This window comes from Streptomyces sp. NPDC048185 (assembly GCF_043202495.1).
GTDB lineage: Bacteria > Actinomycetota > Actinomycetes > Streptomycetales > Streptomycetaceae > Streptomyces.
The window spans coordinates 110432-166560 of the sequence record NZ_JBIDAN010000008.1; the positions used below are offsets into that span (position 1 = coordinate 110432).

At 73.0% G+C, this 56129-nt stretch carries 54 protein-coding genes (1 of these 54 cut by a window edge); 31 read left to right on the forward strand and 23 right to left on the reverse strand.

Features of this window, described 5'->3' with window-relative positions; genetic code table 11:
• Nucleotides 1–353: 353 nt before the first annotated feature.
• From ACGF3H_RS23685 to ACGF3H_RS23715, 7 genes are all read left to right on the forward strand, one after another.
• Complete coding sequence (locus ACGF3H_RS23685) at nt 354–656, forward strand: urease subunit gamma (RefSeq protein ID WP_189231199.1); 303 nt, start codon at nt 354–356, stop codon at nt 654–656.
• 18 nt (nt 657–674) lie between these two features.
• A complete protein-coding gene (locus tag ACGF3H_RS23690; protein WP_362487610.1) occupies nt 675–986 on the forward strand; it encodes an urease subunit beta in 312 nt (103 codons plus the stop codon).
• Complete coding sequence (locus ACGF3H_RS23695; RefSeq protein ID WP_362487608.1) at nt 979–2700, forward strand: urease subunit alpha; 1722 nt, start codon at nt 979–981, stop codon at nt 2698–2700. The genes ACGF3H_RS23690 and ACGF3H_RS23695 overlap by 8 nt, the downstream gene beginning before the upstream one ends.
• Before the next feature lie 8 nt (nt 2701–2708).
• On the forward strand, nt 2709–3386 hold the full coding sequence (locus ACGF3H_RS23700) for an urease accessory UreF family protein (RefSeq protein WP_362487606.1): 678 nt from the start codon (nt 2709–2711) through the stop codon (nt 3384–3386).
• Nucleotides 3387–3514: 128 nt separating this feature from the next.
• Nucleotides 3515–4192, forward strand: coding sequence for an urease accessory protein UreG (ureG, locus tag ACGF3H_RS23705; RefSeq protein ID WP_362487604.1), 678 nt, complete (start codon nt 3515–3517; stop codon nt 4190–4192).
• Nucleotides 4189–4956, forward strand: a complete 768-nt coding sequence (locus ACGF3H_RS23710) for an urease accessory protein UreD (RefSeq protein WP_362487884.1) — start codon at nt 4189–4191, stop codon at nt 4954–4956. Before ureG ends, ACGF3H_RS23710 begins: the two co-directional genes overlap by 4 nt.
• 106 nt (nt 4957–5062) lie before the next feature.
• Nucleotides 5063–6694, forward strand: a complete 1632-nt coding sequence (locus ACGF3H_RS23715; RefSeq protein ID WP_393816530.1) for an alpha/beta hydrolase — start codon at nt 5063–5065, stop codon at nt 6692–6694.
• A 75-nt stretch (nt 6695–6769) separates the two neighbouring features.
• Here ACGF3H_RS23715 and ACGF3H_RS23720 read toward each other — a convergent pair whose 3' ends face one another.
• Together ACGF3H_RS23720 and ACGF3H_RS23725 are read right to left on the reverse strand one after the other, a co-directional pair.
• A complete protein-coding gene (locus tag ACGF3H_RS23720) occupies nt 6770–7804 on the reverse strand; it encodes an NAD(P)-dependent oxidoreductase (RefSeq protein WP_362487599.1) in 1035 nt (344 codons plus the stop codon).
• A gap of 67 nt (nt 7805–7871) precedes the next feature.
• Nucleotides 7872–8594 (reverse strand): lysophospholipid acyltransferase family protein, encoded by a 723-nt coding sequence (locus ACGF3H_RS23725; RefSeq protein ID WP_362487882.1) that lies wholly within the window; start codon nt 8592–8594, stop codon nt 7872–7874.
• A 235-nt stretch (nt 8595–8829) separates the two neighbouring features.
• Here ACGF3H_RS23725 and ACGF3H_RS23730 point away from each other — a divergent pair, with 235 nt between their 5' ends.
• From ACGF3H_RS23730 to ACGF3H_RS23755, 6 genes are all read left to right on the forward strand, one after another.
• Nucleotides 8830–10011, forward strand: coding sequence for an ROK family protein (locus ACGF3H_RS23730; RefSeq protein ID WP_362487597.1), 1182 nt, complete (start codon nt 8830–8832; stop codon nt 10009–10011).
• Nucleotides 10012–10174: 163 nt separating this feature from the next.
• Nucleotides 10175–11698: a sugar ABC transporter ATP-binding protein gene (locus tag ACGF3H_RS23735; protein ID WP_362487595.1), complete on the forward strand. Its 1524-nt coding sequence runs from the start codon at nt 10175–10177 to the stop codon at nt 11696–11698.
• Nucleotides 11695–12729, forward strand: coding sequence for an ABC transporter permease (locus ACGF3H_RS23740; protein WP_362487593.1), 1035 nt, complete (start codon nt 11695–11697; stop codon nt 12727–12729). Before ACGF3H_RS23735 ends, ACGF3H_RS23740 begins: the two co-directional genes overlap by 4 nt.
• Nucleotides 12730–12830: 101 nt before the next feature.
• Nucleotides 12831–13877, forward strand: a complete 1047-nt coding sequence (locus ACGF3H_RS23745) for a substrate-binding domain-containing protein (protein WP_362487591.1) — start codon at nt 12831–12833, stop codon at nt 13875–13877.
• A 69-nt stretch (nt 13878–13946) separates the two neighbouring features.
• On the forward strand, nt 13947–15131 hold the full coding sequence (locus ACGF3H_RS23750; RefSeq protein ID WP_362487589.1) for a Gfo/Idh/MocA family oxidoreductase: 1185 nt from the start codon (nt 13947–13949) through the stop codon (nt 15129–15131).
• 301 nt (nt 15132–15432) lie between these two features.
• Nucleotides 15433–17553 carry a PQQ-dependent sugar dehydrogenase gene (locus ACGF3H_RS23755; protein WP_362487587.1) on the forward strand — a complete coding sequence of 707 codons (2121 nt, stop codon included), beginning with the start codon at nt 15433–15435 and terminating at the stop codon, nt 17551–17553.
• A gap of 72 nt (nt 17554–17625) precedes the next feature.
• Here ACGF3H_RS23755 and proP read toward each other — a convergent pair whose 3' ends face one another.
• Entirely contained in the window at nt 17626–19140 is a 1515-nt protein-coding gene (gene proP / locus ACGF3H_RS23760) for a glycine betaine/L-proline transporter ProP (protein ID WP_362487585.1), read from the reverse strand.
• A gap of 141 nt (nt 19141–19281) precedes the next feature.
• On the opposite strand from proP, the gene ACGF3H_RS23765 reads away from it, so the two are divergent.
• Nucleotides 19282–19737 (forward strand): RpiB/LacA/LacB family sugar-phosphate isomerase, encoded by a 456-nt coding sequence (locus tag ACGF3H_RS23765; RefSeq protein WP_362487583.1) that lies wholly within the window; start codon nt 19282–19284, stop codon nt 19735–19737.
• 9 nt (nt 19738–19746) lie between these two features.
• Here ACGF3H_RS23765 and rocD read toward each other — a convergent pair whose 3' ends face one another.
• From rocD to ACGF3H_RS23780, 3 genes are all read right to left on the reverse strand, one after another.
• Entirely contained in the window at nt 19747–20967 is a 1221-nt protein-coding gene (gene rocD, locus ACGF3H_RS23770) for an ornithine--oxo-acid transaminase (RefSeq protein WP_362487581.1), read from the reverse strand.
• Entirely contained in the window at nt 20964–21803 is an 840-nt protein-coding gene (gene ddaH / locus ACGF3H_RS23775; protein ID WP_362487580.1) for a dimethylargininase, read from the reverse strand. Before ddaH ends, rocD begins: the two co-directional genes overlap by 4 nt.
• A 126-nt stretch (nt 21804–21929) precedes the next feature.
• Nucleotides 21930–22433 (reverse strand): Lrp/AsnC family transcriptional regulator, encoded by a 504-nt coding sequence (locus ACGF3H_RS23780; protein WP_362487579.1) that lies wholly within the window; start codon nt 22431–22433, stop codon nt 21930–21932.
• A gap of 57 nt (nt 22434–22490) precedes the next feature.
• On the opposite strand from ACGF3H_RS23780, the gene ACGF3H_RS23785 reads away from it, so the two are divergent.
• The 4 genes from ACGF3H_RS23785 to ACGF3H_RS23800 are packed head-to-tail and all read left to right on the forward strand — an operon-like array spanning nt 22491 to nt 26593.
• Nucleotides 22491–23249 (forward strand): LytTR family DNA-binding domain-containing protein, encoded by a 759-nt coding sequence (locus ACGF3H_RS23785; protein WP_362487577.1) that lies wholly within the window; start codon nt 22491–22493, stop codon nt 23247–23249.
• A 2-nt stretch (nt 23250–23251) separates the two neighbouring features.
• Nucleotides 23252–23611, forward strand: a complete 360-nt coding sequence (locus ACGF3H_RS23790) for a hypothetical protein (protein WP_362487881.1) — start codon at nt 23252–23254, stop codon at nt 23609–23611.
• Between the two features lie 22 nt (nt 23612–23633).
• Entirely contained in the window at nt 23634–25391 is a 1758-nt protein-coding gene (locus ACGF3H_RS23795) for a cation acetate symporter (protein ID WP_362487575.1), read from the forward strand.
• A complete protein-coding gene (locus ACGF3H_RS23800; protein WP_362487573.1) occupies nt 25388–26593 on the forward strand; it encodes a histidine kinase in 1206 nt (401 codons plus the stop codon). The genes ACGF3H_RS23795 and ACGF3H_RS23800 overlap by 4 nt, the downstream gene beginning before the upstream one ends.
• A 15-nt stretch (nt 26594–26608) precedes the next feature.
• Here ACGF3H_RS23800 and ACGF3H_RS23805 read toward each other — a convergent pair whose 3' ends face one another.
• The 5 genes from ACGF3H_RS23805 to ACGF3H_RS23825 all read right to left on the reverse strand — a co-directional run bounded on the left by ACGF3H_RS23805 (nt 26609) and on the right by ACGF3H_RS23825 (nt 31211).
• Nucleotides 26609–26779: a hypothetical protein gene (locus ACGF3H_RS23805; RefSeq protein ID WP_362487571.1), complete on the reverse strand. Its 171-nt coding sequence runs from the start codon at nt 26777–26779 to the stop codon at nt 26609–26611.
• A 114-nt stretch (nt 26780–26893) separates the two neighbouring features.
• Nucleotides 26894–27841, reverse strand: a complete 948-nt coding sequence (locus tag ACGF3H_RS23810) for a cytochrome c oxidase assembly protein (RefSeq protein ID WP_362487569.1) — start codon at nt 27839–27841, stop codon at nt 26894–26896.
• Nucleotides 27842–28028: 187 nt separating this feature from the next.
• Nucleotides 28029–29054 (reverse strand): 6-phosphofructokinase, encoded by a 1026-nt coding sequence (locus tag ACGF3H_RS23815; RefSeq protein WP_189231221.1) that lies wholly within the window; start codon nt 29052–29054, stop codon nt 28029–28031.
• Nucleotides 29055–29220: 166 nt separating this feature from the next.
• Nucleotides 29221–29949, reverse strand: coding sequence for a type 1 glutamine amidotransferase (locus tag ACGF3H_RS23820; protein ID WP_189231222.1), 729 nt, complete (start codon nt 29947–29949; stop codon nt 29221–29223).
• A gap of 23 nt (nt 29950–29972) precedes the next feature.
• Entirely contained in the window at nt 29973–31211 is a 1239-nt protein-coding gene (locus ACGF3H_RS23825; RefSeq protein ID WP_362487566.1) for a MurT ligase domain-containing protein, read from the reverse strand.
• A gap of 179 nt (nt 31212–31390) precedes the next feature.
• Between ACGF3H_RS23825 and def the strand changes: the two genes are divergently transcribed.
• Nucleotides 31391–31930 carry a peptide deformylase gene (def, locus tag ACGF3H_RS23830; protein ID WP_351013365.1) on the forward strand — a complete coding sequence of 180 codons (540 nt, stop codon included), beginning with the start codon at nt 31391–31393 and terminating at the stop codon, nt 31928–31930.
• A gap of 410 nt (nt 31931–32340) precedes the next feature.
• Here the strand turns inward: def and ACGF3H_RS23835 are convergent, their stop codons facing one another.
• Nucleotides 32341–32997, reverse strand: coding sequence for a TetR family transcriptional regulator (locus tag ACGF3H_RS23835; RefSeq protein ID WP_362487564.1), 657 nt, complete (start codon nt 32995–32997; stop codon nt 32341–32343).
• 169 nt (nt 32998–33166) lie between these two features.
• On the opposite strand from ACGF3H_RS23835, the gene ACGF3H_RS23840 reads away from it, so the two are divergent.
• Nucleotides 33167–34393 carry an acyl-CoA dehydrogenase family protein gene (locus ACGF3H_RS23840; protein WP_362487562.1) on the forward strand — a complete coding sequence of 409 codons (1227 nt, stop codon included), beginning with the start codon at nt 33167–33169 and terminating at the stop codon, nt 34391–34393.
• A gap of 13 nt (nt 34394–34406) precedes the next feature.
• On the opposite strand, the gene ACGF3H_RS23845 is transcribed toward ACGF3H_RS23840, so the two are convergent.
• From ACGF3H_RS23845 to ACGF3H_RS23865, 5 genes are all read right to left on the reverse strand, one after another.
• Entirely contained in the window at nt 34407–34643 is a 237-nt protein-coding gene (locus ACGF3H_RS23845) for a DUF6213 family protein (RefSeq protein WP_362487560.1), read from the reverse strand.
• 26 nt (nt 34644–34669) lie between these two features.
• On the reverse strand, nt 34670–36055 hold the full coding sequence (locus ACGF3H_RS23850; RefSeq protein ID WP_362487558.1) for an NADP-dependent succinic semialdehyde dehydrogenase: 1386 nt from the start codon (nt 36053–36055) through the stop codon (nt 34670–34672).
• Nucleotides 36056–36131: 76 nt separating this feature from the next.
• On the reverse strand, nt 36132–36590 hold the full coding sequence (locus ACGF3H_RS23855) for an NUDIX domain-containing protein (RefSeq protein ID WP_362487556.1): 459 nt from the start codon (nt 36588–36590) through the stop codon (nt 36132–36134).
• Nucleotides 36587–38125 (reverse strand): ATP-dependent DNA ligase, encoded by a 1539-nt coding sequence (locus ACGF3H_RS23860; protein ID WP_362487554.1) that lies wholly within the window; start codon nt 38123–38125, stop codon nt 36587–36589. Before ACGF3H_RS23860 ends, ACGF3H_RS23855 begins: the two co-directional genes overlap by 4 nt.
• Before the next feature lie 386 nt (nt 38126–38511).
• Nucleotides 38512–39462: an NAD(P)/FAD-dependent oxidoreductase gene (locus ACGF3H_RS23865; RefSeq protein ID WP_362487552.1), complete on the reverse strand. Its 951-nt coding sequence runs from the start codon at nt 39460–39462 to the stop codon at nt 38512–38514.
• An 82-nt stretch (nt 39463–39544) separates the two neighbouring features.
• Between ACGF3H_RS23865 and ACGF3H_RS23870 the strand changes: the two genes are divergently transcribed.
• The 9 genes from ACGF3H_RS23870 to ACGF3H_RS23910 all read left to right on the forward strand — a co-directional run bounded on the left by ACGF3H_RS23870 (nt 39545) and on the right by ACGF3H_RS23910 (nt 47155).
• The gene (locus ACGF3H_RS23870; RefSeq protein WP_362487550.1) at nt 39545–40117 is read left to right on the forward strand and encodes an XRE family transcriptional regulator; all 573 of its coding nucleotides are present in this window, start codon (nt 39545–39547) and stop codon (nt 40115–40117) included.
• A 90-nt stretch (nt 40118–40207) separates the two neighbouring features.
• On the forward strand, nt 40208–41179 hold the full coding sequence (locus ACGF3H_RS23875; RefSeq protein WP_362487548.1) for an NADPH:quinone oxidoreductase family protein: 972 nt from the start codon (nt 40208–40210) through the stop codon (nt 41177–41179).
• Nucleotides 41176–42357, forward strand: a complete 1182-nt coding sequence (locus tag ACGF3H_RS23880; protein ID WP_362487546.1) for an acyl-CoA dehydrogenase family protein — start codon at nt 41176–41178, stop codon at nt 42355–42357. Before ACGF3H_RS23875 ends, ACGF3H_RS23880 begins: the two co-directional genes overlap by 4 nt.
• Nucleotides 42354–43436, forward strand: coding sequence for an acyl-CoA dehydrogenase family protein (locus ACGF3H_RS23885; RefSeq protein WP_362487544.1), 1083 nt, complete (start codon nt 42354–42356; stop codon nt 43434–43436). Before ACGF3H_RS23880 ends, ACGF3H_RS23885 begins: the two co-directional genes overlap by 4 nt.
• Before the next feature lie 182 nt (nt 43437–43618).
• Nucleotides 43619–44482, forward strand: a complete 864-nt coding sequence (locus ACGF3H_RS23890; protein WP_362487541.1) for a phosphatidylinositol-specific phospholipase C/glycerophosphodiester phosphodiesterase family protein — start codon at nt 43619–43621, stop codon at nt 44480–44482.
• A 115-nt stretch (nt 44483–44597) separates the two neighbouring features.
• The gene (locus ACGF3H_RS23895) at nt 44598–44792 is read left to right on the forward strand and encodes a hypothetical protein (protein WP_362487539.1); all 195 of its coding nucleotides are present in this window, start codon (nt 44598–44600) and stop codon (nt 44790–44792) included.
• A 242-nt stretch (nt 44793–45034) separates the two neighbouring features.
• Entirely contained in the window at nt 45035–45397 is a 363-nt protein-coding gene (locus ACGF3H_RS23900) for a MarR family transcriptional regulator (protein ID WP_362487878.1), read from the forward strand.
• Entirely contained in the window at nt 45394–46827 is a 1434-nt protein-coding gene (locus tag ACGF3H_RS23905) for an MFS transporter (protein ID WP_362487537.1), read from the forward strand. The genes ACGF3H_RS23900 and ACGF3H_RS23905 overlap by 4 nt, the downstream gene beginning before the upstream one ends.
• A 34-nt stretch (nt 46828–46861) precedes the next feature.
• Nucleotides 46862–47155, forward strand: a complete 294-nt coding sequence (locus ACGF3H_RS23910; protein ID WP_362487536.1) for a DUF1330 domain-containing protein — start codon at nt 46862–46864, stop codon at nt 47153–47155.
• Between the two features lie 95 nt (nt 47156–47250).
• Here the strand turns inward: ACGF3H_RS23910 and ACGF3H_RS23915 are convergent, their stop codons facing one another.
• On the reverse strand, nt 47251–47619 hold the full coding sequence (locus ACGF3H_RS23915; RefSeq protein WP_362487534.1) for a DUF779 domain-containing protein: 369 nt from the start codon (nt 47617–47619) through the stop codon (nt 47251–47253).
• A 104-nt stretch (nt 47620–47723) separates the two neighbouring features.
• Here ACGF3H_RS23915 and ACGF3H_RS23920 point away from each other — a divergent pair, with 104 nt between their 5' ends.
• Entirely contained in the window at nt 47724–48197 is a 474-nt protein-coding gene (locus ACGF3H_RS23920; protein WP_362487532.1) for a MarR family transcriptional regulator, read from the forward strand.
• A gap of 124 nt (nt 48198–48321) precedes the next feature.
• Nucleotides 48322–49917, forward strand: coding sequence for an MFS transporter (locus ACGF3H_RS23925; RefSeq protein WP_362487530.1), 1596 nt, complete (start codon nt 48322–48324; stop codon nt 49915–49917).
• 49 nt (nt 49918–49966) lie between these two features.
• Here the strand turns inward: ACGF3H_RS23925 and ACGF3H_RS23930 are convergent, their stop codons facing one another.
• The 5 genes from ACGF3H_RS23930 to ACGF3H_RS23950 form a co-directional block, all read right to left on the reverse strand.
• Nucleotides 49967–50356, reverse strand: coding sequence for a luciferase family protein (locus ACGF3H_RS23930; protein ID WP_362487527.1), 390 nt, complete (start codon nt 50354–50356; stop codon nt 49967–49969).
• A gap of 134 nt (nt 50357–50490) precedes the next feature.
• A complete protein-coding gene (locus tag ACGF3H_RS23935; protein ID WP_362487525.1) occupies nt 50491–51585 on the reverse strand; it encodes a lytic polysaccharide monooxygenase in 1095 nt (364 codons plus the stop codon).
• A 183-nt stretch (nt 51586–51768) separates the two neighbouring features.
• Complete coding sequence (locus tag ACGF3H_RS23940; protein ID WP_362487522.1) at nt 51769–52911, reverse strand: cellulose binding domain-containing protein; 1143 nt, start codon at nt 52909–52911, stop codon at nt 51769–51771.
• A gap of 177 nt (nt 52912–53088) precedes the next feature.
• A complete protein-coding gene (locus tag ACGF3H_RS23945) occupies nt 53089–55302 on the reverse strand; it encodes a hypothetical protein (protein ID WP_362487520.1) in 2214 nt (737 codons plus the stop codon).
• Nucleotides 55299–56129: the 3' portion of a DUF5682 family protein gene (locus tag ACGF3H_RS23950; protein WP_362487518.1), read on the reverse strand. 2748 nt of this gene lie beyond the right edge of the window; 831 of the gene's 3579 nt are visible here — the last part of the coding sequence; its start codon lies off the right edge, out of view — the gene reads right to left on this strand; the stop codon is at nt 55299–55301. The genes ACGF3H_RS23945 and ACGF3H_RS23950 overlap by 4 nt, the downstream gene beginning before the upstream one ends.

Genomic DNA, 56129 nt, shown 5'->3' on the forward strand with positions numbered 1-56129 from the left:
ACGCCGAAGGGGGGTAAGCCGTTCGGCCGGTTTCGGCCCCGCGGTGACGGAGGGTGTGCCGGACGCGGCTGCCGGGCGCCCTGCGGGACGCCGATCGCGCCCAGGGATGCGCGGGCATGCGAAGGACCGCCGACAGCACCGGTAATCGGCCGGTCAAACCGGTAATCAGTCGGTCAAAACCGCGTGACGTGGCGGAAACACTCTAGCCGTACTCTGCACCCCGATCCACCTGCGGTTTTTCGCACATCAGCGGGCGACTTGGGGCTCATTGCTGTGTGTTACATCTAGAGCCGTCGCGGTGGACGCGGCAGCCGGACCGTTCGGTCCCGGCGTGACGTTCTGTGAGGTGGTACGTGCAACTGACCCCGCACGAGCAGGAACGACTGCTCATCCATGTGGCCGCGGACGTGGCGGAGAAGCGCCGCGCGCGAGGGGTGAAGCTCAACCACCCCGAGGTCGTCGCGCTGATCACCTCGCACATCCTCGAGGGCGCCCGTGACGGCCGTACGGTCAGTGAGCTCATGGCGTCGGGCCGCAAGCTGATCCAGCGCCACGAGGTCATGGAAGGCATCCCCGAGATGATCCACGACGTGCAGGTCGAGGCGACCTTCCCCGACGGCACCAAGCTCGTCACCGTCCACGAACCGATCATCTGACGGGAACCCGCAGCAGCCATGATTCCCGGAGAGATCCTCTTCGCCGACGAGCCGGTCGCCTTCAACGAGGGCCGCACGAGCGTCCGTCTGACCGTGCTCAACACCGCCGACCGGCCCGTGCAGGTCGGCTCCCACTACCACTTCGCCGAGGCCAACCCCGGTCTCGACTTCGACCGTGCCGCGGCGCACGGCAGGCGGCTGAACATCGCCGCCGGCACCGCCGTCCGGTTCGAGCCCGGCATCCCGGTCGACGTGGAGCTGATCCCCCTCGCGGGTGCCCGCGTCGTCGTGGGTCTGCGCGGCGCGACCGGAGGTGCCCTCGATGCCTGAACTGTCCCGAGCCGCCTACGCCGACCTGTTCGGCCCGACCACCGGCGACCGCGTCCGGCTGGCCGACACCGACCTCTTCGTCGAGATCGAGGAGGACCGCTCCGGCGGCCCCGGCCGCTCCGGTGACGAAGCGGTCTTCGGCGGCGGCAAGGTGCTGCGCGAGTCCATGGGCCAGTCGCGCGCCACCCGTGCCGAGGGCGCCCCCGACACCGTGATCACCGGTGCCGTGATCATCGACCACTGGGGCATCGTCAAGGCCGACATCGGCATCCGCGACGGCCGCATCACCGGCATCGGCAAGTCCGGCAACCCGGACACCATGGACGGCGTCCACCCCGAGCTCGTCATCGGGCCCGAGACCGAGGTCATCGCGGGCAACGGCAAGATCGTCACCGCCGGCGGCATCGACACGCACGTCCACTTCATCGCGCCGGGCGTCGTCGACGAGGCCCTCGCCTCCGGCATCACCACGCTCGTCGGCGGCGGTACGGGACCGGCCGAGGGCAGCAAGGCGACCACGGTCACCCCCGGTTCGTGGCACCTCGCGCGGATGTACGCGGCCCTGGAGTCGAGCCCGGTCAACATCGGCTTCCTCGGCAAGGGCAGCACCATGTCCAAGGAGTCGATGCGCGACCAGCTGCGCGCCGGCATCCTCGGCTTCAAGATCCACGAGGACTGGGGCGCGACCCCCGCCGTCATCTCCGCCTGTCTGGACGTGTGCGAGGAGTCCGGCGTCCAGCTCGCCGTCCACACGGACACCCTGAACGAGGCCGGATTCGTCGGCGACACCTTCGACGCGGTCGCGGGGCGCACCCTGCACGCCTTCCACGTCGAGGGCGCCGGCGGCGGCCACGCACCCGACATGATCACGGCGGTGTCGCTGCCGAACATGCTGCCGGCGTCCACCAACCCCACCCGGCCGCACACCGTCAACACCGTCGAGGAACACCTCGACATGCTGATGGTCTGCCACCACCTCAACCCGGCGGTCCCCGAGGACCTGGCCTTCGCCGAGTCCCGCATCCGGCCCAGCACCATCGCGGCCGAGGACATCCTGCACGACATGGGCGCCATCTCCATCATGTCGTCGGACGCCCAGGCCATGGGCCGCGTCGGCGAGGTGATCCTGCGGACCTGGCAGACCGCGCACGTGATGAAGCGACGCCGCGGCTTCCTGTCCGGCGACACCCGCGCCGACAACCGGCGTGCGCGTCGCTATGTCGCCAAATACACCATCAACCCCGCCGTCGCCCAGGGCATCGAGCACGAGGTCGGCTCCGTCGAGTCCGGCAAGCTCGCCGACCTGGTCCTCTGGGAGCCCCGCTTCTTCGGTGTGAAGCCGCAGGTCGTGCTCAAGGGCGGACAGATCGCCTACGCGCAGATGGGCGACGCCAACGCCTCCATCCCCACCCCGCAGCCCGTCCTGCCGCGCCCGATGTACGGCGCCCTCGGCCGGGCGCCCGCCACGAACTCGCTGAACTTCGTGGCCGAGGCGGCGATCGAGGACGGGCTGCCGGAACGCCTCGGTCTCAGGAAGGAGTTCGTGCCCATCCGCTCGACCCGGGGCCGCACCAAGGCGGACATGCGCGAGAACGACGCCCTGCCCCGGGTCGAGGTCGCCGCGGACTCCTTCGCGGTGACCATCGACGGCGAGCTCGTCGAACCCGCACCGGTCGCCGAACTGCCGCTCGCGCAGCGGTACTTCCTCTTCTGAGCGCCGTCATGAGCCGCGCAGCACTGCTCGTCCTGGCGGACGGCCGGTTCCCCGCCGGAGGGCACGCCCACTCCGGCGGGGCGGAGGCCGCCGTCAAGGCCGGACACATCACCGACGCCGCGAGCCTGGAGGCGTTCTGCCGGGGACGGCTGCACACGAGCGGAGCCGTGACGGCGTCCCTCGCGGCAGCCGCGGCCCTCGGCGTCGATCCCGAGGAACTCGACCGGGCCGCGGACGCCCGCACACCGTCACCCGCCCTGCGGGCGGTGGCCCGCAGACTCGGCCGGCAGCTCATGCGGGCCGCCCGCGCCACCTGGCCGGACCCCGGACTCGAGGTGCTGGCCGGGCGCTTCCCCAAGGGCGCCCACCAGCCCGTCGTCCTCGGGCTGGCCGCCCGCGCGGCCGGGCTCGGGGCCCTGGACGCGGCCTACTGCTCCGCCTACGAGGGGGTGAGCGGGCCGGCGACCGCGGTCGTGCGGCTGCTCGGTCTCGACCCGTTCGACGCCACGGCCGTGCTCGCGCGGCTGGCGGCGGAGGTGGACCGGGTGGCCGCGGACGCGGTGGAGGCGGCGCAACTGGCCCTGAGCGACGAGGGGGCGGACGCGCTGCCGGCGCGGTCCGCGCCGTTGCTGGAGATCGGGGCGGAGGCGCATGCCGCTTGGGCCGTGCGGCTCTTCGCCTCGTAGTGGTCCTCGCCCCCGCCGCCCCTTCCCTGTCCGACTCCAGGGGGCTCCGGCCCCCTGGAACCCCCGTTCGGCCTCGTCCTCGAGCGCCGGACGGGCCGAGAGCCGACCCCCAGTTTCAGGAGTCACCCATGCACCTCGACCACGACCACGACGGGCCCGCCGCCGTGTCCGCCGATGCCCGCCGGCCCGACGGGAGCCGCCGCGCGCTGCGCATCGGGCTCGGCGGGCCCGTCGGGTCCGGCAAGACCGCGACCGTCGCGGCGCTCTGCCGCGCGCTGCGCGAGGAACTGTCCCTCGCCGTCGTCACCAACGACATCTACACGCGCGAGGACGCCGAGTTCCTGCTCCGCGAGGCGGTCCTGCCGCCGGAGCGCATCACCGCCGTCGAGACGGGCGCCTGCCCGCACACCGCGATCCGGGACGACATCTCCGCCAACCTGGAGGCCGTCGAGGACCTGGAGGACGAGGTCGGACCGCTCGACCTGGTCCTGGTGGAGTCCGGCGGGGACAACCTCACCGCCACCTTCTCCCGGGGACTCGTCGACGCCCAGATCTTCGTGATCGACGTGGCGGGCGGCGACGACATCCCGCGCAAGGGCGGCCCCGGTGTCTCCACCGCGGACCTGCTCATCGTCAACAAGACCGACCTCGCCCCGTACGTCGGCTCCGACCTCGCGCGGATGGCCGCCGACGCCAAGGCGCAGCGCGGCGAACTGCCGGTCGTGCTCCAGTCGCTCAGGAGCGAGGCAGGCGTGGGGGAGGTCGCCGACTGGGTGCGCGCCCGGCTCGCCGCGTGGACGGCATGACGGCGCCGGGCGGCGTCCGGGCGATGGCGCGGATCCTCGCCCGCGGTGACGGACGCGGCGGCACCAGCCTGCCCGTGCTGGAGGGCGAGGGCCCGCTCGCGGTGCGGCGGACCAGGGGGAGCGGGGCCGAGGCCCGCGTTCTGCTGGTCGGCGCGATGAGCGGTCCGCTCGGCGGCGACCACTTCACGGTGACCGCCGAGGCGGTGCAGGGCGCCCGGCTGCGGGTCGGCTCCGCCGCCGCCACCCTCGCCCTGCCGGGTCAGGACAAGGCGGGGGCCCGCTACGACGTCCGGCTCGCCGTGGCCGACGACGCCGAACTGCACTGGCTGCCCGAGCAGCTGATCTCCGCGAACGGCAGCGACCTGCAGGTGACCACACGCGCCGACCTCGCGCCCACGGCCCGGCTCGTGCTGCGCGAGGAACAGGTGCTCGGGCGGTCCGGCGAGGAGCCGGGGCGGCTCACCAGCCGTCTTGCCGTACGGATCGGGGGCCGCGCCGTCCTCGACCAGGAACTGGCCTGCGGCCCCGGCGCCCCCGGAGGCTGGGACGGCCCGGCCGGGCTGGCCGGTCACCGGGCCGTCGGCCAGGTCGTCGTCGTCCGGCCGTCGTTCGCGACCCGGCCGCCCACCGCCCGCACGGCCGGGGAGGGCGCGGCCGTCATGCCGCTCGCCGGACCGGCCGTGCTGGTGACCGCGGTGGCACCGGACGCGCTCCGGCTGCGGCGGCTGCTCGACGAGGCGCTGGCCTCCCTGGACCGGGACTGACCGGCCCCCGGACGCACTTCTCCGTTTATCGGATTGGCAAAGAAGTAGTGCCACCCCTGTTCTCAGGGAACGCACAGCCGCGAGGATCCCCGTACTTGTCGACATCATGTACGGGGAGGGCCACTTGAGGAAGACCAGGCTGCACCGGAGAGCCGCGGCGTTCGGCTCGGCCGGAGCGCTCGTCACCGCCACGCTGATAGCCGGCGCCGTCGCGGCACCGGCGGCCGGCGCCACTCCGGCCGCCGGCCGGGACCACGGGCAGGGCCAGGACCGCGAGGCCCGCGGCGCCGCCATCGCCGCGGCCCGCGCGGCGCAGGCCGGCATCGACTGGCAGGACTGCCCCGCCGACTGGAACCTGCCGAAGCCGATCCAGTGCGGCTACGTCACCGTCCCGGTCGACTACGCCAAGCCGTACGGCAAGCAGATCAAGCTCGCCGTCGACCGCATCGGCAACACCGGCACGGCGTCCGAGCGCCAGGGCGCGCTCATCTACAACCCGGGCGGCCCCGGCGGCTCCGGCCTGCGCTTCCCGGCCCGCGTCACCAGCAAGAGCGCGGTGTGGGCCAACACCGCCAAGGCCTACGACTTCGTGGGCTTCGACCCGCGCGGTGTCGGCAGGTCCGCGCCCATCTCCTGTGTCGACCCGCAGGAGTTCGTCAAGGCGCCGAAGATGGACCCGGTGCCGCGCTCCGAGGCCGACAAGCGCGCCCAGCGCAAGCTCGCCGCCGAGTACGCCGAGGGCTGCTTCGAGCGCAGCGGCGCCATGCTGCCGCACATGACCACGCCGAACACCGCGCGCGACCTGGACGTCATCCGCGCCGCCCTCGGCGAGAAGAAGCTCAATTACCTCGGCGTCTCCTACGGCACCTACCTGGGCGCGGTCTACGGCACCCTCTTCCCCGGCCACGTGCGCCGGATGGTCGTCGACAGCGTCGTCAACCCGTCCCGCGACAAGATCTGGTACGAGGCCAACCTGGACCAGGACGTCGCCTTCGAGGGCCGCTGGAAGGACTGGCAGGACTGGGTCGCCAAGAACGACGCGACCTACCACCTCGGGGACACCCGTGCCGAGGTGCAGGAGCAGTGGCTCAAGCTGCGCGCCACCGCCGAGAAGGCTCCCCTCGGTGGCGTCGTCGGCCCGGCCGAGCTGATCTCCTTCTTCCAGGGCGCCCCGTACTACGACTCCTCCTGGGCTCCCACGGCGGCTGTCTTCAGCAAGTACGTCGCCGGTGACACCCAGGCCCTCGTCGACGCCGCCGCCCCGGACCTGTCCGACACCGTGGGCAACGCCTCTTCGGAGAACGGCAACGCCGTGTACACGGCGGTCGAGTGCGCGGACGCCAAGTGGCCCACCAACTGGCGCACCTGGGACCGGGACAACACCCGGCTGCACCGCGACCACCCGTTCATGACCTGGGCCAACGCGTGGATGAACCTGCCGTGCGCCACCTGGCCGGCCAAGCAGCAGACCCCGCTGAACGTGAAGACCGGCAAGGGACTGCCGCCCGTGCTGATCGTCCAGTCCGAGCGTGACGCGGCCACCCCGTACGAGGGCGCCGTCGAACTGCACCAGCGGTTCAAGGGCTCCCGCCTGATCACCGAGCGGGACGCCGGCTCCCACGGCGTCACCGGGCTGGTCAACCCGTGCGTCAACGACCGGGTGGACGCCTACCTGCTCACCGGCAAGCTGGACGCCCGGGACGTGACCTGCGCCCCGCACGCCACGCCCAAGCCGTAGGCACCGCAGGGTGAACGGAGGGGGCGGCCGGTCCGAACCGGCCGCCCCCTCTTCCTGTCCCCTGGCCGGCGGCCCTCAGACCGGCCGCGTGGCCAGCCAGGTGTCCTCCGCCGCGTAGTCGAAGAGTTCGCCGTAGTTCTGGGCCATCCTGGGGAACGCCTCCCGCCAGTCGCGCCCGGCCAGACGTTCCTCGATCCAGGCCACGGTGTCCGGCAGGGTCTCGGCGTAGCGGGCCACCGGGCGGTAGCCCAACTGCCGTCGCGCCGCCGTCATGTCGCACACGACCGGCACGGGCACGGACCAGGGCGTGTCGCCCAGGCCCTCCGCCGGCGGCGGGCCGTCCACCAGGACGTCCTCGGCCCGCACCCCCATCACGGCGTCGATCTCCGCCGCGATCTCCGCCACCGTCGGCGCGTCCGGATCGACGGCGTTGAGCACGCGGGTGCCCGGCCGCGGGGCGGCCAGCCGGATCAGCTCGGCGATGTTGCGCACGCTCGCCGGATGGAAACGGCTCGCACCGCCGTACGCGAGCACCCGCCGTCGCCTGCCGTCCAGGTTGCGCTTGACGAAGTACAGCTCGCGCGGGGTCCGGCAGTGCGGCCCGTGGACCGCGCCCGCGCGGAGCAGCGTGACCGGCAACCGGTCCCCGGCGGCGAGCAGTTCGCGTTCCAGCGCCGCCTTGCGGGTGCTGTACGACGTCTCGCCCGGCCGGACCGTGCGCTGCTCCTCGGAGACCGGGACCGGATACTCGGGGAAGCCGTCGGGCCGGTCCTGCGTGTCGAAGTTCCTGCCCTTCGCGTCCTCGTAGACCGACACGCTGGAGATCACCACCGCCGAGCCGACGCGCCCGGCGAGGGAGACCAGCTGCCGGGCGTGGCCGGCGCCGAAGGCGACCATGTCCACCAGGACGTCGCAGCCGTCGCCGACCGCCGCGGAGAGCGCCGCGTCGTCCTCCCGGTCGGCGCGCACCACGCGTACGTCCCCGGGCCAGTCCGCGTCGCGGCCGCCGCCGCGCGAGACGGCCGTCACCTCCCAGCCGTCGCGGGCCAGCGCCCCCACGGCCGCCCGTCCGATCTGCCCGGTCGCTCCGATCACCACAGCTCGTGTCATGAGGGGACCGTAGGCGCACACCCTCCCGCCGGGCCACGTCCTTCTGCCGAGGGCAGACGGCAGGCCCCTAGCGGGGCGGCCGCCGGGGGAACCGCCGGCCCCTCGCCGCCCTCTCCGCCTCCTCGGCCTTGACGTCGGCCGCGTACCGGTCGACGTACTCCTGCTCGGAGAGCGACAGGATCGCGTACATGATCTCGTCGGTCACGGCGCGCAGTACGGCCTTCTCCCCCTCCATGCCCGCATAGCGGGAGAAGTCCAGCGGCTCGCCGAAGCGGATCACCACGGGGTGCACCTTCGGGATCTTCCGGCCGGGCGGCTGCGCCTCGAAGGTGCCGATCATCGCGCACGGCACGACCGGCACCCCGGCCCTGAGCGCCATCACCGCGACGCCGACCTTGCCCTTGTACAGCCGGCCGTCGTGCGAGCGCGTGCCCTCCGGATAGATGCCGAGCAGCTCACCCCTGCCCAGCACACCGAGCCCTTCGCGGATCGCGGCCTGCCCCGCCTCCTTGCCGGAGCGGTCCACCGGGATCTGGCCCGCGCTGCGGAAGAAGAACGCGGTCAGCCGGCCCTTGAGACCGGGGCCGGTGAAGTACTCGGCCTTGGCGAGGAAGGTGATGCGGCGCCGCAGCACGGCGGGCATCAGGAAGTGGTCGGAGAACGACAGATGGTTCCCGGCGACGATGGCCGCGCCCGAGTCCGGCACATGGTCCAGCCCCTCGATCCGGGGGCGGAAGACCAGCCTCAGCAGCGGGCCGAGCAGTACGTACTTGAGCACGTAGTAGAACATGGTTCGCCCTCTCACCCCGATCGACGCTGCCTCCATGCTGAGTCACCTGACGGGCCATCACCAGCCGCTCCGAGCTTTGTCCTGTGCGTGGAAAAAGTTCGCTGGGAATGTGCGTAAGTTCTTCCGGGCTTGGTAAAACGCTGCTACGTTCCTCCCCGAAGCCCGGCGAGCCGGCCCATGGGGCGGGCGCCCGGCGTCCGGACGTGGACGGGGGAGGGGAGGGTTCGTGAGACGGATGACCGCTCGGCCCGAGAACGCGCACCAGGCACTGCTCCTGCGTTCACTGCGTGACGGCGGCCCCACCTCCCGCGCCCGGCTGGGCGACCTGGTGGAGCTGTCCCGTTCGAAGCTGGCCGTCGAGGTGGACCGGCTGCTGGAGACGGGTCTCGTCGCCGCGGACGGCCTCGCCCCCTCACGAGGGGGGCGGCGTTCGCACGGCATCCGGCTGGCGTCGACCCTGCGGTTCCTCGGTGTCGACATCGGCGCCACCTCGGTCGGTGTGGCCGTGACCAACGCGGAGTTGGAGGTCCTGGCACATCTGAACCATCCGATGGACGTCCGGGAGGGTCCGGTGGCGGTCTTCGAGCAGGTGCTGTCGATGGCCGCCCGGCTGAAGGCGTCCGGTGTCGTGGACGGCTTCGACGGCGCCGGGATCGGGGTACCGGGCCCGGTCCGCTTCCCGGAGGGCGTGCCGGTCGCACCGCCGATCATGCCGGGCTGGGACGGGTTCCCCGTGCGGGAGGCGCTCGGCCAGGAACTCGGCTGTCCCGTCATGGTCGACAACGACGTGAACCTGATGGCGGTCGGCGAGCAGCACGCGGGCGTGGCGCGCTCCGTGGGCGACTTCCTGTGCATCAAGATCGGGACCGGCATCGGCTGCGGCATCGTGACCGGCGGCGCGGTCTACCGGGGTACGACGGGCAGTGCCGGCGACATCGGCCACATCCAGGTGGAACCGGGCGGCCGTGCGTGTTCGTGCGGCAACCGGGGCTGTCTGGAGGCCCACTTCAGCGGTGCCGCGCTGGCCGGTGACGCGGAGGAGGCCGCACGCTCGGGCCGGTCGGCGCGGCTCGCCGCCCGGCTCGCGAGCGCCGGGCGTCTGACGGCCGTCGACGTGTCGGCGGCCGCGGCGGCCGGTGACACGGTGGCCCTGGAACTGATCCGGGAGGGCGGAAGACGCCTGGGTCAGGTCATCGCCGGGCTCGTCAGCTTCTTCAATCCGGCCCTGGTGGTGCTCGGCGGTGGTGTGACCGGGCTCGGGCACACGCTGCTGGCCAGTGTCCGGACCCAGGTGTACCGGCAGTCGTTGCCGCTCGCCACGGGCAACCTGCCCATCGTGCTGGGCGAGTTGGGGCCGGTCGCCGGCACCGTCGGCGCCGCCCGGCTCATCAGCGACCACGTCTTCTCACCGGCCTGACCGCCGCCGGCCCCACCGCAGCACGGGCCGCGGCGCGAACCACCGCTCCACCCGGACGCCCCGGCGCCCCCGGACACCAGCGGCTCCGCAGAGCCGCCCGCGTACCCGCACCACCCAGTCCCGCCCTGCCCGCTCACGGCCCGCATCCGCCGAGGGGATCCTCATGGCACCACAACCACCCTTGCTCACCATGTCCGGTATCACCAAGTCGTTCCCGGGCGTCCGCGCCCTGGACGGTGTGGACCTCGACGTCCAGGCCGGTGAGGTCCACTGCCTCCTCGGCCAGAACGGCGCCGGCAAGTCCACCCTGATCAAAGTGCTCGCCGGGGCCCACCAGCCCGACGGCGGTGAGATCACCTGGCGCGGCGAGCCCGTGATCCTGGGGTCGCCGATCGCCGCCATGCGCCTGGGCATCGCCACCATCTACCAGGAACTCGACCTGATCGAGGGGCTGTCCGTCGCGGAGAACGTCTACCTCGGGCACGAACCCACGGCCGCCGGGTTCGTCGTACGCGGCTCCGCGGCGCGTACGGCGACCGCGGACCTGCTGAAGCGGCTCGGCCATCCCGAGATCGACCCGGCCCGGCTCGTCGGCGACCTGTCAGCGGCACAGCAGCAGATCGTCTCGATGGCCCGCGCGCTCTCCCACGACGTACGGCTGATCGTGATGGACGAGCCCTCGGCGGCCCTGGACCCCGACGAGGTCGACAACCTCTTCAGAATCGTGGGCGGTCTGACGGCCGACGGGGTCGCCGTCGTGTACATCTCCCACCGCCTCGAGGAGATCCGGCGCATCGGCGACCGGGTCACCGTCCTCAAGGACGGCCGGGCCGTGGCCGGCGGCCTGCCCGCGGAATCGACACCGACCCATGAGGTCGTGTCCCTGATGACCGGGCGGAACGTCCCGTACGTCTTTCCCGAGCGCGCCCCGGCCGGGTCCGCCGCCGGGAGGCAGCCGGTGCTGACGGTCGAAGGACTGACCCGGCGGGACGAGTTCGCGCCCGTCGACCTCGAGCTGCGGCCCGGTGAGATCGTCGGCCTGGCCGGACTCGTCGGGTCCGGGCGCAGCGAGATCCTGGAGACGATCTACGGAGCCCGCAAGGCCGACTCGGGCCGCGTCCTCGTCGAGGGCACCCCGTTGCGCCCCGGCAGCGTGCGCGCCGCCGTCCGCGCCGGCATCGGCCTCGCGCCCGAGGAGCGCAAGGCACAGGGCCTGCTGATGCTGGAGTCCGTCAGCAGCAACGTCTCGGTCTCCACCCTCTCCCGGTTCGCCCGTGCCGGCTGGCTCGACCGGCGGGCCGAGCGCGCCGCCACGCACCGGGCGGTCCGGGAGCTGTCCTTGCGGCCCGACAATCCCGACGCCGCGATCAGGACGCTGTCCGGCGGCAACCAGCAGAAGGCGGTGCTCGCTCGCTGGCTGCTGCGCGGATGCAAGGTGCTGCTGCTGGACGAGCCGACCCGGGGCGTCGACATCGGCGCCCGGGCGGAGCTCTACGCAGTGATCCGCCGGCTGGCCGACGAGGGCCTGGCCGTCCTTCTCGTCTCCAGTGAGGTGCCCGAGGTCCTGGGCCTGGCCGACCGGGTGCTGGTGCTCCGGGAAGGCAGCGTCGTGCACACCGCGGACGCCCGGGAGCTCGACGAGCACCGTGTACTCGATCTCGTAATGGAAGGGAGCCCGACGCCATGACGCAGCCGGCCTCTACGGCACACCAGAACGCGCCCACGCCCGTCACCGAGCCCGCCACCGGCAAGGGCGGTCCGCACCGGCCGCTCGGTCTGCGGTGGGACGTGCGCAGTCTGTCCCTGCTCGGGGTCCTCGCCGTGCTCGCCGTGGTCGGCGGGATCACCGCGCCGGACGAGTTCCTGGCCACGAGCAATCTGCAGCTCATCCTCACCCAGGCGTCCGTGATCGGTGTCGTCACCGTCGGCATGACCTTCGTCATCACCAGCGGCGGGATCGACCTGTCGGTCGGCGCGATCGTGGCGCTCGCCTCGGTGTGGGCGACGACCGTGGCCACCCAGGAGTTCGGCTTCGCGGGCATCCTCTTCACCGCCGTGATCGTCGGCGTGGGCTGCGGTCTCGTCAACGGCCTGCTGATCGCCTACGGCAGGATGGTGCCGTTCATCGCGACGCTGGCCATGCTCGCCTCCGCCCGCGGCCTGGCACTGCAGATCACCGACGGCAGCACCCAGGTCGTGACCGTCGAGTCGGTGCTCGACCTCGGTGTCCGGGACGCCTACGTGCTCGGCATCCCGCCGCTGGTCCTGGTCTTCGCCGCGGTCACCGTCATCGGCTGGCTGCTGCTCAACCGCACCACGTTCGGCCGCCGCACCGTCGCCGTCGGCGGCAACGCGGAAGCGGCGCGGCTCGCCGGCATCGACGTCCGCCGCCAGCGCCTGTACCTGTACCTGCTGTCCGGGCTGTGCTGCGGCATCGCCGCGTTCATGCTGATCGTGCTCGCCGGCTCCGGGCAGAACACCAACGGCAACCTCTACGAGCTGGACGCGATCGCCGCGGCGATCATCGGCGGCAGCCTGCTCAGCGGCGGCCGCGGCACCATCGTCGGCTCCGTCCTCGGTGTCCTGGTCTTCACCACGATCACCAACATCTTCGCCCTGAACAACCTCGAGACCGCTGTCCAGCAGATCGCGAAGGGCGCCATCATCGTCGCCGCCGTCCTGGTCCAGCGCCGCTCGACGCGCGGCGGCGACGCCTGACGCCGCGCCGCAGACCGCCGGACGGCGGGACCTGACCCCCGCCGTCCGGCAGCCGCCTCCCGCCGTTATCGCCCACCGCACCATCGAAGGGTCGGACCGACATGTCGCCAATCCCCGCCACGAGCCGCAGAGGGCTGCTGTTCGGCACCGCAGCCGTCTCGGCCGGCGCGCTGCTGACGGCCTGCACCAGCAACGAGCCCAAGAACCAGCAACAGGCCACGAACAACGCCCCGGTGGCGGACGACAAGCCCGGCAAGGCCGTCACCATCGGCTACGCCGGCCCCCAGGCCGACCACGGCTGGCTCAACGCCATCAACCAGAACGCCAAGTCGCGTGCGGAGAAGTACGCGGACGTCACCCTGGAAATCACCGAGGGGTCCAACGACACGGCCGCCCAGATCGGCCAGGTCCAGACCCTGATCAACAAGAAGGTCGACGTCCTGGTGATCCTGCCGGCCGACGGCAAGGCGCTCACCCAGGTCGGCCTGCAGGCCATGAAGGCGGGCATCCCCGTCATCAACCTGGACCGGGTCTTCGCCTCCCAGCAGGCCTACCGCTGCTGGATCGGCGGCGACAACTACGGCATGGGCCTGAACGCCGGGCACTACATCGGCGAACAGCTCAAGGACAATCCGGACGCCAAGGTCGTCGAACTCGCCGGGCTCGACAACCTGGAGCTGACCCAGCAGCGCACCCGGGGCTTCGACGACGCCCTGAAGAACTACCCCAACATCAGGAAGGTGGCGCGTCAGGCGGCCGACTTCACGGTCGAGTCCGGTCAGGCGAAGACCGCGCAACTCCTGCAGGCGCAGTCGCGGTTCGACGCGCTGTGGAACCACGACGACGACCAGGGCGTCGGCGCGCTGCGCGCCATCGAGCAGGCCGGGCGGGACGACTTCCTGATGGTCGGCGGAGCGGGCGCCAAGTCCGCGATGGAGGCCATCAAGTCCGGCAGCTCCGTGCTCAAGGCGACCGTCCTGTACCCGCCGACGATGGCCGCCTCCGCCATCGACCTCGCCCGCGCCCTCGGCCAGGGCAAGGGCGTCGGCGGCATGGCCGAATTCGAGATCCCGTCCTCGCTGACCCTGTACTCCGCCGTCGTCACCGAGGACAACGTCGACCAGTACCTGCCGACCGGCTTCGTCTGACAGATCCGGGGCGCCGCGTCCCACGAGCACACCGATGAGTCAGTGACACTCCGACGAGGAGGAATCCGTATGGAACACAGGGACGGTGGGACCGCACCGCCGGCACTCGGCGTGGGTATGGTCGGCTACGCGTTCATGGGCGCCGCGCACTCACAGGGGTGGCGCACCGTCGGGCGCGCGTTCGACCTGCCGCTGCGGCCGGTCCTCGCCGCGATCGCCGGCCGCGACGCGCACGCCGTGCGGGCGGCGGCCGACAGGCACGGCTGGGCCGCCGCGGAGACCGACTGGCGCGCCCTCCTGGCCCGCGACGACGTGCAGCTCGTCGACATCTGCACACCGGGCGACAGCCATGCGGAGATCGCGATCGCGGCGCTGGACGCGGGCAAGCACGTGCTGTGCGAGAAACCCCTGGCCAACTCGGTCGCCGAGGCGGAGGCCATGGTCAGGGCCGCCGAAGCGGCCCGGGCGCGCGGGCAGGTGGCCATGGTCGGTTTCACCTACCGGCGCGTGCCCGCTCTCGCCCTCGCGCGGCGGCTCATCGCCGACGGCAGGCTCGGCACGCTGCGCCACGTGAGGGTCGCCTACCTCCAGGACTGGCTGGTCGACCCCGGCTTCCCGCTGACGTGGCGGCTGGAGCGCGAGCGCGCCGGGTCGGGAGCGCTCGGCGACCTCGGCGCCCACATCGTCGACCTCGCCCAGTATCTGACGGGGGAGCACCTGACAGGGGTCTCCGCACAGCTGGAGACCTTCGTCAAGGAACGCCCCCGGGCCGGCACCGCCCTGCGCGGCCCGGTCACGGTCGACGACGCCGCCGTCTTCACCGGCCGGCTCTCCTCGGGAGCGCTCGCCACGTTCGAGGCGACCCGGATGGCGACGGGGCGCAAGAACGTCCTGCGGCTGGAGGTCGACGGGGAGTCCGGTTCGCTCGCCTTCGACCTGGAGCGGCTCAACGAGCTGTCCTTCCACGACCACGGGGAGCCCGCCGCCACGGCGGGGTTCCGCAGGATCCTCGTCACCGAGGCCGAGCACCCGTACCTGGAGGGCTGGTGGCCGCCGGGCCACACGCTCGGCTACGAGCACTCCTTCACCCACCAGGCCCGCGACCTGGTCGAGGCCATCGCGTCCGGTGCCGACCCGACGCCGTCGTTCGCCGACGGTCTCCAGGTGCAGCGGGTGCTGGCCGCGGTGGAGGAGAGCGCGCGGAAGAACGCCGTCTTCACCCCTGTCGAGGCCGTTCCGGCCGAAGTCCGGTAGGGCTCCGGCACCACCGAGCGCTTCCGCCGCTCCCGCTCGGCATGTCGGGGCCGGGCGGGCCTGCGGCCTGCCCGGCGTCGCCACGAACGCGCGGGTGACACCTGCCCGTTGCCGCTGCCGGAATCCGGCCGGTCTTTCTCCGAGAAAGTTCGGTCTTTGTCCTTGACGAGTGGAAAGTAGGGCCTCTAGCGTCCAACCGACTCACTCCGCACGGGTTTTCACCTGTTTCATCTGCAGCGGCCGGCCGGGGAACGAGCCCCGGGCTTCTCAGCGGTCGCCGACCAGCTCAAAGGAGTTCTGAGTGCGCAACAGACGGATCGTCACCCTGATGGGGGCAGCGGTACTGGCCGGGACCGCCGGACTCCTGACCGTTCCCACCGTCCAAGCCGCCCCGTCGGACCCGGCGCCGCCGGCCGCCTCGGCCTTCCAGAAGGTCACCCTCAACGACCGTCCGGGCGAGCCCATGGCCCTCGCCGTGCTGCCCGACCGACGGGTGCTGCACACCGCGCGGACGGGCGAGGTGCGGATCAACGATCCGAAGAGCGGGGTGAACTTCCTCGCCGCGGACATGAAGAAGAGCCCCGCGGGGCTCTACCAGCACGACGAAGAGGGCGTGCAGGGCATCGCGATCGATCCCGACTTCAGCAAGAACAAGTGGGTCTATCTCTACTACTCGCCGCGCCTGGACACCCCCATGGACGACCCGGCCACGCCGGGCGTGAACGAGGGCGACGCGCCGGAGTACGGCACGGCCGCCGACTTCGCGAAGTACAAGGGCGTCACCCGTCTTTCGCGGTTCAAGCTCGAGGGCAACAAGCTGAACTTCGCCACCGAGCAGAAGATCCTCGACGTCCCGGCCGACCGCGGCATCTGCTGCCACGTCGGCGGCAAGATCGACTTCGACGGCAAGGGCAACCTGTTCCTGTCCACCGGCGACGACTCCAACCCGTTCGCCTCGGACGGCTACGCCCCGCTCGACGACCGCCCGGACCGCAACCCGGTCTTCGACGCGCGGCGCACCGCGGGCAACACCAACGACCTGCGCGGCAAGGTCCTGCGCATCAAGGTCAAGAAGAACGGCGGCTACACGGTCCCGGGCGGCAACCTCTTCAAGCCCGGCACGCCGAAGACCCGCCCCGAGATCTACGCCATGGGTCTGCGCAACCCCTTCCGGTTCGCGGTGGACGACAAGTCCGGCGAGGTCTACGTCGGCGACTACTCGCCCGACGCCAACACGGCGAAGCCCGACCGCGGCCCCGCCGGCCACGGCCGCTGGATGGTCATCGACCGCCCCGCCAACTACGGCTGGCCGTACTGCGTGTCCCAGGACATGCCGTACCAGGACTACGACTTCGCCACCCAGAAGTCGAGCGGCGCCTTCGACTGCGCCAAGCCGGTCAACGACTCCCGCAACAACACCGGCCGCACCCTGCTGCCGCCGGTCACCGACGCGGAGATCATCTACGGCTACGGCGCCTCCGAGGAGTTCCCGGAGCTCGGCACGGGCGGCATCGCCCCGATGGGCGGCCCGGCGTACCGCTACGACAAGCGGAACACGTCCGTCAACCGCTGGCCCGCGTACTTCGACGGCAAGCCGCTCTTCTACGAGTGGACGCGTGACCAGATGCTCGCCCTCACCGTCGGCAAGCGCAACGAGATCACCAAGATCGAGAACGCGCTCCCCTCGATCACGACGGACGGCCCGATCGACGCCGAGTTCGGCCCGGACGGCGCCCTGTACGTCCTGGAGTACGGCACCGGGTACTTCGCGGAGCTGCCCGAGGCCCAGCTGGCCCGCATCGACTTCACGCGGGGCAACCGCACCCCGGAGCCCAAGGCCGCCGCGGACGTCGTCGACGGGACCAGCCCGCTGACGGTCCGGTTCTCCAGCGCCGGCACCGTGGACGCCGACGGCGACGCCCTCAGCTACGCCTGGGACTTCGACGCCGACGGCACCGTGGACTCCACGGAGGCCAACCCGACGCACACGTTCACCGAGAACGCCGTCTTCGACGCCACGCTGAAGGTCACCGACAGCACCGGCCGCTCGGCCGCCGCCTCGGTCCCGGTCGTCGTCGGCAACAAGGCGCCGGTCGTCTCCCTGACGACCGACCCCGCCCCGCACGGCGGCACGGCGTTCCACTGGGGTGACACGGTCACCTGGCAGGTCACCGTCACCGACGACCAGCCGGTGGACTGCTCGAGGGTCAGCGTCTCGTTCATCCTGGGCCACGACACGCACGGCCACCCGCTCTCCACGAGCACCGGCTGCTCCGGCTCCTTCGAGACGTTCGTGGACGGCGGCCACGCCGGCGCGGACAACCTGAAGGCGGTCTTCAACGCCTCCTACACGGACTCGCCCCCCAACGGCCTCCCGGCCCTCTCGGGCAGTGCCGAGGTCGCGCTGACGCCGGCCGACTGACCGGCGGTTCCCGGACACGCAGGACGGGGCGCCACCCCAAGGGGGTGGCGCCCCGTCGAGCTCGCGGGCCGCTCAGAACTTCGGCGTCGGAGCCTGCGCCTCCACCATCTCGGCCGCCTCCTCCTCGGTCTGCACCGAGGGCGGGGACCCGGCGAGCGGCTGCTGGGCCGTCTCCTTCATGCAGGCCACCGCCACGACACCGACCAGGGCCGCGGCCATCGAGTAGTAGGCGGGCATCATGTCGGACCCGGTGACGCTGATCAGGGCGGTGATGACCAGCGGCGTGGTCCCGCCGAACAGCGACGTCGACAGGTTGTAGCCGACCGACAGGGACCCGTACCGGACGTTCGTGGGGAACATCGCCGGGAGCGCCGCCGACATCGTGCCGAGCAGACACACCAGGGACAGGCCGAGCATCAGCATGCCGCCCGAGACGGCGAGCAGACTGCCCTGCTGCACCAGCACGAAGGACGGGGCGGACAGGACGAAGAAGCCGACCATGCCGGTCATCAGCACGGGCCTGCGGCCGTACCGGTCGGAGAGCCGGCCCACCTGGTTGATGATCAGCATCAGCAGCACCATCGTGGCCACCAGGATCAGCAGGCCGTGACTCTCGCTGTAGTCCAGCTCGTCCGACAGGTAGGTCGGCATGTACGACAGCAGCATGTAGTCCGTGATGTTGTACGCGCCGACCAGCGCGATGCACAGCACCAGCGCGCGCCAGTGCGTACGGAAGATCTTGGCGAGGTCGCCCCGGGCCGTGGTCTCCACCGCGTTCGCCGCCTCGGAGACGTGCACGGTGGAGTCCTCCAGCTTGAGGAACGCGGGCGTGTCGTCCAGCTTCAGCCGCAGGTAGATGCCGACGATGCCGAGGGGGGCGGCCAGCAGGAAGGGGATGCGCCAGCCCCAGGCGTCCATGGTGTCGCCGCCGAGCCCCGCGGTGAGGGCGGTGACGAGACCGGCGGCGCCGGTGTACCCGGCGAGCGTGCCCAGCTCCAGGAAGCTGCCGAAGAAGCCGCGCCGCTTGTCGGGCGCGTACTCGGCGATGAAGGTGGACGCGCCGCCGTACTCGCCGCCGGTGGAGAAGCCCTGCAGCAGGCGGAAGAGGATCAGCAGGAGCGGGGACCAGAAGCCGATCGCGTCGTAGCTGGGGATGAGCCCGATGGCGGCCGTGCCGATCGCCATGAGGATCATGGTCAGCGCCAGCACCTTCTTGCGGCCGATCTTGTCACCCATCGGGCCGAAGACCATGCCGCCGAGCGGGCGCACCAGGAACGCCACGGCGAACGTGGCGAACGAGGACAGCAACTGCGCGGTGTCGCTCCCGGACGGGTAGAACACGCGGCCGATGGTGCCGGCCAGATAGGCGTAGATGCCGAAGTCGAACCACTCCATGGCGTTGCCCAGAGAGGCCGCCTTCACGGCCCGCTTGACCGCGGCCTCGTCCGTGACGGTGATGTCCGACCGCCGGAGCCGGGGGTTCTGCCGACGTCTGATGGCCCGGAACAGCGCCGGATGGCGGCGGATCGCCGCGGCGTCGGGCTCTGGGCCGTTCTCGTTGGGGGACGTGACGGCCTCCCTTTCCACGCGCAGACGCTCCGGGGGAGCACTGCTCGGTCGTACGTTTCTCGGGTCGTACCGTTCCCCCGATCATGCTGGGTATGGGCGTGACGTCGGTCATGCGGTTGGGCCGATGAGGTGAGCGGCCGCACTCGGTACCCTTCGCACATGCGGATCTCCGTCTCCTCCGACATGGACGAACCCGTGGCCGGCCTCCTCGTCGAGGAGCTGCGCGGACGCGGTCACGAGGTGCTGACGCACGGGGCGCTGCGGCCCGGGGACGACTCACAGTGGGCGGTGTGCTCGGAGCGGGCCGCGCGCGAGGTCGCCGCCGGCACGGCCGAGCAGGCGGTGGTGTGCTGCTGGACCGGCACCGGCGCCTCGATCGCGGCGAACAAGGTCCCCGGCGTACGGGCGGCCCTGTGCACCGACGCCTACACGGCCGACGGGGCACGCCGCTGGAACGACGCCAACGTGCTCGCCCTCAGCCTGCGGCTCACCTCCCCGCCGCTGCTGCGGGAGATCCTCGACGCCTGGTTCGCCGCCGAGGCGAGCACGGACGCCGAGGACCTGGGGAACGTGGCACGGGTGGAGCGGCTCGACGGGGGCCGGACCGCTCCCTGAGGACGCCCGTCAGGAGGTCAGGACCTTCTCCAGCGTCCCGAGCGCGCCCCGCAGCTCCTCGCCGGTCACGGTCAGCGGCGGCGCCAGGCGGATCGTCGAGCCGTGGGTGTCCTTGACCAGGATGCCCTCGCGCATCAGCCGCTCGCTCACCTCACGGCCGGTGCCGAGCGCCGGGTCCACGTCGACACCCGCCCACAGCCCCCGCGCCCGGAAACCGACGACGCCCTTGCCGACCAGCGCCTGGAGGCCCTCGCGGAGCACCGTGCCCAGCTCGGCCGCCCGGCGCTGGAACTCGCCGGTCTCCAGCAGCTCCACCACCGCCGTGCCGACCGCGGCGGCCAGCGGGTTGCCGCCGAAGGTCGAGCCGTGCTCACCCGGGTGCAGCACACCGAGCACCTCCCGGCGGCCGACCACCGCCGACACCGGCACGATGCCGCCGCCCAGCGCCTTGCCGAGCAGCACCACGTCCGGGACGACCGACTCGTGCTCGACGGCGAGGGTGTGCCCGGTACGGCCCAGGCCCGACTGGATCTCGTCCGCGACGAACAGGCAGCCGGCCCGCCGGGTCAGCTCCCGCACCCCCGCCAGATAGCCGTCGTCCGGGATGTTGACGCCGGCCTCGCCCTGGATCGGCTCGATCAGCACGGCCGCCGTCGTCCCGTCGACCGCCTCCTCCAGGGCCGCCAGGTCGTTGTAGGGCACGACCCGGAAGCCGGGCGTGAAGGGACCGAAGCCCGAGCGGGCCGTCTCGTCCGTCGAGAAGCTCACGATCGTCGTCGTACGGCCGTGGAAGTTGTCCGCGGCGACCACGATCGTCGCCCGGTCCGCCGGGACGCCCTTCACGTCGTACGCCCACTTGCGGGCCACCTTGATGCCGCTCTCCACCGCCTCCGCGCCGGTGTTCATCGGCAGCACCATGTCCGTGCCGGTCAGCGCGGCCAGCCGCTCGGCGAAGGCCGCGAGCCGGTCGTTGTGGAAGGCCCGCGAGGTCAGCGTCAGCCGGTCCAGCTGGCGGTGCGCGGCCTCGACCAGAGCCGGGTGGCGGTGGCCGAAGTTGAGCGCCGAGTAGCCGGCCAGCATGTCCAGGTAGCGCCGGCCCTCCACGTCCTCGACCCAGGCGCCCTCCGCGCGGGCCACGACCACGGGCAGCGGATGGTAGTTGTGGGCGAGGACGGGCTCCTCCGCGCGGATGAGCTCCTCGGAGCCGCGGGTACGGGCGGGTGCGGTCATGAGCGGATCTCCCGGATCTCCTGGGTGCAGCACTTGATGCCGCCACCGGCCTTGTGGAACTCGGACAGGTCGACGGGGACGGGGACGTAGCCGAGGACCGCGAGCCGGTCGGCGAGTTCCCGGGCCCCGGGCGAGATGAACACGTTCCGCCCGTCGGACACGGAATTGAGCCCGAACGCCATGGCGTCCTCACGGGTGGCGAGCACCGCGTCCGGGTACAGCCGCTCCAGCACCTCACGGCTGCCGGGCGAGAAGGCCCCGGGGTAGTAGACGATGTTCCCGTCACCGCCCTCGTGGCCGTCGTCGAGGACGAACAGGGCCGTGTCCAGGTGGTAGAAGTACGGGTCCACCAGCGTCAGCGACACCACCGGCCGCCCGAAGTACTCCTGCACCTCGCGGTGCGCCTCGGGCGTCGTCCGGAAACCGGTCCCGGCCAGGATCCAGCGGCCCACCGGCACGAGGTCGCCCTCGCCCTCGCAGACCGCCTCGGGCATGTGCACCTCGAAGCCGGCGCCCTTGAACCACGTGTCGTAGGGGACGGACTCGGGGCGGCGCTCCGGCGCGTGGAACAGCGAGCCGAAGACCCGGCCCCCCACGACGAGCGCCGCGTTGGCGGCGAACACCATGTCGGGCAGTCCGGGGACCGGTGTCACGGTGTCCACGGTGTGCCCGTGGAGGCGGTAGGTGTCGATCAGCGCGCGCCACTGGGTCAGCGCACGGCCCCCGTGGACGGGCTCCCCGGAACACATCCACGGGTTGATCGCGTACTGCACGGCGAAGTGTCTGGGTTCGCAGACGAGAAAGCGCCGCCGGCGCGGCACACGGGAGTCGGACACAGAGGGGTTCCTCCGCTTCCTCACTGATGGTGACTGCGGGATGACTCCACGGTAGGAAGCGACCTCGACGGTCGACAAGCGACAAGAGCTGCGTGTCGGCGCACGATCGCTGCGTCCTGAGGCAGGTCAGCGCAGGTCTGCTGCGCCCTGCGGCGCCGGATGGATCGCCCCCGCCTCCGGACTGTCGGGCAGCAGGTGCGACAGCACCATCACACTGATCGTCTTGCGGATGAACGGCTCCGCCCGGATCCGCTCCAGCACCTCCTCGAAGTGCTCCACGTCCCTCGCCCGCACGTGCAGCAGCGCGTCCGCCCCGCCCGTCACCGTCATCGCCGCCGTGATCTCCGGATAGCCGCGCACGACCTCCGCCAGCCGTCGCGGCGGGGCCGCCCCCTCGCAGTACACCTCCACGTACGCCTCGGTGCGCCAGCCCAGCGCGGACGGCCGCACCGTCGCCGTGAACCCGGTGATCACACCGGTCTCGCGCAGCCGGTCCACGCGGCGCTTGACCGCCGTCGCGGACAGCCCGATCCCCGTGCCGATCTCCGCGAAGGACGTCCTGGCGTTCGCCATCAGGGCGGTGACGATCTTCCGGTCGAGCTCGTCGAAGGGCGAGGGCCTGCTGTTCATGCCCGCACTGTAGCCAGCCATGTCCAGGCGTCCGGATTCCACCTACACTCCACGTTCATGCTGCGCGCCCTCGCCGTCGACGACGAACGCCCCTCACTGGAGGAACTGCTCTACCTGCTCGACGCGGATCCACGGATCGGCAGCGTGGAGGGCGCCGGCGACGCCACCGAGGCGCTGCGCCGCATCAACCGGGCCCTGGAGTCCGGCCCGCACGGCCCCGAGGCCATCGACGTCGTCTTCCTCGACATCCAGATGCCCGGCCTCGACGGACTGGACCTCGCCCGGCTGCTGACCGGCTTCGCCCGGCCGCCGCTGGTCGTGTTCGTCACCGCGCACGAGGACTTCGCCGTGCAGGCCTTCGACCTCAAGGCCGTCGACTACGTCCTCAAACCCGTCCGCACCGAGCGGCTGGCCGAGGCGGTCCGCCGCGTCGTCGAACAGCGCGGCACCACCGCCGCGGCCTCCCGCATCCCCGTGCACGAACCGGACCCCGGCCACATCCCCGTCGAGCTCGGCGGCGTCACCCGCTTCGTGGCCGTCGACGACATCACCCACGTCGAGGCCCAGGGCGACTACGCCCGCCTGCACACCGACAAGGGCAGCCACCTCGTGCGCATCCCGCTGTCCACCCTCGAGGAGCGCTGGCGCGCCCGCGGCTTCGTGCGCATCCACCGCCGCCACCTGGTCGCCCTGCGCCACATCGGCGAACTCCGGCTCGACGCCGGCACCGTCAGCGTCCTGGTCGGAGCCGAGGAGCTCCAGGTCAGCCGCCGTCACGCCCGCGAGCTGCGGGACCTGCTCATGCGGAGGCCGTGAGCGTGGCCCAGGACCCCGCCGAACGCCGCGTCACCGTCACCGGCCCGCCCCGGCGCACCCTCGGGGCCTCCGCCTACTACCGGCCGCGCACCGAGATCGACGAGCAGACCACCCTCGGCCACACCTACGTCCGCTCCCTGATGCGCAGCCAGCTGCGCGCCGGTCTCACCGCCTTCGCCGTGCTCGGACTGCTCGTCGGCCCGCTGCCGCTGCTGTTCGCGGTGATGCCGGACGCCCGCCGCCTCGAGTGGGCCGTCCTCGGCTTCGGCCTGTACGCCCCGCTCGTCCTCCTCGCCCGCTGGTACGTGCGCCGCGCCGAGCGCAACGAACGCGACTTCGTCCGCCTCGTCGAGGACCGGTGACGAGAACGGCCGTGACGCACCGATGAACCCGAACTACGCGATACCCGCCGTCGCCCTCGTCGTCGTCGCCACCGTCCTGGTCGGCGCGTTCGGCCTGCGCGTCTCCCGCACCACCTCCGACTTCTACGTCGCCTCCCGCACCGTCGGCCCCCGCCTCAACGCCGCCGCCATCAGCGGCGAGTACCTCTCCGCCGCGTCCTTCCTCGGCATCGCCGGCCTGGTCCTCGTCCAGGGCTCCGACATGCTCTGGTACCCGGTCGGCTACACCGCCGGCTACCTGGTCCTGCTGCTCTTCGTCGCCGCCCCGCTGCGCCGCTCCGGCGCCTACACCCTGCCCGACTTCGCCGAGGCCCGGCTCGCCTCCCAGGCGGTACGGCGGCTGGCCGGCGCCTTCGTCGTCGGCGTCGGCTGGCTGTACCTGCTGCCGCAGCTGCAGGGCGCCGGGCTGACGCTGACCGTGCTGACCGGCGCGCCCGACTGGCTCGGCGGAGTGATCGTCGCGGTCGTCGTCACCGCCATCGTCGCCGCCGGCGGCATGCGCAGCATCACCTTCGTGCAGGCCTTCCAGTACTGGCTGAAGCTCACCGCCCTGCTCGTCCCCGCGCTCTTCCTGGTCCTGGCCTGGCAGGCCGACGGCGCGCCCGGCCGCGCCTTCGAGGAACCGGCCGCCTTCCGCGAGCAGCGGTCCGTCCGGGTCGGCGACACCCTCACCCTCACGCTCGACCGGCCGCTCACCGTCACCGTCGACGGCACCGTGGACGGCCGTGCCCTCGACGGCACCCGGACCCGGCTCCCCGCCGGCACCCACCGCATCGGGGCCGGCACCCGTCTCACCTTCGCCGAGGGCACCCCGGTCCCCGCCGCCGGACGCGGCGCCGACGACGCGCTGTCGCCCTCGCGGGCCGAGAGCCGCACCGAGCGCCCCCTGTACGCCACCTACGGGCTGATCCTCGCCACCTTCCTCGGCACCATGGGCCTGCCGCACGTCGTGGTCCGCTTCTACACCAGCCCGACCGGCGTCGCCGCCCGCCGCGCCACCGTCGCCGTCCTCGGCCTGATCGGAGCCTTCTACCTGCTGCCGCCCGTCTACGGCGCCCTCGGCCGCCTCTACGCCCCGGAGCTGACCCTCACCGGCGCCGCCGACGCGGCCGTGCTGCTGCTGCCCGACCGGGTGATCGGGGGAGTGGGCGGCGACCTGCTCGGCGCCCTGGTCGCGGGCGGCGCGTTCGCCGCGTTCCTGTCCACGGCGTCGGGGCTGACCATGGCCGTCGCGGGCGTCCTCACCCAGGACGTGCTGCCGTCCCGTGCCGTACCGCACTTCCGGCTCGGCACCCTGCTCGCCATGGCCGTGCCGCTGGCGGCGAGCGCGCTGGTCGGCGGGCTGCCGGTGGCCGACGCCGTCGGTCTGGCCTTCGCCGTGTCCGCCTCCTCCTTCTGCCCGCTGCTCGTCCTCGGCATCTGGTGGCGGCGGCTGACCCCGCCCGGGGCGGCGGCCGGGATGCTGGTCGGCGGCGGATCCGCCCTGCTCGCCGTCGCCGCGACGATGGGCGGCTTCCCGGGCGGCGGCGCACTGCACGCGCTGCTGGCCTGGCCCGCCCTCTGGTCGGTGCCGCTCGGCTTCCTCACCATGGTCCTGGTCTCCCTGGCCACCCCGGGCCGGGTGCCCGCCGGGACCGCGGCGATACTGGCCCGCTTCCACCTGCCGGAGGAGCTCGGCACCGAGGAGCTGCGCACCGAGGAGCGGCGCGCGGACGGCCTGCGCAAGGAGGTGACCCCGTGAGCGGCTTCCTGGCGGGCCTGGTCGTCGCCGTGCTGCCCCTGCTGGCCGCGGGCTTCTGGCTGGGCCGGCGCACGGCCCGGCCGCAGAATCTCGGCGGACTCGGCACCCCGGTCGAGCACGCCACCTTCCAGACCCTGCACACCGCCTCCCTCGCCACCCCGCCGCTGCGCGCCGGCCTCACCGAGGAGACCGCCCGCAAATCGGCCCGCAAGCTGCGCTCCCTGCTCGGCACGGACGCGTTGTGCCTGGCCGACCACAAGGAGGTCCTGGTCTGGGACGGCGTCGGCGCCCACCACCGCGCCGAGATCATGGAACGCCTCGCCGGACCGCTGGAGACCGGCCGCGGCGAGGCCTTCCCCCTCACCTGCGACACCCCCGACTGCGCGGTCCGCTGGGCCGTCGTCGCCCCGCTCACCGTCGACGACCGGGTGCACGGCGCCCTCGTCGCCTGCGCCCCCCGCGAGTCCGCCGTCCTGGTCCGGGCGGCGGGGGAGGTGGCCCGCTGGGTGTCGGTCCAGCTCGAGCTGGCCGACCTCGACCAGTCACGCACCCGGCTCATCGAGGCCGAGATCAAGGCGCTGCGGGCCCAGATCTCCCCGCACTTCATCTTCAACTCGCTCGCGGTGATCGCGTCCTTCGTGCGCACCGACCCCGAGCGCGCCCGCGAGCTGCTGCTGGAGTTCGCCGACTTCACCCGCTACTCGTTCCGCCGGCACGGCGACTTCACCACCCTCGCCGACGAGCTGCACGCCATCGACCACTACCTGGCGCTCGTGCGGGCCCGTTTCGGCGACCGCCTCTCCGTCACCCTCCAGGTCGCCCCCGAGGTGCTGCCGGTCGCCCTGCCCTTCCTCTGCCTCCAGCCGCTCGTCGAGAACGCCGTCAAACACGGCCTGGAGGGCAAGTCGGACCAGTGCCACATCCAGATCACCGCGCAGGACGCCGGCGCGGAGGCCCTCGTCGTCATCGAGGACGACGGCGCCGGGATGGACCCGGACCTGCTGCGCCGCATCCTCGCGCGCGAGGTCAGCCCGTCGGGCGGCATCGGCCTGTCCAACGTCGACGACCGGCTCCGCCAGGTCTACGGAGACGACCACGGCCTCGTCATCGAGACCGCCGTCGGCGCCGGCATGAAGATCACCGCCCGGCTGCCCAAGTACCAGCCGGGCGTCCACTCGGCCGGGCGGCTCGGCCGCGAATGAGGCGGCCGGCGCGGCTCACGAGCTGCGCGTGGCGACCAGCCCGACCGTGATCAGGCCGAGGACGACCCAGCCGAACCACAGCCAGCCGTTGCTGCCGAGCGCCACCGTGTAGGCCGTCACCGCGACCAGGCCTCCGATGGTGAGCGCCCCCATCGTCTTCGTGGAACTGTCCGTGGAACCGGGCATCGCGACACCCTCCTCGTGGTCCGTTGCCCTCCATGGTGCCCGGTTCCGCCGCCGCACGGCGCGGAGTGCGCGATGTGCCCCGATTTTCCGGGCCCGGAACGGCCCGGCCCCCGCTCAGCCGCGTGCGTTCAGCGAGGCGAGGTAGGCGTTGTACGCCTCCAGCTCCTTGTCGCCGTCGCGGTCGGCGGCCCGGTCGGTGCGCCGGGCCTGCCGCTGGTCGGAGGCGTACCACTGCGCCACCAGGGCGAGCAGCACCAGCACGGACGGGACCTCGCTGAACGCCCAGGCGATGCCGCCCGCCGCGTTCTGGTCGGAGAGCGCGTCGATGGCCAGCGACGCGGGCGGGTTCTTGAACGTCTCGACCATGGGGGAGGACGCCATCATCAGCGCGATGCCGAAGAACGCGTGGAACGGCATGCCCGCGAACAGCTCCAGCATCCGCATCAGGTAGCCCGGCCGGTGCGGGCCCGGGTCCACACCCATGATCGGCCAGAAGAAGACCAGGCCGACGGCGAGGAAGTGCACCATCATCCCGACGTGCCCGACCCTGGAGCCCATCAGGAAGTCGAAGAGCGGGGTGAAGTACAGCGCGTACAGGCTCGCGATGAACAGCGGGATGGTGAACACGGGGTGCGTGATGATCCGCATGTACCGGCTGTGCAGCAGCATCAGCAGCAGCTCGCGCGGTCCCTTGCGGCCCCGGCCCGCCGTGGGCAGTGCCCGCAGCGCCAGAGTGATAGGGGCGCCGAGCAGCAGCAGGATCGGCGAGACCATGCTGATCACCATATGCTGCACCATGTGCACGCTGAACATGACCATGCCGTAGTCGTTCAGCCTGGTGCACATCATCAGCCCGATGCTCAGCACACCGGCGACGAATCCCACGGTCCGTCCCACCGGCCACTTGTCACCGCGCCGCGTCAGACGGACGACACCCCAGCCGTACAGCGCCAGGCCCAGCAGGCAGGCGATCAGGAAGAAGGGGTCCGCCGACCAGCCGAGACCTCGCCCCAGCGTGAACGGCGGCAGATCCGTCATCATGCCGTGCCCGCTGTGATCCATCCGCCGGCTCCTGTTTCGTGGGGGTTGAGCGCTGCTTGTCCGGACCAAGACTAGAACCGCCCCCGGCGACAATCGTCACCGGGGGCGGTTGCGCCCCGAAGGGGCGCGGGGAACTGCGCGAGCAACCGACCACGACCCGCAGTCCGCGACGAACCGGCAGACCCGAGCTCTCGGCGGCACCGCAGAATCAGAGCACGCACTCCGCCTCGTCGTACCGCGCGTCCGGCACCGTCTTCAGCGTCTCCACAGCCTCGGCCAGCGACACCATCGCGATGTCCGTCCCGCGCAGGGCCGTCATCATCCCGAACTCCCCGCGGTGCACGGCCTCCACCGCGTGCCACCCGAACCGGGTCGCCAGCACCCGGTCGTACGCCGTCGGCGTTCCGCCCCGCTGGACGTGCCCGAGGATCACCGGCCGGGCCTCCTTGCCCAGCCGCTCCTCCAGCTCGACCGACAGCTGGCGGGCGATCCCGGCGAAGCGCTCGTGGCCGTAGACGTCCTTGCCGCCCTCGTCGAAGTCCATGGTGCCCGCCTTCGGCTTGGCACCCTCGGCGGCCACCACTATGGCGAACCGCTTGCCCGCCGAGAACCGTTCGCCGACCTTGGCGGTCAGCTCGTCGATGTCGAAGGGCCGCTCCGGGACGACGACGGCGTGGGCGCCGGCCGCCATGCCCGAGTGCAGCGCGATCCAGCCGGTGTGACGGCCCATGACCTCCACGATGAGCACCCGCTGGTGGGACTCGGCGGTGGTCTTCAGCCGGTCCAGGGCCTCGGTGGCGACGGTGACGGCCGTGTCGAAACCGAAGGTGACGTCCGTGACCGCGATGTCGTTGTCGATCGTCTTCGGCACGCCCACGATCGGCAGGCCGTTGTCGGACAGCAGCCGGGCCGCCTTCAGCGTGCCCTCGCCGCCGATCGGGATGATCGCGTCGAGACCGAGTTCCTCGACGTGGCCGCGGGCCCGCTCCACGCCGTCCCGCAGATGTTCGGGACGGACCCGGGAGGAGCCGAGGATGGTGCCGCCGCGGGCCAGGATGCCGCCCACCGCGTCGAGGTCGAGCTTGAGGTAGTCGCACTCCAGGAGGCCCTTCCAGCCGTCCCGGAAGCCGATGACCTCGTCGCCGTGGTCGACGACGGCGCGGTGCACGACGGACCGGATGACGGCGTTCAGGCCGGGGCAGTCACCGCCGGACGTGAGGACACCAATGCGCATAGCCCGAATTACCTTCTCAACGTGGCACGGGTCCGGACCGCGCTGTCCGGTTCGATTCCCCGCCACCCTAGCGGTACAGGGGGGCGGGGCCGAACCGTGCGTCCGCCTGCTGGACGTACCCGCTCACCTGTGCGGATGCATCATCAGACGGGCCGTTTGCGAGGCGTCAGGCGGGCTGCTGCGCCGCCGCGATGCGCTCGTTGCGGAGCGCCTCGTACCACCGGTCGTCGGTCGGCGGCAGCGCGTTCACGTCGAGGGCCAGCTTCAGCAGCAGGTCCGCGATCAGCGGGTTGCGGGCGAGCACCGGCCCGTGCATGTACGTGCCGAAGACCGTGTCGTTGTACGCGCCCTCCGTGCCGTCGCCCGTGCCGTTGCCGTTGCCGAACCGCACCTGGGCGAGCGGGCGGGCGGTGGGGCCGAGATGGGTGACGCCCTGGTGGTTCTCGAAGCCGGTCAGCGGGGGCAGGCCGAGGCGCGGGTCGATGTCGCCGAGGACGTCGCCGACGCACCGGGCACCCTCGCCGCGGGTCGAGACCACGTCGAGCAGGCCGAGACCCGGCTCGCGCTGGCCGAGGTCGTTGATGAACTCGTGGCCGAGGATCTGGTACCCGGCGCAGACGGAGAAGACGATCGCGCCGTTCTCCACGGCCCGGTGCAGACCCCCGTCCCGGCGCAGCCGCTCCGCCGCGAGCCGCTGCGGACGGTCCTCGCCGCCGCCGATCAGGTAGATGTCGCCGGAGGTCGGGATCGGCTGGTCGCTGCGCACGTCGAGCCGGGCCACGTCGAGGCCGCGCTGGCGGGCGCGGCGTTCCACGACGAGGGCGTTGCCCTGGTCGCCGTACGTGCTCAGCAGGTCCGGGTAGATCCAGACGATCCGCAGTTGGTTGTCGCTCACGAAAGTCCCCTGAAGTCTCGCGGTCAGTTGCCGACGCGGCGGCGCAGGTCCTGGAAGGCGGTGTAGTTCGCGATGACCTCGATCCGGCCGGGCGGGCACAGCTGCACCGCCTGGTCGAGGTTCTCGCACACCTGGAACTGCTGGTTCGCGACCTCCAGGCGCACCGCGAGGTCCAGCTTGCGGTCGCCGATCACGCAGATCGGGTGGCCGGTCAGCCGGGTGTAGTCCACGTCCCACAGCCAGGAGGTGTCGGTGCCGTCGGCGCCGCGCGCGTTCACCGAGAGGATCACCGGGGTCGGCGGCGGGTCGATCAGGGAGAACGTCTCCAGCCAGCCCGCCGGGTTCTTGGCGAGCAGCAGCCGCAGGTCGCGGCCCTGGAACTGGACGACGTCGTAGCGCCCGGCGACGGCCTGCACCTGGTACATCCGCTCCAGGGCGACCTGCGGCGGCACTCCGAAGACGGCGCACACGGCGGCCGAGGAGGCGGCGTTGGCCTTGTTGGCGCGGCCGGGCAGCTGGAGGTGGATCGGCCAGGCGGAGCCGTGCGGGTCGAGGACGTGGTCGCCCGACAGCGCCCAGCTCGGCGTGGGACGGCGGAAGCCGCACTCACCGCAGAACCAGTCGTCGCCCGGACGCTGCATGACACCGCCGCACGACGGGCAGGACCAGGCGTCGTCCTTCCACATCTGCCCGGCGGCGACCCAGATCACGTTGGGGGAGGAGGACGCGGCCCACACCACCAGCGGGTCGTCGGCGTTGGCGACGATCACGGCCTTCGAACCGGCCAGCCCCTCGCGCCAGTTCTCGGCGAGCATCCGGGTCTCGGCGGCGCGGTCGAGCTGGTCGCGGGAGAGGTTGAGCAGCGCGATGCACTTCGGGTCGGTGGCCTGGGCGACGCCGACGAGGTACTTCTCGTCGACCTCGATGACCCCGTACCGGGCGTCCGCGCCGCCCGCGAGGGCGGAGGTGATGCCGGCCGGCATGTTGGCGCCGAGCGCGTTGGACACGACCGGCCCGGCCGCCTTGAGCGCCTCGGCGATGAGCCGGGTGGTGGTGGTCTTGCCGTTGGTCGCCGAGACGAGCGTCACGTCCAGGTGCTGGGCGAGCCGGTGGAGGAGGTCGGGGTCGAGTTTCAGCGCGACCCGGCCGCCGATCACCGACCCGCTGCCGCGCCCCGCGGCGCGCGACGCCGCCGCGACCGCCTTGCCCGCGGTCACGGCGATCTTGGCCCGCGGCGTGAGCGGGTCCGAGTTGCCTGCCATCAGTTCTCGATCCTCCTTGCCGTACGCGCCGCGCCTGAAGCCTGGGAAGCCTGACGGCCACGTGGTGTGGACCTCAGCCTATCGAGATCCATTCGCACTCCCGAATCGCGGCACCGGCCACACGGCCCCGGCGGTGGGCGCGCGCCGCCGGGGAACACAGGGACCTTACTCTGACCGTCATGCGACACGGCTCCATCCCTGGCGTCCACGGGCGCGTACGGCCCCTCAGTCTTCTCGGCGACCCCGTCCTGCACACCCCTTGCGGCGAGGTGACGGACTTCGGTCCGGAACTCGCGGCACTGGTGGAGGACTTGTTCGCGACGATGTACGCCGCCCACGGCGTCGGCCTGGCCGCGAACCAGATCGGAGAGCCGGTACGCGTCTTCGTGTACGACTGCCCGGACGACGAGGACGTGCGCCACCTCGGGCACGTGGTGAACCCGCGGCTCGTCGAGACGGACGGGGTGGTGGTGCGCGGCCCGGAGGGCTGTCTGTCGCTGCCCGGGCTCGAGGCGGGCACCGAGCGCCACGACCACGCGGTCGTCGAGGGCTTCACGGTGACCGGGGAGCCGGTCACCGTGCACGGGACGGGCTTCTTCGCCCGGTGCCTCCAGCACGAGTGCGACCACCTGGAGGGCCGCGTCTACGCCGACCGGTTGTCGGGCCGGCGACACCGGAAGCTGATGAGACAGGTGGCGCGGGCATCCTGGAGCCGCTGACCCCGCCGGCGGGGGCGTCGGCGCGGCGCGCGCGGACGAGAGCGCCGCGTTCGCCGGGGGCCGCCCGCCGGCGGGCTTCGCCCGGCCCTGGGCGGAGGGCGCAGTGTGTCGCCGGGGACTCCGCCCGACGGAGCGCCGTGCCCCGCCCCGGGCGGAGGGAGCCGTGCGTCGCCGGGGAAGGCGCCCGCCGGAGGTCCTCGCAGGCCTCGTCCGGGGCGATCGATCGTGGCCGGCATCCGGGGGGCGTCGCCCTGCCCGGGACGGGGGGCGCAGTGTGTCGCCCGGGGTCCGCTCCCCGGACGTCCCCGCGGGCGCTGCGCGTTGTCGGGGAGGCCGCTCGCCGGAGGGCCTCGCGCGGGGTGATCGGCCGTGCCCGGTGCCCGGAGGGCGTCGCGCCGGGCCTGAGGGGGTCAGAAGCCCGGGCCGCCCACCTTGTCCCCGGCCGCGGACAGCCGCCCCCACAGCAGGTCCGCCAGGCTCGTCACCAACTCCGCCCGGGAGCAAGGCCGTTCGCCCAGCCACCAGTCGCCGGCGGCGTGCATCATGCCGACGATGCCGTGCCCCCAGACGCGGGCCAGCCGCTCGCTGCCGGGGCCCATGTCGAGGCGCTCCTCGATGACCTTGCCCAGTTCCTCGCCCATGCGGCGCAGCAGCGGCGCCGAGTGCTTGCCCACGTCGAAGCCCTGCTCGGTCTGGTCGCCCGCGGCGGTGCTGCCCTCCGCCGGGTGCATCAGGAAGCGGTACACCTGCGGGCGGGCCTCGATGGCCGCCAGGTAGGTGTCCAGCGTGGCCTCGACGCGCCTGCGCCGGTCCGCCGGGGCGTCCAGGGCGGCCCGCAGCGAGGTGAGGAGGGCGTCCGTGTGACGCTGGGCCAGGGCGGCGTACAGGCCGCCCTTGTCGCCGAAGTGCCGGTAGAGGATCGGCTTGGTGATGCCCGCCTCGGCGGCGATGGCGTTCATCGAGGCCTGGGGGCCGTCGCGCAGCACCACCCGGTCGGCGGCCTCCAGCAGCTCGCGCCGTCGGCGGTCGGCGGACCGCTGCTGATCGGTCCGCTGCGTGGTGTCCATGTGCTCTCCCCACCCGTGCTGTTTCGGTGACGCTTGCGCAAACTAACACCCGGCGGGCACCGCACATCGAACGGGAGGGCGAGGGGTCCCGGGGAGTTGACTTTTCCTACCCGCCGGTAACAGACTCCCGTTACCGCAAGTAACATGCACGTGCGTCACTGGAGGGGACATGGCCGAGTTCACCATGGAGCTGAGCGATGAACAGAAGGAGGTCCGGGACTGGCTGCACGGCTTCGCCGCCGACGTCATCCGCCCCGCGGCCGCCGAATGGGACGAGCGTGAGGAGACTCCCTGGCCGGTCATCCAGGAGGCCGCCAAGGTCGGCATCTACTCCCTCGACTTCTACGCCCAGCAGTACTTCGACCCCACCGGCCTCGGCATCCCGATGGCCATGGAGGAGCTGTTCTGGGGCGACGCCGGCATCGCCCTGTCCATCGTGGGCACCGGCCTCGCCGCCGTCGGCGTCCTCGCCAACGGCACCGAAGAGCAGATCGGCACCTGGATCCCCCAGATGTACGGCGACGCGAACGACGTGAAGGTCGCCGCCTTCTGCTCCTCCGAGCCCGACGCCGGCTCCGACGTCGCCTCGATGCGCACCCGCGCGGTGTACGACGAGGCCAAGGACGAGTGGATCCTCGACGGCACCAAGACCTGGGCGACCAACGGCGGCATCGCCAACGTCCACGTGGTCGTCGCGGTCGTCGACCCGGAGCTGGGCTCCAAGGGCCACGCCTCCTTCATCGTTCCGCCGAACACACCGGGGCTGTCCCAGGGGCAGAAGTTCAAGAAGCACGGCATCCGCGCCTCGCACACCGCCGAGGTCGTCCTCGACCACGTGCGCGTCCCCGGCTCCTGCCTGCTCGGCGGCAAGGAGAAGCTGGACGCGCGCCTGGCCCGCGCCCGGGAGAAGGCGAAGGCGGGCGGCGAGCGCGTCAAGAACGCCGCCATGGCCACCTTCGAGGCGTCCCGCCCGGCCGTCGGCGCCATGGCCGTCGGCACCGCCCGCGCCGCGTACGAGGTCGCCCTCGACTACGCGAAGACCCGCGAGCAGTTCGGGCGGCCGATCATCGACAACCAGGGCGTCGCCTTCCAGCTCGCCGACATGCGCACGTCGATCGACGCGGCGCGGCTGCTGGTGTGGCGGGCCTCCTGGATGGCGGTCAACGGCAAGCCGTTCACGGCCGCCGAGGGCTCGATGTCCAAGCTGTTCGCGAGCGAGACGGCGAAGAAGGTGACCGCCCAGGCGGTCCAGATCCTGGGCGGCAACGGCTACACCCGGGAGTACCCGGTGGAGCGGATGCACCGGGACAGCGCGATCTACACGATTTTCGAGGGCACCAGCGAGATCCAGCGGCTGGTGATCGCGCGGACCCTGGCGGGGATGCCGATCCGCTAGCGGGGCGCGGGCGTCAGGAGGACCCGCCGCTGCTGTGGGCGATGCACGCCACGTCGATGCGGTCGGCCAGCTTGGCGAGTTCGATGGTGAGGGCCGCCACGGTGTCCTCGTCCAGGTCCTCCTCGCCGGCCTCCACCAGCCTCAGCCATCGCCCGCCCACCGTGCGCAGCAGCTTGCTCACGTCGGCCGCGGACACCTGCAGGGTGCCGCGGTCGTCGACGATCAGAGGCAGGGTCACTTCGCGGGTCACAAAAAGGGATCGTAGCCCCGCAACCCTCACGCCCCGTGCCATACGGTGGTGATGTTGCAGAACTCGCGGATTCCGTGCCCGGACAGCTCACGCCCGTACCCCGACCGCTTGACCCCGCCGAACGGGAAGCCCGGGTGGGACGCCGTCATCCCGTTGACGTAGACCCCGCCCGCCTCCAGGTCCCGGACGAAACGGTCCACGTCGGCGTCGTCGCGGGTCCACACGTTCGAACTGAGCCCGAAGTCCGTGTCGTTGGCGATCAGCACGGCCTCGTCGAGGTCGGCCACCCGGTACACCGTGGCGACCGGGCCGAAGGCCTCCTCGCGGTGGATGCGCATCTCGCGGGTGATGCCCGCCAGCACGGTCGGCGGGTAGTACCAGCCCGGACCGTCGGGGCGTTCGCCCCCGCACAGCACGCTCGCCCCGCCGCGCACCGCGTCCTCGACCAGCTCCACCAGGTCGGTCACGCCCTGTTCGCTGGAGAGCGGCCCGACCTCGGTCTCCTCGTCCATCGGGTCGCCGACCGTCAGGGCCTTCATGCCCTCGGTGAAGCGCTCGACGAAGGCGTCGTAGACGTCCGTGTGCACGATGAACCGCTTGGCGGCGATACAGGACTGCCCGGCGTTCTGCGTGCGGGCGGTCACCGCGACCTCGGCGGCCCGGTCGATGTCGGCGGACGGCATGACGACGAACGGGTCGCTGCCGCCCAGCTCCAGCACCGTCTTCTTGATCATCTCCCCGGCGGTGGAGGCGACCGCCCGGCCCGCGGGCTCGCTGCCGGTGAGGGTGGCGGCCCGCACGCGCTCGTCGCGCAGGATGTCGTCGACCGCGGCGGACCCGATCAGCAGGGTCTGGAAGCAGCCCTCCGGGAAGCCCGCGCGGTGGAAGAGGTCCTCCAGGTACAGCGCGGTCTGCGGGACGTTCGAGGCGTGCTTCAGCAGGCCGACGTTGCCCGCCATCAGCGCGGGTGCCGCGAAGCGGATCACCTGCCAGAGCGGGAAGTTCCACGGCATCACCGCGAGCACCGGGCCGAGCGGCCGGTAGCGGACCAGCGCGCGGGACGCGCCGGAGTCCTTCACGTCCGCCTCGGCCGGCTCCTCGTCGGCGAGCAGCTCCGCGGCGTGATCGGCGTACCAGCGCATCGCCTTGGCGCACTTGGCCGCCTCCGCGCGGGCCTGCTTGACCGGCTTGCCCATCTCGGTGGTGATGACCTTGCCGATCTCGTCCCGCTCCGCCTCCAGGAGATCGGCCGCCCGGTGCATGAGCCCGGCCCGCTCCTCGAAGGACGTGGTCCGGTACGTGCGGAACGTGGCCTCCGCGAGCTGGAGCCGGCGCTCGATCTCCTCCTCGCCCATGGCCTCGTACGTCCTGAGCGTCTCGCCGTTCGCCGGGTTCACCGTCGCGATGGGCATGGCCGACCTCCCTGGGTGCAGACTCGTGCTTCGACCTTGGCGCGCGGCGGGGGGTGCCGCAACGCGGAGGGTCTCGTCAGTGCGAGTGCTCAGCCAGGCGGTCGAGAAACGCGGCCTGGGCCTTCACGATCACCTCGCGCGCCCGGTCCACCGTGAACCAGGCCACCCGGTCCAGCTCGGGGAACTCCTCGGTCCGGCCCGACCTCGGCGGCCACTCCATCCGGAAGGTGCCGGGGGCGATCGTCGCCGGGTCGAGGTCGGCCTCCACGGCCCATGCCGTGACGACCTTCCCGCCCGACTGGCGGACCTCGCCCAGCGGCACGGCCTCGCCGTCGGGCGGCGGCAGTCCGAGCTCCTCCTCGAACTCGCGCCGGGCCGCCTCCCAGGCGGGCTCCGCCGGGTCGTACTCGCCCTTGGGTATCGTCCACGCCCCGGCGTCGCGGCGGGCGTAGAAGGGGCCGCCCATGTGGCCGAGCAGGACTTCGGTGCCCCCGTGGCCGGGGCGGTGCAGCAGCAGGCCGGCGCTGCGCCTCACGGGGTCACCCCGGGGTGGGCGGCGAGGAGCGTCTCGACGGTGTCCGCGTCCTCGGGGCGCTTGTCCTCGCGGTAGCGCACGACGCGGGCGAAGCGGAGGGTGACGCCGGCCGGGTAGCGGGTGGAGCGCTGGAGGCCGTCGTAGGCGATCTCGACGACGAGTTCGGGGCGTACGGTCACGCCCCAGCCGTGCTCCTCGACGGCCAGCTCCCCGAGGCGCCCGGTCTGCCAGGTCAGCATCGCGTCGGTCATGCCCTTGAAGGTCTTGCCGAGCATGGCGAACGACCCGTCCGCGGTGCGGGCGCCCAGGTGGAGGTTGGACAGCTTGCCGGTACGGCGGCCGTGCCCCCACTCCGCGGCCAGCACGACCAGGTCGAGGGTGTGCACGGGCTTGACCTTCAGCCAGGACGCGCCGCGCCGCCCCGCGCTGTAGGCGGCGTCCAGGCCCTTGACCACGACGCCCTCGTGCCCGCGCTCGAGTGTCCGGGCGAGGAACTCCTCGGCCGCGGGGGTGTCGTCGGGCCCCGCCACCAGGGTGCGGCGCACCCGCATCGGCTCCGGCACCAGCCGGGCCAGCTCCGCGTGCCGCTCGGTCAGAGGGAGGTCGAGCAGGTCCCGGCCGTCGACGGACAGCGCGTCGAAGAACACCGCGGAGACCGGGAGGGCGCGCGCGGCCGTGGCCACGTCCGTGCGGGAGCCGACGCGTCCGGCGGTCTCCTGGAACGAACGCGGGCGCCCGTCCGCGTCGACGGAGATCGCTTCGCCGTCCAGGACGAACCGCTCCCCGGGCAGCGCGAGGGCGGCCGCGGTGATCTCCGGGAGCCGGCCGGTGATGTCATCCAGGGTGCGTGTGTAGACCCGGACGGTGCCGCCGTCGCGGTGCACCTGGACGCGGATGCCGTCCAGCTTCTCCTCGACCGCGCAGCCACCCAGCTTGCCGACCGCCTCGGCGACCGAGGACGCGCTGTGCGCCAGCATCGGCAGCACCGGGCGGCCGACGGTGAGGCGGAACCGGGCCAGGGCCTCGGGTCCGTCGGCGAGCAGGGCCTCGGCGACGGCCTGCAGCGAGCCCGCGAGCATCACCGCACGCCGGACGTCCGCCGACGGCGCCCCGGTCGCCAGGGCCAGCCCCTCCACGGCGGCCGCGTCGAGGGCGCCCTGCCGCACCTCACCGGTGAGCAGCCCGAGCAGGAAGCGCTGCTCGTCCTCGGTGGCCGCGCCCATCAGGTCGCCGACCAGCCGCGACCGCTCGGCCTGTGAACCGGCCCCGGAGACCGCGCCGAGTTCGGTGAGCCGGGCGTCCACCTCGCGCACGGTCAGTCCCGGTTCGGCGGCCGGCGCGACCGGCTCGCCCAGCACCTTCCAGCCGACGCCGATCCGGCCCTGGGGGAGGCGTCCCGCGAGGTAGGGGATGACGATCGGTACGTCCGCCGCCTCCGCCTCCCGGAACAGCTCCGCGAGCAGGGCGGTCTTCCGGGACCGCGCCGACGTGGCCGCGACCTCCCGTGACACCTGGGCCAGCCGGGCAAGCAGCATGCAGTCATGGTGCACCGGGAGGGCCCCGCCTACACCCGCAGGGACACCGGCCCCTCCCGGCAGACCCCGCCGCGCACCCGGCACCTGACGTCCGGCCCCGGCCGCAGGGCGGGGCGGATTCCACAGGGCTGGGCTCCGGGGCCCGTGCCGTCGTCGGTTCGGGGCGGAGCCCGTCAGGGGGTGGCCGGCTCCGTCAGCCGGCGTGACGGAGCCGGCCACCGGCGCGGGCTGGCGGAGCCGGGGCCGGGAGTCGCGGTCGTACGCAGCGTTCCGTGCCGGTGCGTGCCACGGGGGCCGGGCTCCTGGACCGGCTCCGTGGCCGGGCCGCAGGGCAGGGGCCGTCCCGGCGGCCGGTTCTGCCGCCCGGTCCTGCCCCCCGCCGCGCCTCACGCGTCGATGCGCGCGTCCAGGTCCGACATGATCAGTTCGCCGACGATCGTGGAGGCGGCGCGGTAGCCGCCGCTCGCCGCGTGGACGACCTGCTCGGCGAAGCCCATCGCGTTGCCCGCGGTCCACACGCCCGGCACGGTGGTCCGGCCCGTCGGGTCGACCACGGGGTAGGCACCGAACGGGGTCTCCTGGAGCTCGGCGCCCAGCTGCTCCATCAAACCGGTCTGCGGCACGGCCCTCGGGGCGAGGAAGAGCACCGAGCGGTCGTGGACGGAGCCTCCCCCGGCCATCCGGACGCCGGTCAGCCGGTCGTCCTCGACGCGCAGTCCCGCGACCTCGCCGGGCACCACCTTCACCCCGGCCGCGGAGAGCCGGCGCAGGTCCTCGTCGGACAGCTCCTCCTCGGCGACCGTGTGCAGGAACAGCGTCACGTCGTCCGACCATCCCGAGACCATCAGCGCCTGGTGGACGCTGAGCGGGCTGGTGGCGAGGACGCCGAAGCGTTCGTCGCGGACCTCCCAGCCGTGGCAGAAGGGGCAGTGCAGCACGTCCCGCCCGAAGCGCTCGGCGACCCCCGGCACGTCCGGCAGCTCGTCCCTGAGGCCGGTGGTGACGATGAGCCGGCGGGCACGCACGGTCCGTCCGCCCGCCAGCTCCACCGCGAAGTCCTCGCCCCGGGTCACCCGCACGGCGCGGTCCCGGACGAGCTCGACGCCGTAACGCGCGATCTCCTCCCGGCCGAGCGCCAGGAACTCGGCGGGCGCCATCCCGTCCCGGGTCAGGTACCCCTGCATGTGGCCCGAGGGCGCGTTGCGCGGCTCCCCGGCGTCGACGACCAGGGCGCTGCGCCGGGCCCGGCCGAGGACCAGCGCGGCGGACAGCCCGGCCGCGCCGCCGCCGACGACGATCACGTCGTACTTCCCGGACAGTTCCTGCTTCTCGGTCACGGTGACCACCTCCTGGTCAGAAGGTCGCGCAAGGACCCCCGGATCGACAAACGTGTTTGCCGGTTCTGCAAGAATGGTCCCCATGACTGCAGACGACGTACTCGCGGGAGTCGGGCCGCGGCTGAGGCAGATCCGCAAGGAGCGCGAGGTCACCCTCGCCGCCCTGTCCGAGTCGACCGGCATCTCGGTCAGCACCCTGTCGCGGCTGGAGTCGGGGCTGCGCAAGCCGAGCCTGGAGCTGCTGCTGCCGATCGCCCAGGCCCATCAGGTGGCGCTGGACGAGCTGGTGGGCGCGCCACCGGTCGGCGACCCCCGGGTGCGCGCCCGGCCCGTCGTGCGCCACGGCCGCACCCACTGGCCCCTCACCCGCCAGCCGGGCGGCCTCCAGGCGTTCAAGGTGCTGGAGCCGCAGCGCAAGGAGGAGCCGGACCCGCGGACCCACGAAGGCTACGAGTGGCTCTACGTCCTCTCCGGCCGGCTGCGTCTGGTGCTCGGCGAGCACGACGTCGTGCTCGGGGCGGGCGAGGCGGCGGAGTTCGACACCCGGGTGCCGCACTGGTTCGGCTCGACGGGGGAGGGACCGGTGGAGTTCCTCAGCCTGTTCGGCCCGCAGGGGGAGCGGATGCACGTGCGCGCACGGCCGGCCCGGGCGTGACGGACGACCTGCCGCCGGCTGTTCCCTGATCGGCAAGCGACCGCTTAGTATGCGGGAGGACCCGGACCGACAGTCGCGTGGAGGCCCCGCATGCAGGCATGGCAGGTGCACGAGAACGGCGAGCCGAGCGAGGTGATGCGCCTCGGCGAGGTGCCGCCCCCGACGCCCGGCGACGGCCAGGTCCTGCTGAGGGTCCGGGCCGCCAACATCAACTTCCCGGACGCGCTGCTGTGCCGGGGGCAGTACCAGGTCAGGCCGCCCCTGCCGTTCACCCCCGGCGTGGAGGTCTGCGGCGAGACCGAGGACGGGCGCCGCGTGATCGCCAACCCGGCGCTGCCCCACGGCGGCTTCGCCGAGTACACCGTCGCCGACGCCCGGGCGCTGCTGCCCGCGCCGGACGCCCTCGACGACGCCGAGGCCGCCGCGCTGCACATCGGCTACCAGACGGGCTGGTTCGGCCTGCACCGCCGGGCCCGGCTGGAGGCCGGCGAGACCCTGCTCGTCCACGCCGCCGCCGGAGGGGTCGGCAGCGCGGCCGTGCAGCTCGGCAAGGCCGCCGGGGCGCGGGTCGTCGGCGTCGTCGGCGGCCCCGAGAAGGCCGCCGTCGCCCGTGAGCTGGGGTGTGACGTGGTGATCGACCGGCGGAGCGAGGACGTCGTCGCCGCCGTCAAGGAGGCCACCGGCGGCCGGGGCGCCGACGTCATCTACGACCCCGTCGGCGGTGAGGCGTACACCCAGTCCGCCAAGACCGTCGCCTTCGAGGGCCGGATCGTCGTCGTCGGCTTCGCGAGCGGCACCATCCCCAGCCCCGCGCTGAACCACGCCCTGGTGAAGAACTACTCCGTCCTCGGCCTGCACTGGGGCCTGTACAACACGAAGAACCCCGAGCTGGTCCGGCACTGTCACGAGCAGCTCACCGAACTGGCCGCGCGGGGCGCCGTCAAGCCGCTGGTGAGCGAGCGGGTGCCGCTCGGCGCGGCCGCGGACGCCGTGCAGCGGGTGGCCGACGGGAGGACGACCGGCCGGGTGGCCGTCGTCCTGGAGAAGGGAGCCGACGCATGATCGACGCCGACGAACTGCGCCGACGCGCACAGGAGTTGCTGGCCGCCCACCCGCCGGCCGGCACCGGCCGCCTCGACTTCCTCCGCGCCCGCTTCGACGCCGGGCTGGCCTGGGTGCACTACCCCGAGGGCCTCGGCGGACTCGGCGCCCCCCGCTCCCTCCAGGCCGTGGTCGACGCCGAACTGGCGGCCGCGGGCGCCCCCGACAACGACCCCCGGCGCATCGGCATCGGCCTCGGCATGGCCGCGCCGACGATCCTCCACTACGGCACCGAGGAGCAGAAGCGCCGCCTGCTGCGCCCGCTGTGGACGGGTGAGGAGGTCTGGTGCCAGCTCTTCAGCGAGCCCGGCGCCGGGTCCGACCTCGCCGCCCTCGGCACCAGGGCCGTCCGAGAGGGCGACACGTGGACCGTCGACGGGCAGAAGGTGTGGACCTCCAGCGCGCACCTCGCCCGCTGGGCCATCCTCATCGCCCGGACCGACCCGGACGTGCCCAAGCACCGGGGCATCACCTACTTCCTCTGCGACATGACCGACCCCGGCGTGGAGGTCCGGCCGCTGCGCCAGATCACCGGCGAGGCCGAGTTCAACGAGGTCTTCCTCACCGGCGTCCGCATCCCCGACTCCATGCGCCTCGGCGAGGTCGGCGACGGCTGGCGGGTCGCGCAGACGACGCTGAACAACGAACGCGTCGCCATCGGCGGTACCCCGATCCCCCGCGAGGGCGGCATGATCGGCAAGGTCGCCGAGACCTGGCGGGCACGCCCCGAGCTGCGCACCCACGACCTGCACCAGCGGCTGCTCGGCCTCTGGGTCGAGTCCGAGGTCGCCCGGCTCACCGGCGTACGGCTGCGCCAGCAGCTGGCGGCCGGCCAGCCCGGCCCCGAGGGCGCCGGCATGAAGCTGAACTTCGCCCGTCTCAACCAGGAGATCAGCGGCCTCGAGGTCGAACTCCTCGGCGAGGAAGGGCTGCTGTACGACGACTGGACCATGCGCCGTCCCGAGCTGGTCGACTTCACCGGCCGCGAGGCCGGGTACCGCTACCTGCGCTCCAAGGGCAACAGCATCGAGGGCGGGACCAGCGAGGTCCTGCTGAACATCGTCGCCGAGCGCGTCCTCGGCCTGCCCGCCGAACCGCGCACCGACAAGGACGTCGCCTGGAAGGACCTGGCCCGATGAGCGCACAGCCCGACCTGCTGTACTCGGAGGAGGAAGAGGCGCTGCGCGCCGCCGTCCGGGACCTGCTCACCGACCACTGCGACCCGGCGGGCGTCATCGCGCGCACCGAGTCCGACGCGCCCCACGACCGCGCGCTGTGGAAGGCGCTGGCCGAGGGCATGGGCCTGGCCGGGCTCCTGGTGCCCGAGGCGCAGGGCGGCCAGGGCGCCACCCACCGGGAGGCCGCCGTCGCCCTGGAGGAGCTCGGCCGGTCCGTCGCGCCCGTGCCCTACCTGACGAGTGCCGTCGTCGCCACCGAGGCCCTGTTGGCCTGCGGTGCCGAGGACCTGCTCGGCGAGCTGGCCTCCGGACGCAGGATCGGCGCCCTCGCCGTCGGCCTGCACACCGCGCCGGGCGCCGCCCACGCGACCGTACGGGCCGAGGACGGAGCGCTGCACGGGGAGCTGACCGGCATCGCCGACGCCGCCGTGGCCGACGTCCTGCTCGTCCCGGCGGACGACGGCGCCCTGTACGCGGTGGACGCGGACGCGGCGACCGTCACGCCCCGCGCGTCACTGGACCTGACCCGGCCGGTGGCGACGGTCGCCCTCGACGGGGCGCCGGGACGCCGGCTCGGCGACGCGGAGCCCGCCGTGCGGCGCGCCCTGCGGGCCGGGGCCGGACTGCTGGCCTCCGAGCAACTGGGCCTCGCCGACTGGCTGCTGACCGAGACGGTCCGCTACCTCAAGGAGCGCAGGCAGTTCAACCGCCAGGTCGGCGGCTTCCAGGCGCTCAAGCACCGGCTCGCCCGGCTGTGGCTGGAGGTCGCGGGTCTGCGCGCCGCCGCCCGCAACGCGGCCGACGCGCTGGCGACCGGTACGGACGCCGACGTGGCCGTCGCCGTGGCCCAGGCGTACGCGGCCCAGGTCGCCGTCCACGTCGCGGAGGAGGCGCTGCAACTGCACGCCGGGATCGGGATGACCTGGGAGCACCCGGTCCACCTCTATCTGAAGCGGGCCAAGGCCGACTCGATCGCCCTCGGCACGGCGGGCGCCCACCGGGAGGCGCTGGCCGAATCGGCGGACCTGCGCGCCCCCTGACGTCGCGTCCGGCAGGACCGATGCCCGTCCCCTCGGGGGGCGGGCATCCCCTGTGCGCACCTCTCCGGCGAAGTGAACGGCCGACGGCAGTCCGGCCAACTCACCGCACGCCTCTGCTCCTTGTGTGCCCCGGGACCCCATACTCACAGGCGTCCCGTACGGCACCCCCAGGGAGGCAGAGCATGGCCCGCACCACCCGACGCAGAGCCCTCACCACCCTCGGCGCCGCCCTCGCGGGCGCGGTCGCCCTGCCCGCCGGCACCGCGCTGGCGGGCGAAGGCAGGCACGGGCCCCGCCCGTTGTGGCGTGCGCACGCCCACAACGACTACGAGCACCCCCGTCCCCTCCTCGACGCCCTCGACCACCGCTTCGGCAGCGTCGAGGCCGACATCTACCTGGTCGGCGACCAGCTCCTCGTCGCCCACGACCCCGAGGACCTCGACCCGGCGCGCACCCTGGAGTCCCTGTACCTCGACCCGCTCGCCGCCCGCGTCCGCGCCCACCACGGCCGGGTGTACCGGGGCGAGCGGCGCTCCCTGCAACTCCTCGTCGACATCAAGACCGAGGGCGCGGCCACGTACGCCGAGCTCGACCGTCATCTGCGCCGCTACGCGCACCTGTTCAGCACCTTCGCGCACGGCCGGGTCCGCCCCGGCGCGGTCACCGTGGTGGTCTCCGGCGACCGCGCCGCCCGCGCCCCCATGGCCGCCCAGAGCAGGCGCCTGGCCTTCTACGACGGCCGCCTCACCGACCTCGGTACCTCGGCCCCGGCCTCCTTCGTGCCGCTGATCAGCGACAACTGGACCCTCAACTTCACCTGGCAGGGCATCGGCGCCTTCCCGGAGGCCGAGCGGCGCAAGCTGCGGGACATCGTCGGCGCGGCGCACGGACGCGGGCAGCGGGTGCGCTTCTGGGCCACCCCCGACCTGCCGGGAGCCGCCCGGGACGCGGTGTGGGGCGAGCTGCTCGCCGCGGGCGTCGACCACCTCAACACCGACGACCTGGCAGGGCTCGAGGCGTTCCTGGACGCCCGCCGCAGCGCGTAGACCTCCGCCGGAACATCACACGTTCGGAGGACAGGTCAGCCGCCCGGAGGAACCCTCCGTTACGCCACACTTACGGCCGAACGCCGCGAAGTGGACGTGGCGGAGGAGGTTGACGATGGCCATTTCCATCTCTGTGGTGTTGCTGCTGACGATCCTGGCGGTGCTCTTCCTGCGCAACGGGGGGTTGAAGATCTCGCACGCGCTGGTCTGCCTGCTGCTCGGCTTCTACCTGGCCGGCACGAGCGTCGCCCCGACCATCCACAGCGGTCTCATGGCCACGGCGGACATCGTCGGCAGCCTCAGACCGTGACGACGGTGGGCCGGGGCGGCACCCGGCGGGCCGGCGGCCGCGCCGTTCGTCACGGATCACGGCGCTGAGCGGCCACCGGCTCCAAGGGGCCGGAGGCCTGCCCATTTACATAAACTGTAAATATAAAGCTGCTATGCTTCGGGCTCATGAGCCGTCAAGACACCGTTCCCGGCGCGTCCGCCGCCATCGGGGCAGCCCTCTACGGCCTGGCCACGAGGGCCGCGCGGCGCCTGCCCCGGGACATGAGCCTGACGTCCGCCGCCACCCTGGCCACCCTGGACCGGACCGGCCCGCGGCGCATCACCGATCTGGCCGCGGTCGAGGGCGTCACCCAGCCCGCGATGACCACCCTGGTCCGGGTGATGGAGGGGTCCGGCCTGGTCGAGCGGCGGGGCGACCCGTCGGACAAGCGGGTCACACTGGTGTGCCTGACCGAGGCCGGCGCCTCCTACGTCCGGACGCGGCACCAGGCGGGCGTCCACGCCTTCGAGCGGTTGATCGGCGAGCTCACCGGCGACGAGGTCGAGGCGCTGGTGGCGGCCCTTCCGGCGCTGAAGCATCTGGCGGAGCTCGAGAGCCAGGACCGCGAAGGCCCGATACGGTGACCGGGCGGCCGGCCGGCGGGGTCGGGAGGACGGCGTTCCCGGCGGCGCGTTCCGAGGGGCGGCTGCTGGTCCCCGCCCTGATGTTCATCGCTCTGGTCGTGGCGGCGGTCGCCAGCCTCGGGACACCGCTCATCACCAGCGTGGCGACCTCGTTCCACGTCTCGCTCGGCAGCGCGCAGTGGACACTGACCGTCGCGCTGCTCAGCGGCGCCGTCGCCACGCCGGTCCTGGGCCGGCTCGGAGCCGGCCCGCACCGGCGGGCCACGATCCTCGTCACGCTGGCGGTCGTCGTCGCCGGCAGCGCGCTCACCGTGCTGCCGCTGCCGTTCGCGTGGCTGCTGGCCGGCCGGGCGGCCCAGGGCATCGGGCTCGGGCTGACGGCGCTGATGATGGGCGTGGCCCGGGACCACCTCCCCGAGGAGCGCGGCGCGGCCGTGATCGCCCTGATCTCGGTGGTCTCCATCATCGGGGCCGGCGTCGGCTACCCGCTGGCCGCGCTGCTCGCCGAGCTCGGCGGGGTACGGGCCGCCTACGGCCTCGGCCTGGCCGTCACCGCCGCCGCCCTCCTGACCGCGTGGCGCTCCGTGCCCGAAGCCCCCGCAGGCCGCTCCGCCCACGTGGACGTGACAGGCGCGGTCGTCCTGGCCGCTGCGCTGGTCCTGGTGCTGTTCCTCGCCGGCGAACGGAATCTGTGGAGCCGTCACCTCGCCGTGGCGGCGGGCCTCGCCGTCGCCGCGGTGGTGCTGCTCTGCGTCTGGGCCGTCGTCGAACTGCGCAGCACGACGCCCCTGGTCGATGTGCGGGCGGTGCGGCACCCGGCGGTCGCCGGGGCGAACCTCGCCATGTTCACCGGCGGGATCGGCATGTACCTCCTGCTCACGCTCGTCACCCGGTACGCGCAGACGCCGCACGGCGCCGGCTACGGCTTCGGGCTGACGACCTTCGTCGCCGGGCTGGTCCTCGTCCCGTTCTCGGTGCTGGGCTTCGTCGCCGGCAAGCTCACGCCGCGGGTCCGGACGCGGATCGCCGACCCCTTGCTCCTGGCCGGCAGCGCCGTCGTGGTCGGCGGCGGGTTCGCCCTGTTCGCGGCGGCCCGGTCGGACCTGGCCGAACTGTTCGCCGCGATGGGCGTGCTCGGCTTCGGCGTCGGCGGCTTCTCGGCCGCGATGCCCGGCGTCATCCTGGCCGTCACCCCCAAGAGTGAGACGTCGAGCGCCATGAGCTTCAACTACGTCGTCCGCAGCGTCGGGTACTCCCTGGGCAGCGCCATCGGCGGCCTGATCCTCACCGCGGGCACCGGCCCCGGCCACCTCTTCCCCGACGACGGCGCCTACACCACCGCGGCACTGGTCGGGGTCGGCGCCATGGCGGTCACCTCGCTGATGAGCCTCGCTCTCGCCCGCCGGCGCTCGTCCGGGACCACCCCGTAAGTCAGATGCACTCAATCCCCGCACTGGAGGTTCCATGCCCAAGGGCTACTGGGTCAGCGTCTACCGCACCATCTCGGACCCCGAGAAGCTGGCCGCCTACAACAAGCTCGCCGGCCCCGCCGTCAAGGCCGGGGGCGGCCGGACCCTCGTCCGTGGCGGTCGGGTCGAGGCGCACGACGCCGGAATCGCCGAGCGCACCGTCCTGGTCGAGTTCGACAGCTTCGAGCAGGCCGTCGCGGCGTACGAGAGCGCGGCCTACCAGGAGGCGCTGGCCGCCCTCTCCGACGGCGTCGAGCGCGACTTCCGCATCGTCGAGGGCATCGACTGACCGGCGTCCAGCCGTCGGAGCGTCGACAACCGACGACAACGCGGCAGATGTGCGTGCCACGCCCCGCGACGCCGGCATGATCCGAACGACCGGCCCTAGGCGTCGAGGAGGCGGGAACGGATGAGGAAACGCACGCCCTCGGGCGCCTCCAGCGAGAAGCCGCTGCCCCGCCCCTCGACCACGTCGACGATCAGCCTCGTGTGGCTCCAGACCTCGAACTGGCTGCGGGACATCCAGAACGCCACCGGCTCCTCGACGCCCTCCACGACCAGCTCCGCGAGCAGGACGTCCGCGGCGCCGGTGCGGAACTCGCCGGCCGGGTAGCACATGGGGGCGCTGCCGTCGCAGCACCCGCCGGACTGGTGGAACATCAGGGGCCCGTGCGCCGCGCGCAGGCGCCGCAGCAGACCGGCCGCCGAGGCGGTGAGCTCGACGCGTGGGATCTCCTCGTAGGTGTCGCGCATGCCGTGCATGACAGCACGGGCAAGGTTGCGCGTGCGTTGCGAAGCCACCGGTGGCCCGGAAACCTCTTTTGACATACCTATGCAGCCATACTTACCCTGGCCGGGTGACCGACTCCAGCCCCGCGCGCCGGGACATCGACCGCCTGGCCAGTGGCCTCGCGGCGTGCCTTCCCGCGCTGCACCGGGCGCTGGACCGGCAGGTCGGCGCGGAGTACCCGCACCCCAAGCCCCCCGAGGGCCGGCTCGCCCTGCTGCGTTTCGTCGCGGAGCACGAGGGCGCCACGGTGCGTGAGGCCGCCGAGGCACTGCTGATGAAGCCGAACAACGTGAGCGCCCTCGTCTCCCAGCTCACCGAGCGGGGCGACCTCGAGCGCAGACAGGACAGCGCCGACAAGCGGGTCGCCCACCTCCACCTGACCGCCACCGCCCGTGAGCGGGTGGCCGAGGTGCGGGCCCTGGAGACCGCGTTCGTCCGCCAGGCCCTGGCCTCCCTCACCGAGGGCGAGCAGGGAGCGCTCGGCTCCGCCCTGGGTGCCCTCGAGGCACTGACCCGGCACCTCCACCCCACCGCCCGCTGACCGGGCGGGGCCCGGACGTTCCCGCCGGCCGCCGGCACCTCGTCGTGCCCGCGGCCGGCCCGCCGCCGTCCCGTGGACCGCCCCGCCTCCCCGCCACCCCGAACCTGGAAGAGAAGGCTCACCCATGCCGTCCACGTCCGTGGATCACCCCACCGCGCCCGCGGCCGACACCGCCCCGCCGGCGGCCGGCCGCCGACCGCGGTCCAACCCCTGGCTGACCCTCCTGGCGGTCGCGTTCGGACTGTTCATGGTCCAGCTCGACGGGTCCGTCGTCGCCATCGCCAACCCCGAGATCGGCAGCGACCTGCACGCGTCGACCGCCCAGTTGCAGTGGGTCACCAACGCCTACCTGCTCGCCCTCGCCGCCACCCTCATCCTGGGCGGCAAGCTCGGCGACCGCTTCGGCCGGCGCACCTACTACCTCGCCGGCGTCGCCGGCTTCACCCTCGCCTCGGTGGCGATCGGCCTGTCCGGATCCATCGAGGGCGTCGTCGCCTTCCGCGCCCTCCAGGGCGTCTTCGGCGGGCTGCTGATGCCCAACACCCTCGGCCTGCTCCGCAGCGCGTTCCCGCCGAAGAAGTTCGGCATGGCCGTGGGCATCTGGGCCATGGTCTCCGCCGTCGCCACGGCCCTCGGCCCCATCGTCGGCGGCCTCCTCGTGGAGCACGTCGACTGGGAGTCCGTCTTCTACATCAACGCCCCCATCGGCGTCGTCGCCATCGTCTTCGGCCTCCTCGTCCTCCCGCAGAGCCGCAACACCGGCGGCCGGGAGCGCTTCGACATCCCCGGCCTCGTCCTGCTCGCCCTCGGCCTGCTCGCCGTGGTCTTCGGCGTCGTCAAGGGCGAGACCTGGGGCTGGACCTCCGCCGGCACGCTCGGCGCCGGCGCCGCCGGCCTCGTCCTGCTGATCGTCTTCGGCTGGTACGAGACCCGGGTCGAGCACCCGCTGCTGCCCATGCGCCTGTTCCGCAGCCGCGCGCTGACGACGGGCGCGGTCATCACCGCGCTGAACTTCTTCGTGATGCTCGGCGTGATCTTCTTCGTCATGCTGTACCTGCAGAACGTGCGCGGGTTCACGCCGGTGGAGGCGGGCGTGCGGACGCTCCCGCTCAGCCTCGCCTCGCTCGTCGCCTCGCCCCTGGGCGCGGCCCTCACCCAGCGCTTCGGGGCCCGGCTGACCATGCCGCTGGGAATGCTGCTCCAGGCCGCCTCCTGCTTCGGCATGCTCACCTGGCAGACCGACTCCTCCTACGCCACGATGTGGCCGCCGTTCATCGCGCTCGGTCTCGGCGTCGGCATGGTGATGTCCGCCTCCTCCGACGCGATCGTCGGCAACGCACCCGTCCGGGACGGCGGGGTGGCCGGTGGTCTGCAGGCCACGACCCTGCAGATCGGCGGCGCGCTCGGCACGTCCGTGCTGGTCTCCCTGATCAGCGGCAAGGTCGGCTCCACCCTCACCGGGGAACTGACCGGCGCGGGCGTGCCCCCGGCCGTGGCCCACGGGCTGCTCGAGGCCAAGGACGCGGTGGCGATGGGCGTGGCACCCGTCTCCGGCGACATGCCGGCCGGGCTGCGGGCCGCCGTGGTGGAGGGCAGCGGACAGGCCTTCATGAACGGGGTCCACGCGGCCGTGATCGTGACCGGCGCCCTCTGCGTGCTCGGTGCGGCCGTCGCCGCCGTCGGCATCCGCCGCACCGCGGAGCGGCCGGCGGACCACTGACCCCGCGCGGCGGTGCCCCTCCCGGCCGGGGCACCGCCGCCGGTGCGGCTCAGAACTCCCCGGCCGCCGAGCGGGGGAGCACCGTGACGCGGTGGAAGTTGCACCCCGCCGGCAGATCCGCGGCGGGCCGGGTCTGATGTGCCTTCAGGGCGATGCTCACCAGGCTCAGCAGCAGATCGACGTCGGCGTCGCAGTCCAGGTGCACGGTCACCCAGCGGGAGCCGGGCACGAGGTGTATGGCGCTGGAGCCGCCGAGGTCGTACTGGAAACGCTGGATGGCCCGGTGGGTCAGGTGGAGGTCCACGTCCCGGTCCGAGTGGAAGTGGACGATCTCGTCATGGGCGGAGCGCAGCGCCCGTCCGGTTCCGCAACTGGCCGGACCCGTGGTGAGGTCGGGCCAGGCGTGCAGCCGCTCAAAGGCGCGCTGGGCCAGAGTCATGCCTCCATCGTCGCCGGATCACCGCGTCGCAACCAGGGGTTGAGCGATTCGTAACCGGCACGTGAGGTCGGCGCGCGCGCCGGAAGCCCGGGGCGGGCGCCGCGCACGGTCGCGCGGCGCCCGCCCGCGTCGTGCTACGGCGCCACGCAGCCGATCGTCCCCACCGGGAAGTCGTTGCCCGTGGAGGTGGCGGTGAAGCCGAAGGACACACTGCCGTCCGGCGGGATCACGCGGTTGTGGTCCACGTTGCGGACCGTGACCGAGCCGTCGCCGGCGCGCGACAGCGAGCCGTTCCACACACCGCCCAGCGTGGTCCCCTGCCCGGGCCGCCACTGCACGGCCCAGCCGTTCAGCGGCTCCGTACCGTGGTTCATCACCTCGACGGAACCCTGGAAGCCGCCGTTCCAGGAGTTCTGCACGGTGTAGACGGCCATGCAGTCACCGGAGTGCGTGGGCGGCGGCGTGGTCGGGGGCGGCGTGGTCGGGGGCGGGGTGGTCGGCGTGCCGCCCGAGCCGCGGATACCGGTCACTTCGCCGTTGCCGCCGTCGAAGACGACGTCGGAGCAGGAGAAGAAGTTCTCCTGGCTGTCCGAACGCACCCACTGGATGAAGATCAGCGCATCGCCCGAGCGGCCCGAGGGCAGTGCCAGGTCCCAGGAGTAGTGGCCCCCCGAGGTGCCGGGCGAGCCCTGCTGGGGCGGATTGGTCACCGTCTGGATCAGCTGGAGGTCGTCCCAGCCCAGCGCGGACGTGGGCGACCACCCCGGCTCGGTCAGGTAGACCCGGAAGTCGCCCGGATGGGCCGCCCAGTTGCTGTACTGCACCTTCATCGTCGCGCCCGACGTCAGATGCGTGCGGGGCCAGTCCGCGCGGGCCGCGTTGTAGGCGGAGAAGTCGTACGGGGAACGGTCGCCGGCACTGCACAGCGTGCCGTCCGGCACGTAACCGGCGCCGCGCCCGCCCGCGTTGGAGTCGAGCACGGCGAACCAGTTGTACAGCGCCGTCGCCCCGCTCCGGTCGAGGGCGTCCTGGCACGCCGGGTTGGTCGGGTCCAGGGCGCCGGTGCCGGTGACGGCGTCCAGTTGGCACAGGTAGGTGCGCGACCCGGGCATCATCGCCACGCCGTGCGCCTCGGCCCGGCCCTGCCCGAAGAGGACGGTCACACCGAGCGCACCGAGCAGGGTGGCCAGTACCGCCGCGAGGGACAGACATCTGTTGCGTCGAACCATGGGGGTCTCCTGTTTCGTTCAGTTGACGCCGTTAGTGATAAGTGCATGACAACCAGGAGGTGTGTGCCGTGCGTGGAGCCCCCGCCCGGCCGGGGGAGGAAGTCGACCGGCCGGGCGGGGGAGTGGGGGGTGCCGGGAGCGGAAGGACGGGGCCGCACGGCCGGTGGGCCGCGGTGTGCGGCGTCACGCGGTCGCGCAGGCGGTGCCGTTCAGGCTGAAGGCGTCCGGCGCCGAGAACGAACCGCCGTAGGTCCCCTGGAAGCCGAACGTCAGGCTGCCGCCGGGGGCGATCCGGGCGTTGTGGTCCAGGCCGGTCGCCGTGACCGAGCCCGAGGACGGGGTCACGGAGGCGTTCCAGGAGTTGGTGACGCGTTGCCCGGAGGGCAGCGCGAAGGCGAGCCGCCAGCCGTCGACGGGGGAGGCGGCGGTGTTGGTGACGGTGACGTCGGCGGTGAAGCCGCCCGGCCAGACGTTCGTGGTGTACGCGACCGCGCACGCCGCCGGGCCGCCGGGATCACCCGGGTCGCCGGGACCGCCGGGGTCGCCCTCTGTGTCGACCGTCGCCGAGAAGGAGGTCACCGCCAGGCCGGCGCCGCCCTGCCAGGGCTCGAAGCCCGCCTGGACGCTCGTCAGGTACCAGTCGTCCGCGGCGAGTCCGCGCGAGACCGCCTGCCGGGCGAAGTCCATGACGTCGAAGCTCCAGCTGCCGATCGCCGACGGGGCGACGAAGGACAGCACGTCGTTGGAGCCGTTGTTGCCCGACCACACCTCCCAGGAGCGGCTCGCCACGGTGGCCGTACCCACTCGGGAGCCCACCGGCTGGACCGGGCCCGTGTGGTGGAACCAGACCATGATCTCGGTCCGGTTCACCCCGTCGGTCCGGGGCGTCGGGTCGAGCCAGATGTCGTAGGCGGCGTCGTAGACCGCGTTGTCGACATAGCCGAAGGACACGCTGGTGGGCGCCTCGGCGATGTCGCTCAGCCTGGCCGGAAGGCGGGTGCCCGGCGCGCAGGCGGTGTAGTGGCAGCCGTCGAAGACGGACGGGTACGACTTCGGGGCACCGTTGGTGGGCACGGAACCGTCGGCCCGGTCGACCCGGAAGCCCGAGCCGGTGACGGTGACGCACTGCGTCGCGCTGGTGCCCCAGCGGTTGTTCTGGACGATGTAGCGGCCCTGGATCGTCGTCGTGCCGAACGCCTCGCAGATCGCGGTGTCCGCCTGGGCGGGCGCCGCGGCGGTCACGAGTGACGCCACGACGGCGAAAGCCGCGAGCAGTGCGCCTGGCAGGCCCGGTAAGGGGCGGACTCGATGCCGTGACGGTCGCATGTGTGGGGGCCTCTCCGGGAGGGGTGCGGGGGGAAGAGGGCCGGTGCGGGAGCGCTCCCACCTCCCCACGGATGGGAGCGCTCCCACTTACCGGTGTGCTGAGGACTGTAGGAGTCGCGCATGTTCCTGACAAGACTGTGCGCACCGGTGTCGTCGAACGAATCTCGAAGCACCAGGTCAGGAGGCGTCCCGTCGGCCCGGCTGCACCCCCCACGCGGCGGCACACAGGGCGCGGTCGAGCTCCTCCGTGCAGACGGCGGCGGCGAGCCAGGCGCGGGCGAAGCGGCCGGTGTCCGCCGGGAGGAGCCGGCCGAACGCGTCCCGTGAGCGGTCCGCCGCCGCGGCGTGCAACGCGTCGAGGAGTTCGCCCGCGGTGGCCAGCCCGTTGCGTCGCAGTCGTGCGCCGTCGGCGTCCCCGCCGCCGGGGAACGCCAGCACGCGGCGCCCACCGGAGACCGCCTGGTGGACCCGGCGGCGCAGCAGGTGCACCGGGGCCTCGTCGGCGTCGGGCGCGGACACCGCGGCCGGTGTCACCGGCGCGGGCAGGTCCGCGCGGCGGAGCCGGTCCAGGCCCAGGTCGACCCGGGTACCGGGGTCGGTGGGATGACTGACGGCCAGGAGCAGCGCCCGGGGGAACGGCGCCGGGGTGAGACGGGCGACGACCCGCAGGCGGCACCCCCGGGCGGACGCCAGGAGGCGGAGATTCTCGCGGTGGGGCAGCGCGGGATCGTCGTGGGCGGCGGCGAGACGCAGCGTCAGCCCGGCACAGTCGGCGATCAGGCACTCGCCTGCCGCCTCACGCACCGTGCCGCTGAGCGTGACGTCGAGGAACAGCAGGTCCTGGTCGGTCGTGAGCGCGCGGGAGACCTGCTCGGCCACCGGAACGGCCCACAGGCGGTCGAGCGGCTCGGCGTGCCACGCGGCCCCGGACGCGCGGACCGCCCGGACGCCCGCCCCCGCGCCCAGGCGGCCCGTCGGGGAGACCGTCGCACCGGACACGACGAGTCCGGCGCGCGAGAGTTCGCGGTGGGTCAGGGTGGTGTCGCCGATGCGTACACCGCGGTCGGCGGCGCCCGTGGCCCGGCCGGCACCGCCCGGCGCGACGTCGGAGACGGTGTGGAGCCGCCCCGTGGCGTCGGCCGTCCAGGTGACGGCGCCGGCGTAACCGGTCGCCGTGAGCACGGGCTCGGAGAACAGCCCGTACAGGCGCAGCGAACCCTTCGGGGTGTACGGCTGCCGGACGCTGCCGCGCAGCTCGGAGAGTTCCCGCCCGCCGGCGTGGGGGAGACGGTGGGCGAGCCGCAGGACGTCGCGCAGCGCGGCGGCGAGGTCGGCGAGGCGGTAGGCGGCGTCGGCACTCCGGGCGGCCCGCAACGCCGTGACGACGGAGACCGCGCGGCCCGCCGCCCGGGGCAGCCCCGCGAGCCGCGCGGTGTGCGCCGCGCGCAGCAACTCGGCCTGGACCACGGCACCGGCGCCGTCCGTACCGGCCTCCAGCACCGCGCCGACGGCGTCCCACAGGTCCGCCGCGGCGGCACGCTGCTCGGCGGTGGCCGCGTCGGGAGCCGGGGTGAGTGCTGTCGGCGCGGGATGCGCGGGGTCGTGGCCCTGCCGCTGAGACGGGTCCGTCACCGCGGACCGGTCCGGGCCCGTGGCCGGCTGTTGTGCCGGGCCGACGGTCGCCGGCTGCGCCGGGTCGGGGTTCGGGTGCAGGCCGGTGGCCGGTGGACCGGTCCGGCCGGCGGCCGGTGGCAGGGTGGGGCCCGTGGTCGGTGGGTGCGCCGGATCGGCGGCCGGTGGCCGGGTCCGGCCCGCGGCCGGCGGGTGTGCCGGGCCGGGGTTCGGACCCGTGGCCGTTGGGTCGGTCGGGTCGTCGGCCGGTGGCCGGGCAGGGCCCGCGGCCGACGGGTCCGCCGGGCCGTTGGCCGGTCGGTGTGCCGGGTCCTGGTTCGGGTGCAGGCCCGTGGTTGGCGCGTCTGCCGGGTCCATGGCCGACGGGTCTGCCGGGCCCGCGGTCCGCGGGTCTGCCTGGCCGGTGGGCGCCGGCTGTGGCGGGCCCGTGGGCGGGGGTGACGGTGTGTCGGCGGGCAGTGGCTGGGGCGGGTCGGCGATCGGTGCGGCCGAGGCCGCGGCCGCGCGGTGCAGGCAGTCGGGCGCGAGCAGGCACCCGCAGCGGATCGCCCCCGCGCTGGTCACCACGCCACCGGGAGCGTGCAGTTCGAGGTCGGTGTCGTCGTCCACGGCGACGCGCACCACGTCGCCCTCGCGGACCGCCGGCCGCCCCGCCACCTTGGTGACGCCCGCGTCCAGCCGCTTGCGGAGCCGGGGCGTCAGCGCCGCGACGAGTTCGGCGGTCACCGCCGGGTCGACCGGCGGCAGTTGCGGGTTCATGCGATCTTCTCCCCTACCCAGCGGGCCAGTTCGAGCGGACTGAGGGCGGCGACCGGCATGCCCGCCGCGACGAGTTGGCCCGCGACGCCGGTGGAGTACCGGGGCCGACCCGCGTCGTCGAGGCTCGCGCACCCCAGGACATGGCAGCCGGCCCCGACCAGGGCCCGGACCTCGGCGAGCAGGCCGCCCACCGGATAGCCCTCCTCGAAGTCGCTGACGACCACGACGAGGGTGCGGGACGGCACCGTGACGAGCTCGCGGGCGTGCCGCAGGCCCGCCGCGATGTGGGTGCCGCCGCCCACGCTGACCTCGAGCAGCAGGGACAGCGGGTCGTCGACGTGGTCCGTGAGGTCGATGACCTTCGTGGAGAACGCCAGGAAGTGCGTGGACAGGGCGGGCACCCCCGCCAGCACCGAGGCGGTGAGGGCGGACCAGACCGTGGACGCCTCCATGGACCCCGACACGTCGGTCACCAGGATCAGCCGCCAGTCGGCGGCGCGCCGGGCGCGGCTGCGGAAGACCGGGTGCTCGGGGACGACCCGGACGGTGCCGTCCGGGCCGCGGCGCGCCGAGGCCAGGTTGGCCCGCAGCGTACGGGCCAGGTCCAGGCCACCGCCCGGCCGGCGGCTCGGGCGGGGCAGGACCGTACCGTGCAGCGCGGGACGCAGCCGGGTGGCCAGCTGCCGGGTCAGCGCGTCGACCAGGCTCCGGACGAGTGGCCGGAGCGCGGCCAGGCGGGACTCGGGCAGGCCGCCCGCGTGCCGGAGCACGGTCCGCAGCAGGTCGACGGAGGGCCGGGCGCTGTCCGGATGGAGCTCGGCCAGCAC

Coding starts and splice junctions, on each gene's coding strand:
- ACGF3H_RS23930 (WP_362487527.1), bottom strand. CDS start 50,356: ATGACTCTGGCCCAGCGCGCCTTTGAGCGGCTGCACGCCTGGCCCGAC.
- ACGF3H_RS23720 (WP_362487599.1), bottom strand. CDS start 7,804: ATGACACGAGCTGTGGTGATCGGAGCGACCGGGCAGATCGGACGGGCG.
- def (WP_351013365.1), top strand. CDS start 31,391: ATGCGACACGGCTCCATCCCTGGCGTCCACGGGCGCGTACGGCCCCTC.
- ACGF3H_RS23890 (WP_362487541.1), top strand. CDS start 43,619: ATGGCCCGCACCACCCGACGCAGAGCCCTCACCACCCTCGGCGCCGCC.
- ACGF3H_RS23900 (WP_362487878.1), top strand. CDS start 45,035: ATGAGCCTGACGTCCGCCGCCACCCTGGCCACCCTGGACCGGACCGGC.
- ACGF3H_RS23910 (WP_362487536.1), top strand. CDS start 46,862: ATGCCCAAGGGCTACTGGGTCAGCGTCTACCGCACCATCTCGGACCCC.
- ACGF3H_RS23815 (WP_189231221.1), bottom strand. CDS start 29,054: ATGCGCATTGGTGTCCTCACGTCCGGCGGTGACTGCCCCGGCCTGAAC.
- ACGF3H_RS23710 (WP_362487884.1), top strand. CDS start 4,189: ATGACGGCGCCGGGCGGCGTCCGGGCGATGGCGCGGATCCTCGCCCGC.
- ACGF3H_RS23860 (WP_362487554.1), bottom strand. CDS start 38,125: ATGCTGCTTGCCCGGCTGGCCCAGGTGTCACGGGAGGTCGCGGCCACG.
- rocD (WP_362487581.1), bottom strand. CDS start 20,967: ATGACCGCACCCGCCCGTACCCGCGGCTCCGAGGAGCTCATCCGCGCG.
- ACGF3H_RS23785 (WP_362487577.1), top strand. CDS start 22,491: ATGCTGCGCGCCCTCGCCGTCGACGACGAACGCCCCTCACTGGAGGAA.
- ACGF3H_RS23870 (WP_362487550.1), top strand. CDS start 39,545: ATGACTGCAGACGACGTACTCGCGGGAGTCGGGCCGCGGCTGAGGCAG.
- ACGF3H_RS23735 (WP_362487595.1), top strand. CDS start 10,175: ATGGCACCACAACCACCCTTGCTCACCATGTCCGGTATCACCAAGTCG.
- ACGF3H_RS23805 (WP_362487571.1), bottom strand. CDS start 26,779: ATGCCCGGTTCCACGGACAGTTCCACGAAGACGATGGGGGCGCTCACC.
- ACGF3H_RS23915 (WP_362487534.1), bottom strand. CDS start 47,619: ATGCGCGACACCTACGAGGAGATCCCACGCGTCGAGCTCACCGCCTCG.
- ACGF3H_RS23945 (WP_362487520.1), bottom strand. CDS start 55,302: ATGAACCCGCAACTGCCGCCGGTCGACCCGGCGGTGACCGCCGAACTC.
- ACGF3H_RS23695 (WP_362487608.1), top strand. CDS start 979: ATGCCTGAACTGTCCCGAGCCGCCTACGCCGACCTGTTCGGCCCGACC.
- ACGF3H_RS23925 (WP_362487530.1), top strand. CDS start 48,322: ATGCCGTCCACGTCCGTGGATCACCCCACCGCGCCCGCGGCCGACACC.
- ACGF3H_RS23840 (WP_362487562.1), top strand. CDS start 33,167: ATGGCCGAGTTCACCATGGAGCTGAGCGATGAACAGAAGGAGGTCCGG.
- ACGF3H_RS23885 (WP_362487544.1), top strand. CDS start 42,354: ATGAGCGCACAGCCCGACCTGCTGTACTCGGAGGAGGAAGAGGCGCTG.
- ACGF3H_RS23835 (WP_362487564.1), bottom strand. CDS start 32,997: ATGGACACCACGCAGCGGACCGATCAGCAGCGGTCCGCCGACCGCCGA.
- ACGF3H_RS23765 (WP_362487583.1), top strand. CDS start 19,282: ATGCGGATCTCCGTCTCCTCCGACATGGACGAACCCGTGGCCGGCCTC.
- ACGF3H_RS23810 (WP_362487569.1), bottom strand. CDS start 27,841: ATGGATCACAGCGGGCACGGCATGATGACGGATCTGCCGCCGTTCACG.
- ACGF3H_RS23935 (WP_362487525.1), bottom strand. CDS start 51,585: ATGGTTCGACGCAACAGATGTCTGTCCCTCGCGGCGGTACTGGCCACC.
- ACGF3H_RS23750 (WP_362487589.1), top strand. CDS start 13,947: ATGGAACACAGGGACGGTGGGACCGCACCGCCGGCACTCGGCGTGGGT.
- ACGF3H_RS23745 (WP_362487591.1), top strand. CDS start 12,831: ATGTCGCCAATCCCCGCCACGAGCCGCAGAGGGCTGCTGTTCGGCACC.
- ACGF3H_RS23825 (WP_362487566.1), bottom strand. CDS start 31,211: ATGGCAGGCAACTCGGACCCGCTCACGCCGCGGGCCAAGATCGCCGTG.
- ACGF3H_RS23730 (WP_362487597.1), top strand. CDS start 8,830: ATGACCGCTCGGCCCGAGAACGCGCACCAGGCACTGCTCCTGCGTTCA.
- ureG (WP_362487604.1), top strand. CDS start 3,515: ATGCACCTCGACCACGACCACGACGGGCCCGCCGCCGTGTCCGCCGAT.
- ACGF3H_RS23715 (WP_393816530.1), top strand. CDS start 5,063: ATGTACGGGGAGGGCCACTTGAGGAAGACCAGGCTGCACCGGAGAGCC.
- ACGF3H_RS23850 (WP_362487558.1), bottom strand. CDS start 36,055: ATGCCCATCGCGACGGTGAACCCGGCGAACGGCGAGACGCTCAGGACG.
- ACGF3H_RS23780 (WP_362487579.1), bottom strand. CDS start 22,433: ATGAACAGCAGGCCCTCGCCCTTCGACGAGCTCGACCGGAAGATCGTC.
- ACGF3H_RS23895 (WP_362487539.1), top strand. CDS start 44,598: ATGGCCATTTCCATCTCTGTGGTGTTGCTGCTGACGATCCTGGCGGTG.
- ACGF3H_RS23700 (WP_362487606.1), top strand. CDS start 2,709: ATGAGCCGCGCAGCACTGCTCGTCCTGGCGGACGGCCGGTTCCCCGCC.
- ACGF3H_RS23940 (WP_362487522.1), bottom strand. CDS start 52,911: ATGCGACCGTCACGGCATCGAGTCCGCCCCTTACCGGGCCTGCCAGGC.
- ACGF3H_RS23725 (WP_362487882.1), bottom strand. CDS start 8,594: ATGTTCTACTACGTGCTCAAGTACGTACTGCTCGGCCCGCTGCTGAGG.
- ACGF3H_RS23690 (WP_362487610.1), top strand. CDS start 675: ATGATTCCCGGAGAGATCCTCTTCGCCGACGAGCCGGTCGCCTTCAAC.
- ACGF3H_RS23740 (WP_362487593.1), top strand. CDS start 11,695: ATGACGCAGCCGGCCTCTACGGCACACCAGAACGCGCCCACGCCCGTC.
- ACGF3H_RS23875 (WP_362487548.1), top strand. CDS start 40,208: ATGCAGGCATGGCAGGTGCACGAGAACGGCGAGCCGAGCGAGGTGATG.
- ACGF3H_RS23880 (WP_362487546.1), top strand. CDS start 41,176: ATGATCGACGCCGACGAACTGCGCCGACGCGCACAGGAGTTGCTGGCC.
- ACGF3H_RS23795 (WP_362487575.1), top strand. CDS start 23,634: ATGAACCCGAACTACGCGATACCCGCCGTCGCCCTCGTCGTCGTCGCC.